Below are 55,656 nucleotides of genomic sequence, written 5' to 3' on the forward strand. Positions count from 1 at the left end.
TTTCTTCATTAAGGCTATTCCACCTACAGCTAGTGATGCGCGCTTATTGCCTTCGAACTTGAACGGACGTGTTATTACACCAATAGTTAGTGCCTTAAGCTCATGGGCAATTTGAGCAATAACAGGGGCTGCCCCGGTTCCTGTACCTCCGCCCATTCCGGCCGTAACGAATACCATGTCTGCACCTTCTAATGCTTCTTGGATCTGCTTTTTGCTTTCTTCCGCTGCTTTTCTGCCTACCTCTGGATTTGCACCTGCTCCTAAACCTCTTGTCAGTGTTGTACCGATTTGGATCTTAATCTCTGCTCTTGATAAGTTAAGAGCTTGTGCATCTGTATTAACAGCAATGAATTCTACTCCCTGAACTCCTTGCTCGATCATACGGTTAACGGCATTGTTTCCCCCGCCGCCAACACCGATTACTTTAATCGTAGCTGATTGGTCTGTACTGTCAAACTCCCTCATCACAATTCCTCCTAAATCATCCAATTTTCCACTAATCAAAGAAATACCTGAAGAACTTCTCTCTATTATTTGTAAAATACTCACTTTCTTTTGTTTTGATTTAGCAGCTTGTTTAGGAACTGAAGCTTTTTCGACAACTGGTTGTTCTACTGACTGACCACCTATTATAGCAATATTTGTATTGTAAAGAATAGTAGTAACCCTTTTGCGGAAAAAGTCCAACACATTATCGAGATAACCTAGTAGCTTATATATACGACATGTGAAGTTGAAACTCCTTGTGCATTACCTACTAACATATGGCTTTATAAATGTTTAAGCTTTTTGTTTATAAAGAGGTGGCGTCAGGAAAGTGCGGATTTGCAACGATAAGCATTTTGATACGAGTTTTATGAGAGGTTATGAAGCCTTATTTAGAAGTGATTTGATTATGTTTGTTGAGGATCTCCGACATAAAGAACCCGAATAACAAGCACTCTTTTGTGAGTGTCCGTTATTCGAGTTATTGTTCAAAAAGGATAGTTGTTTTGAAGACATTAGATTTTAATGTCAACCTTAGCGCTTTTCTTCAGCTCTTCTACTTGTTGAACGAGCTTTTCTTGCTGCTTTTGTTGCTCAAGTTGTTGCTTGATTTGAGGTTTTATCTCTTCAAGCTTTGGAGGTTCTTGACCACTGGCACTTCCTTGCTGGACCGATTGATCATAATACGCTTGAATTTCTTCATCCGTTACTTGCTCTGCAGGTATTTCTTTCTCAACGTACTTCGTGTATTTAATATTTTCAGCAGTTTGAGTTTTTAGTGCCGTCATATCTAAACCAGCTTGTTTCAGAGCGGCTTCAAATTTCTTATCATCTTTATATTGTTCTTTCGTTTTGGCTAGTTGTTTTTCAATTTCGGCATCCGATGCTTGATAGCCTTTTTTATCAGCCTCTTGAAGAATCAGGGTTTGTCCCACTAAGCTATCAATGGTTTGTTCCTTCACTTGCTTAGCTGCTTCTGCAGAAGTGGGATCTTGTCCCATTTGTTGCATCTGCATTTGTAAAGAAGACAAAGCCATATTATAGTCACGGCCCAAAAGCTCCTTATCGTTAACGATAGCAACCGTTTCCTTCTCCTCTACTTTTTGCTTATCTAGCTTCTTTTGCATTTCTTCCATCTGTTTCTCTTGCTGTTTCTTTTGATCTTGCTGCTCGGTTTGGGCTGTTTTTGTTTGATCCTCATCATTGGATTGTTTACCTTCATCATTCGATCCACAGGCTGTTAAAGTGACAGCTATTATTCCTGTAATAAAAGGGTATATGAGTTTCTTCATGATCGTTCTCCTTTCGTGACCTAGAATTACAATTGATCATTCAAAAAAGATCATCTAGTAAGTATTGTATAAGATATAGACGTAAAAAGAAATCATAAGGGTTCATTACCCGATTAAAAGAGACAGACTTAACTCATTTCACGGTTCAAATGTTTCCTCGGTATCTTTTTAGCCATTCCCATCCATCCTTATTCGTGATATTCCGTCCTTATATTAAATGATGGAATGAAAAATGATGGGTATTTATTCATTTATTTTAGTGAGCAAGTGATTGATTATAACGTTCTTTTTGATCTTCCATATTTTTTATATTTTTGAACTACACCTTCCCTTTTGTTATTGTTTATCTTGGAGGTGATACAAATAAATGATTTTTACATCCATCAATCAAGACAACCTTTACCAGCTTTGTGATGCATTTGAAGGTTTTCTTATAGATCATGATATTACTTTTACATATGTAGATATGACTGAAGAAAACGGAATTATTTCATTTCTTTTCGCTAATGATCCCGAAAAAGGTCGTGTTGTAGAATTTGAAGGGAAGAATTCCATCGGGTTAGAGACCGAATATATTGCCAAAGAAGTATTAGCCCCTATCCTTCCAAGGTTAAAAGCATACTCAAAAATAAAATCATCCTAATGGGTGATTTTATTTTTGAGTAAAAATTTCTGACTTTTATTCAGGATTTTACTCAATTCCACTTATTCTTTTGCTTTTTCTTTTCGCCTAATTCCTTTCATTATATTCTGTTAACCCAGAGGCTGGAATGCATTTGTCATCTTAAGTAAGCCGAATTCATTCATACGAAAAAATAGTGCCAGGCATCTTTCAGAAAACTGGAGGACGCCTGGCATTTGGCTTCTGTTATCGATAGAGACCCTTTACATATTCGAATCATCATTTTTTCTCGTTACCATCACAAGAACCTTGCCTTTCTTCACATCGTCTTCATAACGGCGGGCCTCTTCTTCACCCAACCCCATCTCCTGTAACGCACTTGATAGACCGCCGGAATTTGTTGCAAGTCCTGCTACAGCTCCGCCCAATGTGGCAAATATAGGGCCTGCAGCTATAATCGGGCCTATTCCCGGAATTGCCAAAGTACTCATTCCGACCAACAGACCTGTTAATCCGATTGCTCCACCTGCTGTTGCTCCGGCAATCAATCCGTCCGTATTTGTAGGATGTACCTGCTCAGCAGTAGATCCTAAGTTTTCGGTATTTTTTGCAACAATTGAAATCTCATCGATACTATAGCCTGTCCTTTTTAAATCCTCAACTACAGCCATTGCCTTCTCTTCTTTTTCATAAACACCTATAACTCGTTTTTCCATGGTTGTTAGCTCCTTCTAAGTGGCGTATATATTTAATACCCCATAAGAAAGCTTTTAATCAGGAAAGTTCATGTAATAACAAGTGGACAAGTAACATCCAAAAATTAGTATGACCCTAGCTCGAGTTTAATCAATGTTGTTAAATTGCTCTGTTCCCCAGATATGTAATTCCATCAGTCTCCATTTACCCGAGCATACTATGTCCGCCATTGACCGAAAAAACTTGCCCTGTTACCCAATCTGAATATGAAGATAATAAGAAGAGTATAATGCCCGTTACATCGTCCACTTTTCCTAGCCGTTTTAGCGGGTATTGCTTCATTAATTTCTCCATCATTACGCTATCATAACCTTGGCCTTGATCAATGAGTCCAAGTGAAACGGTGTTGCATTGTATATTATTCCTGCCAACTTCTTGGGCTAACGATTTAAGGAAGCTGATGGTCCCGCTTCTGGCAGCTCCCGATATAATTAAATTTCGGTCACCGGTTCGGGCGGAATCACCGATAATGTTGATAAATTTGCCCCGTTTATTCTCCATCATGTCTGGCATAAATGTGTGCGCTAAATGAAGGACACCGTAGAAACAAACTTCAACCTCACGCTTCCATTCCCCCGGCTCATATTTAAAGAATGATTTATACTGCGTCCAGCCGGCATTATTGACGATATCGTCCACAGTTCCTAAATCTCGCTCAATCGATTTTTTCATATTTTGAACGTCTTCAATAGAGGCGAGGTCCCCTGTCACCAAAACTGTTTTTACACCAGACTCTTCAATCAATTTTGCCGTTTCTAAAGCTTCTTTTTCTGAACTTTGATAATGAAGTGCGATATTAGCGCCTCGACTTACTGCCTCCAACGCAATTCCCCGTCCGATTCCTTTAGCCGCCCCTGTCACCAGGATGTTTCTTCCTTCTAGATCCAGCTCCATTTTGTATCCTCCATCTCTTACACTATTAAATGAACAGCCAGTACAGAGTATTTTCTGTCCGTACTGGCCATTCTTTACACCATCGTTAAGCCTCCGCTTACAGAAAGGGTTTGCCCTGTTACGTATTCCGTTTGGCAAAATCTCTTTATAGGTTTGAATATGTCCAAGTAAGTTAATATCAACGATTTTCTTCCATGTGCTCGGCTTGCTTTTTAGAAAAGTCTCTACCTTATCCCAGCCTGAATTATTAATCAATACATCTATTCTTTTAAAAAATGTATAGCATCCCCCAACGCTTTTATGACACTATCTAAGTCAGCAACATCGAAAAATACAACTGCGGCTTCATTGCCAGTCTCTTTTTGAAAGAAACTATTTTCCGAGCATTTTCTATACTGCTACAATAATTTTCATGTCATCATAGCGTCGACCACATAGCAACTGTCTCTTGCACCGCTTTCATTTTGAGTTACGGACGGACGTCATTTCATGAAAATCATTACTCCTGCAATGGCCGAATACAGTACCTTCCAGAAAAAATTCGGTAAAACTTTTTTGATCCTTCTACAACTATCCGATCATTAGCGAATGAGAACCGATTCTTTCTGGAATCCCACTTTATAAATCCTGTTGGGCCTGCCCAATTCCTAAAGATGGTCTTTATGATTGATATTCAGTATTTTCTTCAAAATAGTCAAATAATTTCTGACCAACACTGTTTTTCCGTCCGCTTTCAATCTCTTCCACAATGTGTGCCACAAGACCAACAGCTCGTGCGGCTACTGCAAAAGACTTCATTACTTTAGGATCAATATCCATATCTGCTAAAATCGCTCCAATGGCGCCAATCGCATTTAACGTTATGGATTTACCTTTTCTCTCATTAAACTGACGGCTGATTTCGTTTATAATTTCTGAGTTTTGTTTATAAAAGCCGAGTTCCTGTGCAATTTGAAATAATTTCACTGTACGTGGATCAACAGGTTTATGAATTGGATGTCCGAATCCTGGCATCTGGAGTCCTTTATCTTCCCTCTCATTAAGAATCAAACTAGCAATTTCGGAAGAACTATTGTCAGCTCCGTGTTTATTAGTTCCATCTTGCAGCATTTCTGCTACATACTCCATTGCACCGAGATATACTGTACCTGCCCCTAACAAACCAGCGGCTACCGCAGCCTGCACAGCTTCTGGTGCTCCCAGGTAAGTCAGGCGTGTTGATATTGAACTAGGTGTAAAACCATGCTCGCAAATCGCGACCATAATTGCATTCAACATCTTCGATTCTCTTTCAGTAGGCTTCCTATGTTTAGCACCCAAAAATGCCATATCAGCAAGTGTTATGTTCCCAATCAAATCTTCAACAAGATCATATCCATGATTAAAAATTTTATCCGGGTGTGATTTACCAACTTTGGTTTCAAACTTCATGCATTTTCTCCTCCCAATCTTTGAATTTAACATTTCTAAGTAAATAATTGGACTATTAATGTAAGGTTTATGACTTAGGTATAATCAAGAAAAAAAGCTGATATTTTTTAATTATTTAACGTCTACCATACCAAATATAAGTGATGCATGATTGCCTACTAATACGACTTTGGTAAGCCAAGATCATGCTGGGCAATGAAGTTCAAAATCATTTCCTCAGAAACCGGTGCGATTTTGAACAATCTTACGTCTCGCCATAATCTCTCTATGTGATAATCTTTTGCATACCCATACCCACCCAACGTTTGCATTGCTCTGTCAGTGGCTTGGAAGGCTGCTTCTGCCGCAATTAATTTCGCCATATTTGCCTCTTTTCCACTCGGCATATTGTGATCAAAAAGCCATGCCGCTTTATAATTCATCAATTGGGCTAAATCAAGCTCTGCCTTAATTCGCGCAAGAGGAAATTGAATGCCTTGATAAGCACCAATTGGAGTATCATGGAATATATTACGGTTATTAGCATAATCAACCGCCAACTGTAGAGCCAAATATCCTGTTCCAATTAAACCAGCTGTTGTAACGATTCTCTCAGCATTTAAACTATCAAGCAAGTAAGCCCATCCTTTTCCCTCTTCTCCGATAAGGTTTTCATTATTAACCCGTAAATTCTCAATAAAAACAGTATCAGAGCGTATACATCGGGTTCCAACCTTTTCGATCATTTGGGATGTAATTGCATCAGGATGTTTAGCATCTGTTATAAACAAACTAATGCCATCTGTCTTTTTCTTTACATCTTCTAAGCGTGTAGTTCGTGCAGCAATAAGCATTTTGTCAGCTACATCGATACCAGATATCCACGTCTTGGAGCCATTTACGATGTATTGATTGCCGTTTTTCTTCGCATGTGTGGTGATTTCAAGCGAATTGCTTCCCACATTGGGTTCAGTCAAAGCAAAACAAAAGTTTATCTTACCCTCTGCGATCTTAGGAAGATATTCGGATTTTTGTTGAAAACTGCCATGTCGTTCGATTGTGATTCCTCCAAATACTGGCGTAAGCATAAACAACTGGCCTACGGAGGAACCAGCACCTGTTTTGGCTAATTCCTCGATGATCATTGCCATTTCCAGCAATCCAAGTCCTGACCCGCTATACTCTTCAGCAATACCAATTCCCAAATATCCATTTTTCCCTAACTCATTCCACAATTCATGAACAAACTCTTTTTTCGCATCTTTTTCCTTCCAATATTCAAGTCCAAATGACTGGCCAATTTTCCTCACTCCGTCTACAAGCATTTCTTGTTCAGGAACTATCAAAAAATCCATAACGTCCCCCTTCGTATTCAAAAAAACTGAATATAGACATATTAGTTATTCGTATTTATAAAACCCGATTCCATTTTTCCGTCCCAACCGACCAGCTTTTACATACTTGACTATAAGAGGTGAAGGCCGGTATTTTTCTCCCAATGTTTTATATAGATGTTCCATGTTTCGTAATCTTGTGTCTAACCCTACCAAATCAACCATCTCAAGAGGTCCCATCGGATGATTTAATCCAAGTTTGACAGCCTTATCGATATCTTCGGCCGAAGCCACACCTTCCATCAACATGTTAATTGCTTCATTGCCAATCAAGCTGTTCATTCGGCTTGTTACAAATCCAGGAAAGTCATTCACCTCTACAGTTTCCTTGCCCATGCGTCTGCCCACTTCTTGCACCGTTTGCACCGTTTCCTCTGATGTATCTAGACCACGTATAATTTCTATCAGCTTCATTTTGTGCACCGGATTAAAAAAATGCATCGCAATGAATTTAGCAGGCCGTGAGGTTTGAGCCCCGATTTCAGTAGGGCTCATTGTGGAAGTATTGGTGGCAAATATCGTGTGGGGAGGACAGATTTCATCCAACTGTTTAAACAAATCAATTTTCAAATCTATGATTTCTAATATAGCCTCTATAACAAGGTCTGCATTCTCCCCCGCTTTTACCAAGTCTGTTGTATATTCTATATTGATCATTGCCTCTTCCATTTCTCGGGTTTTTATAAATCCCTTTTCCACGCTTTTTTTCATTTCTTTTTCAATGTATTGTCTCGCACGGCCAGCTGCAGCTTCTGATATATCATGCAATGTAACCTGAAAACCGCTTAAACTAGCAACATAAGCAATCCCTCTGCCCATTATGCCAGCCCCAATTACAGAAATTTTGTTCATATTCATTTCTCCTTTTAAATCGCTAATTCTATTCTAAACTCTAAGTATTTACGAGAAGTGGTAGGGTTGCTTTTACTTTGAATAAAATTACCTGACATAAAAGTTATAGCTTCATGTCAGGCACCACACAGTCATTTCTTAACTAGAGTAAACCGTTACTTCCCTATAATCACTTGACTGTCTAGGTCCTTAATTGTTACCCCGGTTGTTTCCCTGCCAAGCCACCAAATCACGATAATAGCTGGTACGTAAAGGAAGCCAATAACTCCAATGATAAAGCCCAACCCGTAAATGGCTCCTAGCGAACCGACCAAGAATGGTGCAATAGTTGCGACAATGCGCCCAAAAGCAGTATAAGAGTAAGTAATCCCAGTTCCGCGTATATGAGTCGGAAAAATTTCCGTACCAAACGCAGCCAAACCACTGAAATACCCTTGTGAGAAACCCATGACCAATCCGATAAAGATAGCAAAACCAGAAACAGAATCGTTCATTGCAAACAACGGCATTGAGATTACAGAGAGTATGAAATAAATTGTAAATGTGATGCGCCGGCCAAGCCGATCCGCAATTTCACCGAACAAATAATAACCCAGAAACATAGAAAAGTTGATTGCAGTATACCAATAGGTTAGCGATGTTAGATTTAACCCTTTTTCAGTTGCCAGATACGTTGGCAGCCAGGTCATAATTGTGTAATAACCAGTTAACCCAATTGAAGATATGATAAAGAGAAGAAGAAACTGTCTGATATATTTAGTAAACAATAGCTTCACAGGTGAGTGATTTAACTCTTCTGCCAGAAGTTGTTTTACTTGATCGCCATTTTCTACGTTAGACTCATTTCGAATATTTGCAACTTCTGTGAAATGTTCTGGTTCTTTAAGCAAAAATCTTGAAATCAATAAAAGGGCAGCTGGAATGAAACCTGCTACAAACACACCTCTCCAGCCGAAAGATGGGTCAATCCATTGGAACAACCAGCTGGCAAGGATGGAACCGATCGGCCAGCCTGCAGCCATAAATGCCAGCGCTCTGCCCCTTGACTTGGAGGGCCAAACTTCGCTAAGCAGAGCGGCACCTATCGCCCACTCCCCACCAATCGCAAAACCGGCAAAGAAACGAATGACCATTAATGAAGTAAGGTTCCAGGTAAATGCAGTAAGCAAAGTAAATACCGCGTACATGCTTATGGTAAAATATAAAGCGAATTTTCTCCCTTTGCGATCTGCAATTGGACCCCAAAAGAATCCGCCAGTTGCATACCCAATCAAGGTAACGGTTGCTACCAGCGCAGCAGTGCTAATACTAATTCCAAATTCCTCGGACACTGATTTCATTGAAAAAGAGTATAAACTCATTTCAAATCCGTCTATTACAACACCGGCAAATACGGTAAACAGCACAATAACCAAATAATTCTTACTGTTGATAGAAGCAGCTTGATTTTCCATTCATAACCCCCCATTCAATTTTAAAGTTTATAATATTCAGTTAACTATGCCCGCTATGATGTTCTTAATAAACGTTTTAGAATTTTACCTGTAGGCCCTTTTGGAAGTTTCTCACAAATTTCAACAATTTCAGGAATTTTATAATCGGCCACTTTTCCTTTACAAAATTCTACAATCGAATGTTCACTAATGGTTTTTCCCCTTTTTGGGACTATATAGGCTTTAACTCTTTCACCGAATAATTCATCCGATATTCCGACTACCGCGCATTCGCCTACATTGTCTAGCTGGTACAGTAAATCTTCTATTTCTGTTGGCGAGATGTTTATGCCGCCTCGTATAATTAAATCTTTGCTTCTTTCTATGAAATAATAGAATCCCTCTTCATCACGGTAAGCAATATCCCCTGTCTTGAGCCAGCCATCCTGTATTGTTTCTTCAGTAAGCAGCAAGTTTTTATAATACCCAATCATCATACTTGGTGCTTTTAACCAGATTTCCCCGGTTTCATCGACACCTGCCTCTCTGCCTTCCTTATTAATCAAACGGATTTCCACTCCTGGAAAGGATTTTCCAAATGAGAGCGGTCTCATTGCGTTTTTTTCCACATCAAAGGAAGTGATATAAGTAGCTTCTGTCAAACCATAATAATCAATCATGAGTGTCTTGAATGTTCGGTTAAAACGATCCAAAATTGAGGAGTTTAATGGTGCACCAGCACATACAACAAGTCTTAATGAGGATACATTAAACTTGTCGTACTCCTTAAAGAAATTCATCATCATAATGTACATGGTGGGAACTCCCCACATCACATTGACACGGTACGTTTCTATCTTTTCGAGGATTGCCTTAGGATGGAATTTTCGCGCGAGAATCAGCGTTCCACCTACAAAAAGAGTACCCAGTGCAACAATGACAATTCCATAAGCAAACGCTAAAGGCATTGGGTTCAATGTTGTTTCTTCAGGTGTTACTTTCCAATATCCCGATGTTTGAGAAATGCCCCATTGTAATGCTCTATGTGGTAAAACTACCCCCTTTGGCTGACCCACCGTACCGGAAGTATAAAAAATGACTGCGACATCCTCCTCCTTTCGATTCATAGAATAAATTGCTTTTTCCGATTTTTCGACCGACGCCCGATAGGATAATGCTGTTTGCGAAAAGTTTTCTAATTCAGAAATAAAACTTTCCTCCATTAGGAATACTTTTTCAGCTCCGAACGAATTTCCGTGCAGGTTACCCAACAAATCGGTTTCAGCAAATATAAACTTTGGTTCTGAATGATTAAGGATATAATTGATTTCACTTTGTCCCAGCTGTGGATTCACTGACACAACAACTCCGCCAGCATGGAGAGTGGCTAAGAACACTTCGATCCACTCTATCCGATTGTTGGAGAAAATAGCAACACGGTCATCGGGTTGCAGTCCCATTAGTCGCATCATATAGCTAGCCCGATACACTCTTTCATACAGTTCCTTGTAGGTCAACGATTCATTTTGGAAGTGGATTGCGGGTTTATCTGGATATTTTTCGGCCTGTTCCATCATGGCTTTTATTACATTCATGGGTTACACCTCCCATAGTAAGGGCAATATCTGTAGCCTTCTTCACCACATTTGCCAAATCGTCAAACGGATAGGCATCTCCTAGAACATGGACTTCCCCGGAGAAATCTTTGAATTGATTAATAGCTGGCTGTATGGAAGGGTAGGAATCTCCTAGAATCACTTGATTATTTCCAGTTAATGCTTCCCATGAGTCTTCACTTTTTAAAATTTCGATTTCCACACTGAGTGCAGAAAGCTTTTCTAACAGATATTGTCTGAAAGATGTGCCAACATCATTAGGGAAACGAGATTGCTTCGAAATAATTTTCACCTTTTTCCCCAAAGAACCTAATAACAGTGCTGTCTCAGCAGTGAGAACGTTTGATCCGACAAGTAAAACTTGGTCTGCTGTTTGCTCCGGCCGTTCAAGGACTTGAATTGCACTTTGGACATCGATGGCATTACTCTCCTCAGAATGATTGTCTGAATAGGCTACAATAATGTCGTTGAACTCTAAATCTTCTAGTTCTCTTTTGGATGGTTCGTGCTGGTTAACATGTATCTCTAAACGTTTTAGTTCACCACTGTAAAACGTAATCGCCTCTTCCAATTCGTGGTGTATCGGAACTCTTGCGCGCAAAGCGGCAAGTCCCCCAAGCGGCTGCGATGTAAAGACCTCAACAGTGTGGCCTCTTTGCTTAAGAATACACGCTGCTGCTAATCCAGGAATTCCTCCTCCCAAAATTGCGATTTTTCTTTGTTGGATGGCCAGTTCTAATTTTAATTCATACTCTCTTCCTGTAAAGCCGTTAACCGTACAAACGATCTCAGGCGCGCTGGACCGCCCGTTACAAATATTGCACCCAATACAAGGAATGATGAACTCTTCCTGGCCGGCTTGAGCTTTTTGTACCCAATCTGGATCTGCAATTAAAGCTCTGCCTAGTGCCACCAAGTCGGCTTTACTTTCTCCAATGATTTGGTTGGCAGCTTCAGGATGTTTAATTCGACCGACAGCGATAACCGGTATGTTAACGTTTTGTTTAATTCGGGAAGCAGCCTCAACATACAACCCTTCCGGACTGCCGGACGGAGGTGTTGTACGATAAAAGGAGGCTACCACTCCGGCTGAAACATCTATTGCTGCTACTCCAACCTGCTCCAGTCTTTTAGCGATTTCAATAGCTTCCTCAATGGTGATTCCTTTCTCCACATAATCATCAGAACTAATCCTACAAAAAACCGGAAAGGTATGACCAAGTTGTTCGCGTATGGTTTCAACAATTTCCCGTACAATACGCAGCCTGTTTTCCAGACTTCCTCCATAATTGTCCTTTCGTTTGTTTGCAAAAGGACTTATAAATTCATGCAATAAGTAACCATGAGCCAGATGTAATTCTACACCTAGGAATCCCGTCTCTTTCGCACGTCTGGCAGCCTCAGCAAATTCTGCAACAACCCCTTTGATATCAGAGACACTTAGTTCTCTTGGCATCTCTTTAAAGGCAGGACACGGAACAGCTGAAGGAGCTACCACATCACCGCTTGCTGCCGCTGCTCGAGTCTGACGGCCGTGATGCATGATTTGCAGTATCGCCTTACTCCCAGACTGATGAATTTGATCTGCCAGGGTACCCAATCCTGGGATCAATTCATCCCGGTCCACCATTAATTGATATGGAAAACCTCGGCCATTTTGGCTGACGATCGCGCCTTCCACAATCATTAACCCAACTCCGCCTTCGGCTCTTGCTTTATAGTATTCTAGTAACCTTGGAGTAACAAAACCATCTTTATCGCAATAATTGGATGTTAAGGGTGACAATACAATACGATTTTTTAGGTGAATTTCTCCGATTTGAATTTCCTTAAAGAGATAATCATAACTCATTTACGAATGCCTCCTTTCCAGCCCTAATCCAACCGTTTTAACATATTCCTTGCTATGACCATCCTTTGAATTTGACTCGTTCCATCATAGATTTGTGTAATTTTTGCATCTCTCATCATTCGTTCCACTTGATAGTCACGAATATAACCGTAACCTCCCAAAATCTGAACGGCTGAGTCCGTAACCCTTCCGGCTACTTCCGAGCAATATGCTTTGGCCATGGACGCCTCCATTGTGAACTCTCTACTTCCTTCATCGATCAATTTAGCAGACTGATAGAGCAGTAAACGCGCATTTGTGATTTCAGTGAACATATCGACGAGCATAAATTGAATCGCCTGGAAATCGTAAATGGACTTCCCAAACTGTTTTCTTTCTTGTGCGTATTGGAATGCAATATCGAAAGCTCCCTGTGCGATGCCAAGTGCCTGTGCAGCTGTACTGATTCGGGTATAATCACAGGCCTCCATACAGATCCTGAACCCCTCTCCTTCTAGCCCAATAAGGTTTTCAGCCGGTATGCGGCAATTTTCAAAGATGAGTTCTGCGGTACTGGATCCTCGTACGCCCATCTTTTTTTCGGTTTTGCCGACTATTAAGCCAGGAGTGCCTTTTTCCACTAAAAAAGCGCTCATTCCTTTATGCCTTGCATCAGGGTCTGTTTTAGCGAAGACAGTAATAACGTCTGCTTTGTCACCAGTGGTAATGAATACTTTATTTCCATTCAAAATGTATTCATTTCCGTCCCTTACAGCGATAGTAGCCATCCCTGCAGCGTCAGAACCAGCATTTGGTTCTGTGATGGCAATTGCTCCCAAAATCTCCCCTGAAGCAATTTGCGGTAGATACTTTTGCTTTTGTTCTTCCGATCCGGCTAGAAGCAGCGAAAGTGCTCCATGTGTCTGTGTGAAAAAGACCAATGCTGTAGCCGCACATCCTTTGGCGACTTCTTCCACGGCCAAAACATAAGCCAATTTACTTCCAGCAGCGCCTCCGTACTCTTCTGGTGTCAGAATGCCGAGAATACCTAAATCCGCTAAGGATCTAATCTGTTCCCAGGGAAAACCTTCTTCTTCATCAAGCTTTTGCGCCAATGGAGCTATATGTTTCTTTACAACTGAACGAACACTTCTGCGGAGCATCTTTTCTTCTTCTGATAGAATCCTATCCCACAATTGCATTTTTACTCCTACTTTCCTTCAAATATAGGGTTTCTTTTTTCCAGAAAAGCAGCAAAGCCTTCCCGTTTATCATTACTGTCAGCCGCAAGTGCATCAAGGTTTGTTTCCAGTGCCAAAGCATTGTCCATAGAAAGATGGGAGCCAACATCAACCGCTTCCATGATCATTCGAATAGAGACCGGGCTGTTTCTGCAAATGGTTTCTGACCATTGCTCAACTTCAGTTTGCAGAGTATCTCGTGCTGCAACTACGTTGACAATTCTCTCCTGGTATGCTTCTTCAGCCGAAATCCTTTTTCCAGTCAACAGTAACTCCAACGCTTTTCCTTTACCTGTAATTCTAGGCAACCGCTGTGTTCCGCCGTAACCCGGGATCATCCCCAGGCGTACTTCCGGCAGTCCGAAAGATGCCGTTTCGGAAGCAATACGGAGACTGCATGCAAGACTTAATTCAAAGCCGCCGCCGAGTGCGACACCATTAACGACTGCAATCGAGGGTTTCCCGATTGTTTCAAGCCGGCGGAATGTCCGCTGGCCTAAGGAAAGAAAAGCCTTCATTTCCAGGGCACTTAATTCAACCAATTCTTTAATGTCTGCCCCTGCGCAAAACGCTTTCTCTCCTTCTCCGGTAATCACCAGTAAACGAATTCCGGGGTCCCTCTCAAATTGGTCCAATACCAGATTGAACTCTGAAAGCAGTCCATTGTTTAAAGCATTCATTGCCTTTGGACGGTTTAGAACCACCGACAGCACTGACCCTTCCTCCTGTACAATCAGATAGCTGTAATTCATTGCCGTACTTCCTCCCCTTTTACAACTCCTGTATCAACTAATTCCGAAAATTCAATGTCCGACATCAGCAATTTTTCTTTCAAAATTTCAGCTGTGTGTTGTCCTAATAAGGGCGGCGGCAAATACACCTCATTACTGGAGCTTTCTAGTTGCCATGGAACTCCAACAATTTTGACATCGCCTGCCACAGGGTGCTGGATCGTTCTGATCATATTTCTGGCGAGTACGTGCGGATCCTTGACAACATCTCCAAGGCTATTAATGGGCGCACATGGCACAGAATACTCATTTAATTTTTTCAACCAATACGAAATAGGATACTTGATCAGCTGCTCCTCGACCAGTCGCAGCAATTCAAAACGATTTTCTTTTCTCAGCGCGTTCGATTGAAAGCGCTTCTCCTCTGCCAATTGGGGCAGACCCACTGCCTGACAAAATCGCTTAAATATCGAGTCTGTGCCTGTAGCTATGATCATATCTTCATCGGCAGTCCGAATAGCTTGATAAATGGCGACTACTGAATCGGTCCCACCCGAAGGCTTTGGTTCTATTCCGTCCGCCAAATAACTAGTTATTCTGGGAGCCATTAAAGCTAGATCCACATCCAGCAGCGAAGTATCAATGAACTCGCCTTTACCGGTTTTCTCTTTTTTTACTAATGAGGAGGCTATGCAAAAAGCAGCAATAAAGCCTGTGACGATATCGGATATGGCAGTGCCTACACGCTGCGGTCTCCCATTCATTTCTCCGGTGACGCTCATCATGCCAGATGTTGCCTGAGCAATTAAATCATATCCAGGGCGATCCCTGTATGGCCCTGTTAAGCCAAACCCTGAAAGTGCACAATAAATAATCTTTGAATTTATCTTTTGCATGTCTTTATACGACAGACCCGATTTATCCAAACTAGATGGTTTTATATTTTCAAGAAAAACATCTGCTTTTTCGACGAGTTGATAGAGAACTTCCCGTCCCTTTGGGTTAAAAATATCAAGAGCAACACTTTTTTTATTTCGGTTTACACTTAAAAACCAAGCTGACTCACCGTTTATAAAAGGAGGGCCCCAATGGCGACAATCATCTCCTGCCCTAGTTTTCTCTACCTTAATCACTTCGGCGCCCATATCGGCCAAAAGCATTGAACAATATGGTCCAGCATACGAAGTGGTTATATCAATAACTGTGATTCCCGATAAAGGTCTCTGATCCATATGAACCTCCCTTTCTCCTAATCTATTTGGGGAGAGGGATATAGCCCAGTCCCCCTTGGATTTTTCCGCCATTTCCTACTGACTATTTTCGAAACTGGTCAAAATTAGGAAGCCTCTTCTCTACAAACGCGGATGTTCCTTCCCTAAACTGTTCTGATTCCCAAACAAATTCGAGAAGCGCCCCGCCATGAAGCAGCGAAGAGTAGAGAGCATCGGATTCGTAATTAAGAGAAAGCTTTGCCAATTGAATAGACTGCGGTGCCATCTCCAGTACCCTGCGAGCATAATTTTCTGCTTCTTCTATCAGCTGTTCATGAGGCACCACTCTGTTCACCAATCCTATCGTCTTAGCTTCCTCAGCAGGGTATTGATTACAGAGCATTATCATTTCCCTTGCCATTTTCTCTCCTACAATTCGCGGCAGAAGCTGTGTTCCTCCCCAGAGCGGGCATCCGCCAATTTTTGGGCCTCCTTGGCCGAAAACCGCCTTATCAGATGCGATGCTCATGTCGCAGAAAATATTCAGTTCATTTCCGCCCCCGATGCAATATCCGTTGACTGCAGCTATTACAGGCTGCGGAATTCTGCGCATTAGCATGGCAAGTTCCACCAGCTTGTGATTCCACTGTCGGCCGCTGTCCCGATCAAGACCTTGCAATGCTTTGATATCGCCGCCGCAACAGAAGGCCTTGCCGGTTCCCGTGACAATGACAGCACCAATCGTTTTATCCTTTGCTACATCAGAAAAAGCGGTAATCAAATCTTCAATGGTTTCCCAACGGAATGTGTTCATTACTTTTGGACGGTTTAATGTGATTTGTGCAATCCCATCTTTTTTCTCAAATAAAATATCTGTAAAATTGTTCATTACTAATCACCTTTCCACGTGAATTTTATTTTTAATATCTTCTCTCAGTACATATTTTTGAACTTTTCCACTGATTGTTCTTGGGAGTTCTTCAATCAGTTCCAGTCTTTCAGGCAGTTTCTGTTTTGCGATTTTTTTCGATAACAGGTAGTCAATCATTTGCTCAAAAGTGACAGACTCGCCAGGTTCAGGAACTACATACGCACAGGCCCGTTCCCCCAATCTTTCGTCTGGAATGGCAACAATTGCAATATCCCCGATTTTATCCCATTCATATAGCAGGTTTTCTATTTCAGCGACCGGAATGTTTTCGCCTCCACGGATGATAATGTCTTTGGTGCGGCCGGTAATACTGATGAATCCGTTTTCATCTCTAACCGCCCGGTCCCCCGTATCAAACCATCCTTCTGCGTCAAAATGCTTCTCTGTAAGGTCTGGCCGTTTGTAATACCCTATAAATACACCGGCTCCTTTGATTTTCAGGTCGCCTTCTTCATTCGGTAGTGCTTCCCTGGCGTTCTCTGCGAAAATCTTAACCTCTGCTCCCGGGACTCTTCTGCCATCCGTTTGAAAACTGTGTTTTGGATCATCCGGAGCTACGGCAATCGCAATGCCGTATTCTGTCATTCCCCAGGCCGGTATGATTTTACAGTCTAATTTCTCTGCTGAGTACGCCACAAGCTTTCGAGGAATAGGAGCTCCAGGGATTGAGATGAACTTTAATGAAGGAAGAGGAGCTTCCTGTACATGGGTTACTAAGTCCTGTAAAAATGGTGCAGCGGCAAGCATCATGCTTACTTTTTCCTCATTGATGATTTCAGCTGCTTTTTCAGTTTTCCAAATGTCTAAATATACAGCAGTGCTCTTAAGATAGGTGGTCAGTAATGCCCCCCATAAAAACCCTGTTTGGTGCCCCACCGGTGAAACGATAAGATTGCATTCGTTATTCTGTAATTTTTCATAAGTAGCATAATTTCGAATCGTTGATGCAAGGGTATTATGAGTATGCATGACCCCCTTTGGCTCTCCTGTCGTTCCGGACGTAAATCCTAATTGGGCAATTGTATTTGGATTTACGTAAGAATAGATTTCAGGGTGATGTTCTTTAGAAACAATCTGGTCGAACATGATAAAGCGGTGATCGTCTTTTGGACAATCGCCTACTACTATCACTTTCTCGAGGTCAGGCAAATCGCCCCACACATCATTCACCATTTCAATATAGTCAAATTTGCGGAATTCATTTGGCACAACAAATACTTTGGACTGCGACTTTCGCAGAATAAACTGAACTTCTTTTGCCCTGTAGATGTGTGTCAGCCCATTAAAAATTGCTCCAATTTTGTTGATTGCATATAAAATAATCGGAAACTCAAAATAATTGGGGAGCTGCACGGAGACTACATCTCCCGGCTGCACTCCAAGTGCCCGCAATCCATTTTCACAACGAGTTACTTTATCATAAAGCTCTTGATATGTAAGCTTCTCCTTTCGGTTCCGCTCAACTGAATATGCCACAACAGCAACCTTATCCGGATGTTCTCTGTAAGCGCTTTCCAAATGGTCAAATAATCTTTCGTTTCGCCATAGTCCTTTCTCTACATGCTCTGTTATCATCTGATAGGTTAAACGTGATCCTTCCACATGCATTACATTCCCTCCATTAATGAACTGTTTCTCCTCCATCAATCACAATCGCCTGCCCAGTCATAAAGTCTGATGCTTTTGAAGATAAATAAACCACCAATGGTCCCAGCTCTTCAGGCTTGCCAACACGCCGTAAAGGAATCCTCTTTAAAATCTTGGTGCGGATCGATTCTTCTGCTAACACCCGTTCATTAATTGAGGTTGCAAAGTATCCAGGGCAAATAGCATTTACATGAATCCCATACCTGGCCCATTCAACTGCTAGACCACGGGTAAATTGAATCACTCCTCCTTTACTCGTTCCGTATGCGACCAATCGTGGCGTTCCAATTATTCCGTCCATTGATGCGATATTGACGATCTTTCCGTTTCCTTGTTTAATCATCATTTCTCCTAGCACCCTGGTGCACTTCATAACTCCAACCAGATTGGTCGAAATAATTTCGTTGATTTCCTCGTCCGTGCACTCCGCATAATGACGGTCGATCACAATTCCAGCATTGTTTACTAATATATCCAGCCTGCAGAACTTTTCAACAACATACTGTTTTAATGCTTTTAAGTCGGCTGATTGCTGCATATCACACCTAAACCCATATGCTGTAATGCCGTTTTCTTTTAAGTAGGAACAGGATTCTTCGATGGTTTTGTCAGAACGACCTGTGACGATAACAGCGGCCCCTGCTTGACCGAGTGCTTTTGCCATCGATTGCCCAAGCCCCCGTGTTCCGCCAGTAACCAAAGCAACTTTCCCTGTTAAATCAAAATTTTCAAGCACTGCCTCTCCTCCTTTTGTCTTCCTCTAAAAGAATGTGTTCCAGCTTTTGAATCCTCTGTATCCCAGTAAGCAGTTCCAGCTGTCTGATTCCCAGTGGATCTATTTTTTCTCTAAGGATTCTAAGCTGTTCTTCTGAAGGTGGCTCTATTTGTATAATTCCATTTTCACTTAAATCAAAAGGAAAACCGGTATTCTCTCGAATATTTTCAATGGTTTCTCCGTGGAAAATGGCTTCTAGAACCGCTCCTTCATTTTCAAAACGGAACACACAGCTATCGGTTATTAATTTTTGAGGCCCTCTTGCCCGTATGCCCATCCGGTTCAACTCTTCTGCGCGTTCTCCGTAGCCTACACTGCTGCAAAAGTCTACCTGATCGACCAATGTTTGACGGGAATGCCGGGTGACGTACAAATGGAAGTTTGGATTAAAGGCGGCCACGTCCGTAATTCCTCCAGCACCAGGTAATCTTATAACGGGTTTTGCGTAGTCACCTATCACGACATTGTTGCAATTCCCGAACCGATCAACCTGTGCCGGGCGAATAAATTCCTTTACTTTAAGAGAGGGTACGATATCACAATGCATCTCCGTCATTTTAACTTTTTTTAGGCACCCTTCAACAGTGAGCTGCTCCAAATATGTGATCGATAAACTCTCCGTATGTTCAGATATGGTGTTTCCGACGGTATACATAAATTGAACCTCCCGTGCGTGGGTTTCTTTAGCCAACAAGAATGCACTGAACACGAGGGGAGTCCCCATTCCTTGTACCACAAAGTCGCCAGTTTGAATGAGGCTCGACATATAACAGACCATCATTTCATCTTTCGAGATAGCTGCCATCATTTACCTCCTCATCCATTTTTAATAAAAATGACCTCTTCCGGCTTTCAAGTTCCAACAGGTATTCATCAAATGAATGGCTTTTCATCGTTTTTAAATAGCGAACCAATTCCAGTCCATCCAAAGGGTAATCTGGATAACAAGAAGTTGGCCAGGATCCGCCCTGTACTTCTACTACCGCATCCACGCTCGCACCAATGATATCTACCTGACCTGAAGGAAGACTGCCTCTAGGAACTATTTTTTCAGCTGAAACAATGGTATAAGTCGAGAGCTGTGCTAGCTCCACATCAATGCATAGATTCGCTCCAAGGATGGCATTGCCGTTTTCATCAGCAGCTAACGCATGGATGAAAGTAACTTCTGGTCTTATTGCGGGGATCGCTGGATAAATCTCCCCTGTATAAGGGCATTCAATTCGTTTAATATCTTTTCGAACGGTAAGAATATCGCTTCCTAGCAGCGTTCTGCCTGGCATGAATCCAACTCCTTGGGCCGCGGCCCTGATTCCAATACCTAACGTGGTCTCTGTTTCTTCAGTGATTTTGATTGCGTCTTTCTCAACTGCTTTTCGGTAAGCAGGAGGCAGTCCGAATATTTCTAAGCTAAAAAACGAAGTTCTTACATGTGAAACGGCTTTCGCTCCAATCAAAAGGTCAGTTTCGTATCCTAAAGTCCAGCCTAAAGCTGTCAAATTCCACTTGCCCTGCTTGATTAATTCGAGTATGAGAGCGGTAGGACGACGATATATCAGCATACCTCCAACTCCCAGGGTTTGACCATCCTTTATTGGCTTCACAGCTTGCTCTATAGACATTCGTTTTGAAGTCATGTCAATTCATTCCTTGACTTCTTCAAGAGATGAATATTCATAAAATCCTTTTTGCGTTTTCTTCCCTTGATATCCCGCATCTACCATCCTGTTTACTAGTGAAGGAGGAGCATATTTAGTATCATACAGTTCCTGAAAAAGGGTGTTTGCCGTGAAAAGATAATCGTCCAATCCGATCACATCTGCCAATTTCAACGGCCCCATTGGATAACCCAATCCCAATTCAATTGCTGTATCAAGATCTTCTTTCGTTGTCAATTCATCTTCGTAAGATTGAATAGCGTGATTCATATAGGGTACAAAAAGTCTGTTTATCAAAAAACCTGGTACATCCTTGGTGCGCACAGGCACTTGACCAATCTTTTTCATTAATTCGTATACTTGTAAATACGGGGTATCAGAACATTGCAGAGAACGGATGACTTCTACTAATTTGTCGCGATTTGCTTGTGTGAAGAAGTGCAGTCCAACTACACGTTCTGGATTTCGAATAGAAGAGGCTATTTCGGCTAGGGATAAAGAGGAAATTGTTATAGCTATAGGCATTTCAGATGGCACTATTTCCTCGATGTGCTTTAGTACCTTAATTTTTTCTGACAATTGTTCTGGTACGACTTCTATAATAAACTGACAATCTTGTAAAACTGACATTTTCGCTGGACTCGGTTCGTTAGCCTCCACATATATAGCTGGGATTCCTGACCCCTGAAACTTTTGGGATAATATTGTCCCGAGATGCCCGGATCCTACTATTCCTATTTGTTGAATTTGCATGATACTTCCTCCTTCTCCCAGTTTAAACTGCACCAAACATCCCGGTTTTGTTATATTCGTAAAACCCTTTGCCGGTTTTCTTTCCAAGATGGCCCGCATCTATCATTTTTTTCACCAACGGCGGAGGAGCAAACCGCTTATCTTTTAATTCGTTATAGAGACTCATTGAGACAGCGTAATGGATGTCTAAGCCGACGTTATCAAGCAGTTCAAATGTGCCCATTGGATAGCCTAAGCCGTGTTTCAGGACCAAATCAATGTCTTCGACAGTAGCAATACCCTGTTCCAGGGCGCGGATACAATCATTTTCGAATGGTACAAGTAAAAGATTCAAAATAAAACCCGGGGTATCTTTCGTGGTAACGACTTTTTTCTTTAAATATTCACTAAATTCCACAGCCTTGTTATAAGTGTCGTCACTTGTCTCCAGGCCATGGGAAATCTCCACTAGTTTCATTAAAGGTGCAGGATTACAAAAGTGAATCCCGATAACCCGGTCTTGTCTGCCGCAGCCGGAAGCAATAGAGGTAATTGACAGTGTTGAAGTATTGGATACGAAAATTGTGTTGTGATTACAAATGGTGTTTAATTCGCGGAATAAGTTATTTTTGATTCTGACATCTTCGAAAATAGCTTCGACAATTACGTCACAATCTACGAGGTCTTGTAAATCAGTAGTTTCTTGGATGAGATTTAGACGTTCCTGTTTTTGTTGCGGTGTCATCTTGCCCCTTTTGACACTGCCTTCGAAAAATGCAGAAATTCGGTTCAGTCCATTTTCAAGATTTTCTGCAGACGTTTCACAAACGACCGTGTCCATACCCGACTGCAGCATACAAATCGCGATTCCTGCTCCCATAGTTCCACATCCGACAACACCAACTTTTTTAGGTTCCATCTTTTCTCTCCCTTATGTATGATTTATAAATTATTAATCTTCAGCCTTTTAGTGCTATTATTATAAGTTTTTTACAATGTTGAATATTGTGCTACACCGTATAAGCGCGAAGATAATTCCTTTGTTAAATTCCCTAGTATTGAACCGTATTCATGAACTTGTTCCATTGTTACCATTGAACTCATGCCAATGCATGACATTGTCATAACCGCTTTATTTGAACTATCAAGTACCGGGGAGGCCACCCCAAACAACGTTGGGTAATGTTCCTCCATGCTGATTGCATATCCATGTTCACGTACTTTATCGAGCTCCTTATAAAATTGTTCTTTCTGAGAAATCGTTTTGTCTGTAAACTGTGTTAATCCTATTTGTTTAATGATTGACTCCCTTTCCATAAAATCCATGAATGCTAGAAAACACTTCCCATGAGAACCAGCGGTCAAAGGGAAACTCTGGCCTTCCTTAAGGGTAACTGTAACAGGTGCCGGACTTTCCTCTTTTGCTATATAAATCAATCGATTTTCACCAAACCGCTCTACCAGAACACATGCATGGTTCGTAAGTTTTGAAGCCTGTTTCAGGTATTCTTTTGCAATAGGCAGGTAATCGACCAATTCAGCAGCACGGTTTCCTAACACAGCCATATATGCCCCTAAACTATAAACTTTTTTGTCCTCATGGAAGGTTACTAGATTATTTTTTTCTAAAGTAAAGAGAATTCGATAGCAAGTACTGCGATTAATAGAAAGAGCTTGACTGATTTCGGTAACAGACCCGTGACTGTGTCGATAACTGCTTAAATACTGCAGTATTCGGGCAGCAGAATCGACTGATGGTATCATATATTTATTGTCTTCTGTTTTGGGCATCTTAACATTCCTCCATACAGCTGTATAAAATAACGTTTGTTTGATATGTAATTAAAAATGTTCATATATGAACTTTATCCTCTAATATGATTATATCAGAAAATTCCCTAAATATGAATATATATTTAAAAAATATTACAAATTTTCTTACTATTTAATAAAGAAAGTTTTCCCTAGTTTTTAACCTAGAGAAAACCTTTTTAAAATACACTTATGGAAGGGCATTATCCTATCATGCTATGTCCACCATTTACGGGGATTGTTTGATCAGTAATCCAGTCTGACATAGGATCGTAAAGATTAAACAATCCCGCTCACTTCATCAGTGTTTCCTCGTCTTCTTAATGGGAACGTTTTTTTATTTTCTCTGAAAACGTCTGATCGATATCTCCTTTATCAATCATCCCAAGTGCAACCGTATTGCATTGAACATTTTACGGACCAACCTCATGCGCTAGCAATTCTATAATCCACTCGTTCCTGCACGTGCAACTGCGGAGAGAATAAGAGATTTATCACTTGTTCACGCGAATCACCGACAATATTTATTATCTTTTCATTCCTGTTATCCACCAAACTCTTCAATGAGTTTTGCTGTTCTGATGCTTCTTTTTCTGAACTTTGATAATGAAGTGCGATATTAGCGCCTCGACTTGCAGCCGCTACTGCGATTCCCCGGCCGATTCCTTTAGCCACCCCTGTCACCAGGATGTTTCTTCCTTCTAGATTCAGATCCATTTTGCCTCCCCTATCATTACCTTAATAAGAACGGCCACAGGGGCTTCAATCTGTACTGGCCATTCGTTACATCATCGTTAAGCCTCCGCTCACAGAAAGGGTTTGCCCTGTTACGTATTCCGCTTCATCCGAAACAAAATATGCGACCGCTCCGGCTATATCTTTTGGCTGCGCTAACCGCCTGAATGGAATTGCTTTTTCTAAGGCACCCGCAAGCCCCTCATTATACGAGTCAATTTCTTTAAATAACGGGGTATCGCTCGGTCCCGGTGCAACACAATTGATGTTCAGTTTGTATCGGGCCATTTCTCTCGCTAGCGTTTTCGTAAGTGCGATGACTCCACCTTTAGCCGCCGAGTAGACCGCTTCACCGCTGGAACCAACTCTTCCAGCATCTGAGGCGATGTTTACGACTTTTCCGTAGCTGTTTTCTATCATGATCGGCAAAATCTCTTTACAGGTGTGGATATGGCCAAGTAAGTTAATATCCACGATTTTCTTCCATGTGTCCGGCTCGCTTTTTAGGAAAGGCTCGACCTTATCCCATCCTGCATTATTAATCAATACATCTATTCTTTGAAAAAGATGTATCGCATCTGCCACAGCTTGTTTCACACTATCTAAGTCAGAAACATCGCAAAATATCGCGGCGGCTTCATTGCCAGCTTCTTTAATGAAAGAAACCGTTTCCTGGGCATTTTCTATATTAATATCTGCAACAATAATTTTCATGGATCGGGAAGCCAGTGTTTTAGCAATCTCTCTGCCGATGCCGCTGCCTGCTCCCGTAACAAATGCTATACGTTGATCCATCAGTATTCCCTCCATTTGATTTTTCTATACTAGCTTCACCGCTTATACCTTTCTGAACATCTTCTCATTTATTATTTCACGAAGGCGGAACTTCTTGATCTTTCCGCTCGGTGTTCTTGGGAAATCATCTATAATTTCTAAATGCTCCGGCCAATATTGCTTCGCCATCCCTTTTTCTGATAAAAGTTCTGCCATTGTCTGCATCGTAAGCGGTGTCTTGCCGGGCTTCATGCTAATGAAGGCACAGGCTTTTTCCTGAAGGCGGGCATCAGGCATGGCAATGATTTGGACAGTGGAAATATCCGGATGTTCGTATAAGACATTTTCAACATAAGCGACCGGGATATTCTCACCGCCGCGAATGATGATATCTTTATTGCGCCCGGTGATTCGAATGTATCCGTCCTCGTCCATTGTAGCCCGGTCCCCGGTGATAAACCAGCCATTGTCAAACTCAGACCTTGTCAGCTCCATTTGCTTTAAATACCCGACAAATAAAGCAGGGCCTCTGCAGAGCAAACTACCTTCCTCATGTGGAGGGAGCGTGTTTCCAAGGGCATCCACCACCTTTAACTCCATCCCCGGAAATGGCTTCCCATCGGTGTTTGTCAGTTTTTCTTCGGTATCATCCATCTGGGTAAAGGTCACCATGCCATTTTCCGTTTGTCCCCAGCCTGAAAGAATTCGGCTTGGAAGTTTTTGTGCGGCTTGCTTAACGAGAGGTCTAGGAATAGTTGCCCCTACTGCGATAAAAATACACAGCGAGCTTAAATCGAATTTTTCCAATTCCTCCAGCTGGATCGTATCCTGTAGGAATGGCGTGGCACCTGCTGTTAACGTGATTTTCTCCCTCTCAACCCATTCAATAAATTCCTGCGGATTCCAGATGTCTTGGTACACACCTGTTCCGCCATAAATGGCCGGCAAACGGGCCCCATACAGAAATCCGGTTTGATGGGCAAAGGTGGAGGCCATGAAAATGGTATCACTTGGTGTTAACTTCAGATGATCAACCCAAGTCAAGGAAGAGAACGTAACGGTATTATGGGTATGCATGACTCCTTTTGGCTCCCCTGTCGTACCGGAAGTGAAAATGATTTCGGTCAGTTCGTTTGGATCATGGGTAATCCGGTCAAGAATCGATGGATCTCTTCGTTCCTCCCAGGGCACTTCCAGCAGCGAAGAGAATGATTTCATGCCAGTTGGGACGTTGCTGCCAACAACATAAACGTGTTCGATCGAAGGCCATTCAGGCAAAAGCCGATTGACCATTTCCGGATAATTAAATCCGCGGAACTCATCGGGAACAACAATCATTTTCGATTCTGCCATCCTTACCATGAAGCCGATCTCCCTGTCACGGTAAATCGGAATTAATGGATTGCTGATGGCCCCGATTCTCGTCACGGCAAAATGCAGGATCACGAATTCATTCCAGTTTGGCAGTTGAAACGAGATCACATCGCCCTTTTTCAAGCCTAATTCAAGCAGTCCTAGGGCTACCCTGTCTACCAGCTTGCCAAGCTCCCTATACGTATACCGGCTCTTGTTATCAATAATGGCTAATTTATTCGGGCCTTTTTCAATTGACTCACGCAAATAGTCGAGGATCGTTTTATTCGGCCATTCTTTCTCGTACTCTTTCCTATAGTCCTCATTCAAAATCGTTTCGAAATTCATCAGCTTCAAACCTCCTCGTATAATGGGTCCAGCTTCTTTATTTTCTGAATTTCTTGAAGTCAACCGGTCTTTTTTCGACAAAAGCATTTTTCCCTTCCGCAGATTCTTCGGTCCTGTAAAACATGGCCAAACTTCCCATGGATAGCTGCGAAATTCCTTCAATGTTAGCGGAATCGGCATTAAACGAATATTTCAGCATTTTTAATGCTGTCGGGCTCTTTTCAAGGATTTTTCCAGCCCACTCCTCAGCTACCGCCATCAGGTCACCTTGAGGGACGATTTTATTGACTAGTCCCATTTCCTTCGCTTCCTGGGCAGAGTATTGTTCGCATAGATACCAGATTTCCCTTGCCTTCTTTTCACCGACAATCCGTGAAAGATAAGCAGAACCAAAGCCCGCATCATAGCTTCCGACCTTAGGGCCGCTTTGGCCGAAAATGGCGTTTTCAGCTGCAATCGTTAAATCACAAACCACGTGAAGAACATGGCCGCCTCCAATCGCATACCCGTTCACCGCGGCAATTACGGGCTTCGGTATGGCGCGGATCACATGGTGAAGCGCTTCCACTTCTAACCCGATTCCGTTCCCTAACCCTCCCGAGCTGCCGTATCCGTTATCTCCTTTTTCTTTCTGGTCACCACCGGTACAAAATGCCTTCTCACCGGCACCTGTCAGAATCACAGCGCCAATTCTGTTATCGTCCCAGGCATCACGGAAGCACGAAATTAATTCTTTGACCGTTTGCGCCCGAAAAGCATTATAAATATTAGGGCGGTTAATCGTGATCTTCGCAATTCCGTTATCCTTTTCATAAAGAACATCTGTCAATTCCATCTTGAATCCCTCCATTTTTTGGTGAAAAAATTATATTACTTTCAGAATGAATTGCCCTCTTATGACTTCAATGCCGGATTCATTGATGCATTGCACTCTTTGGATAATCCAATTCATTTGCCGGTTCAGATCGATAATTTCTACTTCTACCGTAATCGTGTCCCCGATATGAACAGGATATGTGAATACTAATTCCTTTTTGATTACGATCGTAGCAACACCCGCCAGCTCTTTGCTAATCACTTCGCTAATGACACTTTCGCTTAAAATCCACGGAACGAACGCCCGTTGATTGGGTTTCTTTGAAAAGTCCTGGCTGTACACCTCATTAAAATCCTTTGTTAGCACATTCCATCGCTTTACATCAATTTTTGTAAAGGTTCTTTGCAATCTGGCAATATGACCGATAAAAAAGTGTTCAACATTTCCCATCGATAAAAAGTCTCCTATATTAATAGGAACGAAAATCTTTTCCGATTAGCTCTCTAGCAATAACCATTTGATTAACCTGGGCGGTTCCATCGCCGATCTCCAAGCCGATTACATCACGGAGCCTTTGTTCAATAGGCATTTCCTTTGTATACGCGTAATGACCATTTAACAGCATACATTCATGTATCGCTTCCTGGCTCAATTTCGGGCCCAGCCACTTTACGGACGCTGCCTCTTTCGTATGTTTTTTTTCCTGGTCACGCAGCCAAAGGCCCCGATAGGCCTGCCATTTGATTAATTCCAATTGTGTAAAATGAGTCACGATTGGGAATGATACTCCCTGGAATTTAGCCAATGGCCGCCCGAAAGCATGCCTGGTTTTGACATGTTCAATTGTTTCATCAATGCTTTGGAAGGCCGCCCCGATACATTGTAAACCGATTAATAACCGGCTTAAATCAAAACCGTTCATCACCTGGGTGAATCCCTTATTTTCAAGTCCGATTATATTTTCTTCCGGGACTTCCACATCGTTTAAATAAATGGACCCCCTTCCAATCGGAACATTTCCCATGTCTTCATAGCCTTTACATTCCACCCCTGGAAGGTCAGCAGGAACAATAAATGCGCTGATCCCCCTGCTGCCTGAATCCGGATCGGTTTTGGCAAAAACGATGAAGGCATCTGCGATTGTCGCAGCGCTGATGCCTGACTTCTCTCCGTTTAAAAGATAATGATTGCCTTTATGTATGGCAGTAGAGCGGATACCTGCTACATCACTTCCAGCCGCCGGCTCCGTTATGGCAATCCCGACAATTTTATCGCCGCTGGCAATCTGGGGAAGCCATGTTTTTTTCAAGCGACCTGTCGCATGGTTTGCAATGATTTCAGAAACCAAAGCGTTTAGCATCACAGCATATGTTAAGTTAAAATCGCCGCGTCCAATTTCTTCAGCTGCAATTCCCGCTATTACACAATCGGCACCGCTTCCCCCATACTCTTCAGGAACGCGGAGACCGTTCACACCCAGTTCCCCAAGCCTTTTCCACAAATGCCGCGGATGCTTATGTTCCCTATCCCATTTTGTATACTGTGGAAGCAGCTCATGTAAGGAAAAATCTCTAAGCATAGCCTGAAAAGATTCTTGTTCTTGATTAAACGAAAAATTTAACACTGGCAGCTATCCCTCCCTTTATTTAATATAAAATGCAAATGGCGTGCCAACTCCCATTTGGCGATCTATTAAGGTTCAAAAATCAATTTTTTCGCAAATCTGCTATTTCTTCGCAGAATTGCAAAGCATGATTGCGATAAAAAGAAATGGATAACTATAAACGCAAAATAACCTGCCGGAAGAAAAATCTGTTTTTTCCCGGCAAGTTATTCGTTTTCTAATGTGGTGTATATTATTCAATGCATACTGTCCTTTATGATGTACTATTTTTTACTTCAAATTATATTTTGCTATTTTCCGGTATAAACTCGCTAAATGGATGTCCAGTTTCTGTGCTGCCAGTGTACGATTGCCGTCACATTCCCTTAATGCACGGGCAATCGCTGAAACTTCAGCCTTCCGCACTTCTTCCACCAAACTTAATAGAGTGCTTTCATTGCTTTCAGATTGCTCATCTGCCCTATTTAAAATCAGAGGCATATATAAACTGTGAACTGCAAGAGTAGGTCCATCCACCATATTCATTTCCCGTTCAATATACGCTTTTAATTCACGGATATTGCCCGGCCACTCATGATTCAGGATCCATTCTTGGAGCTCAGGTTCAATGTACTTTACATTCTGGTTTAACTTTTCATTGAACTCATCAATAAAATGATAGGTTAGCGGAAGGATGTCTTCTTTTCTTTGTCGGAGAGAAGGGATTTTCAATTCAAACACATATAAACGGTAATATAGATCTTGGCGGAACTTTCCTTCCTGAACCAGTGTTTTTAGATCACGGTTCGTCGCCGCAACAATGCGGATATCAACAAGCTTGCTTCCTGTTCCCCCCAGCCGTTCCACCTCGCGTTCCTGCAAAACACGCAGCAGCTTGCCCTGGGCTTGATAGGTAAGTTCAGATATTTCATCTAAAAAAAGCGTGCCATTTTGTGCCTGTTCAATTTTACCGGGCTTTCCTTCTTTTTTTGCACCGCTGAATGCCCCTGCTTCATAGCCAAAAACTTCAGACTCAAATAATTCATCTGGTATGGCTGCACAATTGACGGCAACAAAGGGATGGCTTTTTCTGCTGCTTAGTTCGTGAATGGCCTGCGCAAATAATTCCTTGCCCGTCCCGCTCTCACCTGTAATCAGTACAGTTGAGTTGCTTGTGGCGATTCTCGCTGCCAATTCCTTGATTTGGGCAATCGCCTGGCTTTCCCCAGTAATTTCTTCAAAACTGTAGCGAGAGCTGTTTCGGGCTTCTTTCTTTACCTTTGGTTTATCCAGCGCATTAGCAAAAGAAATGATTTCGGATCGGTCGACTTCATCAACCCTTAGAATGACATGGTACAAATTATGATTTAATTCCTGAGTCACTCTAATTAAACAAGCATATCCGAAAACCAACCCGAAAATAACCGGTTTTCGGCCGAAGCTTTGTTTGTAGTTTTTTAAAGGAATGCCCTGAATCACATGGTCAATGGGGACATCAGCCAATTCTGACTGTTTAACTGAGAACTGTTGGCAAAAACCAGGACTGACACCCATTACGATTCCATTTTCATCGGATACCAAATACCCCCAATCCTCTATCTGCTTTTGCACAGGTTTTACATTCTCCATTTATATCACCCATCAACTGTGATTGGATAAAACTAAGATCACAACTTGTCCTTTAACAACTTCATTTCCTGTCTGATTATAGCAAGTCACCTTTTGGGTAACCCAATTCCTAGCCAAATTAATATCTATAATCTCAAGTTCTGCGGTAATCTCATCCCCTACATGAACCGGGTGGTAGAAAACTAATTCCTTCTGCAGTAAAATACAGGCACCGCCAGGAAGCTTTTCGCTAATCACTTGTGTAATCAAACCTTCTGTTAATAAACCAGGAACAATTGGCTTCTCATAATATTTTTTCCATCCATCTTCATTTGGCTGGTAAACAGGACTAAAATCCTTTGTCAATTCATTGCATAACCGAACATCCGATTCCGTAAATATGCGCTGCAACCGGGCAATTTGTCCCGTAAACATTTCTGCAATAACTAGGTTCATTTTATGCTCTCCCTCTTATGGTAATTTCTGAATTCCATCCTCGTTAAAAACTTTACACCTTATTGGAATGTAGAATAAGGAATGGGAATGATCATGACCTCGTATATATGTAAACGCCATTGATTTTCTGCTTAGCACATTCCCCTCTACTTACTAAATACTCTAAATGAGCTATGGTTTCTCCTATCGCGAATCTCATCTCGTGTGCATTAAAATTCCGCGCAAATAAATGTCGGCAACTATCATAAACAGAAGAAGGGGAACGGATGATTTCGAGCAGCCTGGTAAGCCGTTCATCATGATGATGAATTATCTCATCAATTCTATTATTTGCATTCATAAAATGCTTGCCATGTGAAGGAATGACATATTCCGCTTCAAGTCTCTTAAATTTTTTAAGAGATTCCAAGAATTTTTCAAGTGGATTTTTCTCACCATGAAAATGATAGGAAATATTAGGTGTAATTCTCGGCAAAATATGATCGGTTGAAAATAGTACACTTTTTTCTTTGTTAAATAGACAAATAAGCCCGTCTGAATGCCCTGGAGCCTCTAAAACCTCATATTCATATTTCCCAAAAACAATTTTATCACCTTCTTGTAAATCCCCTTCAACTCTGGGATGTGGAGTAACAAGCGGGTTAAATCCGCCTTCATTACCGGCCATTGCATTTGCAACATCTTGAGGAATCCCGCATTTGTAATAATGTTCACGTAAGGAGTCGATATTCCTTTCGCCCCAATTCCGCAGGGCAGTATGTTTATCGGTTTCCGTCATAAATACGTCAGCCCCTGTTAATTCCTGGAGCTTCCCGGCAAAGCCGTAATGATCAGGATGATAATGGGTAATAATGATCTGGGTAACATCTTTGTTTTCTATCAAGGGAATCCACTTGTTTTCAGCTGCTGAATTGTGCAGTCCAGCATCCACTATCGTCCACCCATTTTCTCCTTCGGCCATAAAACAATTAACATGATTTAATCTGAAAGGCAGATCAATCGTGACATATGATACTTCTAAGCTTTCAAAAATGGATCTCACCTCCGTCAGCAAGTTCAGCTTCATCAATTTGATGAAAGCTAAACTTGCTTTCTTTTATAATCATTGGGAGACTCTTTATACAAATTAATAAATCGATCAATCCTTTTCACCCCTAAATAGAAATGTTTTAGTAATTTACAGCAAATATTTATGGTTATGAGAATTTCTATAACTAACTCATTTCTCTTTTTTGTGTCCATTCTCCTGTTTGGCCGGTAAAAAACTTTCGGTAAGTATGATTAAGCGCCCCAAAATAGGAAAGACCCGATCCTATCAATCCCAATTTCTTAATGAAAAAAAGAGGGATAGGTGTGCGTTATAATTCAAATCATTCGATAGACCAAGGCTTTAAATACCCGATTACTTCATATTTCCTCTTTTTTATGGTGACAAAGTTCACTTATATTCTATCGAGGTTTTTTATGAAATATATCAATTCATACTGCAGTCGGTTTTCTATGCCCAAAAATAAAGCGGCAGGAGCCTTCCAGTTTTCTGGAAAGTTTCTGCCGCTCTACCGTTGTTTCTTTAATGCACCGCTCCATGCAATACCTGATCAAGCATCGAGTTTACTGAGTCTAGTGATAGGCAACCGGCTTGAATTCGCTAAAGTTCTCGAAATAGGGACAGCGAAACCTGGGCACGCACATCGGCAACCTGCAGCTCAGCCATTATAAGCCTTAGATTCTCAGCAGCGCGTGTACCACCCGTGCTTCCAAAGCCAACAAAACCCGGCGACCTTATTGTTCCATTCATTATACAAGAAATCAATGGCGTTCTTCAATGCCCTGCTTGTTGCATGATTGTACTCGGGAGTCACCGAATACATAGCCATCAAGGGAAGCAATCTTTTCGGATCTGACCTTGGTATGACTGGTCCTCTAAAAACAATTTCCATACTAGATAACTTTTCCATGAGCAAGCGAGCTAACCCCAAATGGTATTGTGCCATCAGCTATCTTATCTAAATGCCACCACCATTCCTCAGTTGACTCACTAGACAATGAAAAGTCATACACCTTCTCAATATGTTTTACCATGTTTTTTGCATTTTTTATCAACTTTAAATCGTATTCTGAAAGTAAAATTTGTTCTTCTAGTGTTAATTCATGGTACATACTTTGAAGATAACTCCTATCATGTAGCATCTGAATACTTTCAAAAGGACTCACTAGAATATCATCAACATCTTTACCGTAATTATTAATATCATGAAAATACTTACTCATTCGAATACCTCCTTTACTTTTCCTAAATAAGAGTATCCCTTTGTCCTCTACTTATTCTTCTTTCTAAGTGATAACTATCCAATCCCGGTTTCCACATTGGATCTCCAGTTTTATTCGTGACCTCTATAACCTTCCTAATTCTTATCTTAAATGAAGGATCCAAAAGCCCTCCCCCTCCGACCTTTTCATTACCACAATTATACTATGTCTGACAGGTTTCATGTGAAAGCTAATGCTTGGAAGTATAATAAATATTGATTAAGATCATAAGGTGAGTATTAGGGAGACTAGAAAGAAATGTTGTTGTTAAGTTGTTAATAAACCAGAATAATACGCATCTCTTAATATTTTCCCATCTTCATGTGGCTTGTTAACAGATAGAAGTTAATTTATATTCTGTCGAGGTTTTTAATAAAATATATCATTAGATTTGATCTTCAATACTTTTTGTTTGTCCGGTTTTACGGAATCTTTAGTTATTGGGCTATTCGAAAAATCGGAATCCTCCGGAATTTCGGAATGTTTACAGCACCACAAAGCAGCAGAACTACACCTCTCCTAAAATGCACTAGCTACGCTTTATATATAAAGGACAGAAACACGGAGTAAAAGGTAAGACCAAATCACTATTTTAGCTAGAGTTTTAGGTTTTTTTTGTAATTTGTATGGTTATTTATCATAAAAAATGCATTAGTTAAACCATACACCCAAAAGAAAACTAGTTGGGGCAGAATAACAATTTCAAAAGGAGGATCTTATGTTCAGAAGAAAAATGACAGCGCTTACCCTGGCATCTTCTTTATTTTTATTCGTCAGTCCCGGCTTTCTGGGAAATCATGACACCCAAGCTTCAGAAGTCAAACAAAAGATTCCGGGAGCCCATCATGTTACCAGCATCTATTTTGATGGGGTGAACGGTAATTGGCTGACAACAAAGAATCCCTCTCAATATCAACAGGACACTTTATACGGCAACCTAGGGCTCGCTCCATAGAACTGCCCATTTTCCTTCTGGAGAGAATTCGCTGGGCTTTTACCAGTTTTTCTTCCAATGAACGAAACCATTTAGGATTAGAAATAGTGGCTCCATCCGAAAAGGTTGCAAATTCTTTCAGACCAAGGTCTATTCCTATTTCAAACATGGAGTCTTGTACCGTTTCTATTTCTTGTTCGGTTAGGATAGATACAAAGTATTTGCCTGTAGCCGACTTTCGGACCGTGGCAGAAAGGATTTTTCCTCTCACTTCACGGGACTTCGCGACCTTCACCCATCCAATATTCGGCAAAAGGAGAAAATCCTTCTTTTCAATGCGTTTCATACGAACGGTTCCTATTCCTTTGTTATAGTTGCATTTCGCTTTATAGGATTGAGTTTTGTTCTTTTTGCTTTTAAAACGGGGTTTTCCTTTGGATTTATGATAAAATTCTTTGAATGCTTTCCCTAAGTCTTGAAGCGTGCTTTTAAGAGCAGTTGAATCCACTTCGTTCAACATGGAGGTTAGTTCCTTTTGAGCGTTGGAAGCATGAAAAAAATCGGATTTCCATCTATTTTCGGTCAGCTGTCCGTTTTGAACCATCTCTTGTACAACAAACCAGAAACCAATCTTTTCATTTTGTTTTGCCAAGGCTTGATTACACACAAAACGGCAGCAGCCGATTGTTTTATTAATCAAAGTGGCTTGTATATCCGTTGGATTTAATCGAAATTTATAAGCGAATCGTAGCATTCACATATCAAAAGATATGCACGGTTCGACCGGACTTCTCGTATAGAAAATCTGTAAATGAGCATAATTTTTGAGAGAAACGCCCATATCGTACTGTTAACAAGCGAATCAGAAACTGATGCCATACTTTACGAATACATGTTACTATTTTATTGGAAAGTTCGATTCAACTGTGATGCGTGAAAGGAGTTGAAAATGTGATTAAGTATGAACAGCTTCAGCATGTTGGTCTTAATGTGACGGACTTACAAAAGGCAAAGCATTTCTATAGTCAAATCCTATGTTTAAAAGAATTAAAGCGGCCTGATTTTGACTTTGAAGGCGCCTGGTATCAACTAGGCGACTACCAGCAACTCCACTTGCTGGTGATGCCGGATTCCCAGACAATTCGGCAAGATAAAAGCTTAAGCAGCAAAGAAGGCCATTTGGCCCTCAGAGTGGAAAATTATCAGAAAACCCTAAATTGGTTGAAGAAAAATCATATAGAAGTTCTAGAACAGCCAAACAGCGTCAGTGGCTTTGCCCAGATTTTCTGTGCGGATCCGGATGGGAATTTGATTGAATTAAATGTAGAGCGAGGGAAATTGAGCAAACCAGGGGTATTCAAAATATAAATCATGAAGGCTCCAATAAGTATTATTGATAGGAATCAGAAAAAAGAATGTTAAAAAGGACACTCGCTATAATAACGAGTGCCCTTTAGACTACTGCTTCCTTTGATATTTACTTCCGGCGTTTGCTACTCTTTTGACGTAACACAAATTGGCCGATTTGATAAGTTTGTTTTCCTAACTGTCTCAAACTATTAACTTTCAAGTACTTGTCTGCCCTTGTTTAACATTCAGGCAGCAATCAAACTACTAAAGTTTACGCCCCATCATCTCGCCTTCCCAGATAGCCTGTTCAATCATCCGAGGCGATACGCAATCCCCAACTCGATGCACTTCTTTATGTTTACCTTTTAGCGATACATATAAATCTTGTTTGGAGAAGTTATGGGTAACGTAAATAAAGGTATCATACCCATCTGCATTTATCTCTTGATCTGAATAAACATTTTTAAGTAATGCCTCATTTCTATTTATCGTCTCTACCGTATGATGAGGGGTCATTGTAACGTTTATTTTTGAGAGGCGCTGTAAAAGCATCTCTCTATTGCTCGGTTCTAAGTTCTGTCCTACATGCAGCAAAGGGGTTACAATGTTGACTTGTTTTCCTTGAGCAGCCAAATACTCTGCTAGTCCGCCTCCTTTAAAATGGCCACCACCGTCGATGATCATGACCTTTTCGCCAATTTTGGCATTTCCTTGCAGTACGTCATATACAGTAAATACGTTTTCTTGATTATATCCAGGTTTATTAATTGTCGCTGAGCTGGATCCTGTAGCAACTACGATTGCATCCGGGTCTCTGGCAAGAATATTTTCCACTGTTGCTTCTGCGCTTACCAAAACTTCTACTCCAAGGCGATGAATTCGTTTTATTAAATGTTCAGGAACTTTTAGCAGCTGATCCCGGTATGGCAGCTTACTTGCTAGCAGGAGCTGGCCTCCCAATCGATCATTTTTCTCTACCAGTGTAACGGTATGTCCACGTAAAGCCGCTATTTCACTGACTTTCAAACCTGCTGGCCCACCACCAATAACAACTAACTTTTTCTTTATTTCTGCTTGTTTTAACGTTCCGAGCCCAAGCGTTTTCTCCCTTCCAGCTGCCGGGTTATGAATGCACCGGATCGGTTTTTCTTGCATTACCTGAAAGATACAGCCATCATTACAACTGATGCACTCTCTAATGTCGGCGGCATTGCCCTGTCTTGCCTTGTTAGGCAGTTCAGGATCGGCAATTAACGGCCGAGCCATCCCAACCATGTCCGCATTGCCATCAGCAAGGATTTTCTCGGCTTGTTCCGGGGTAGAAATTCGACCAAAAGCGACAACAGGTAATGTAATATTTTGTTTTAACGCAGCTGCCATATGTACGGCAAAGCCTTTAGGCACCGCAGCAGGCGGTATCTCCATTTGGAAGCTTGAAAAGGTTCCGGCGTCTGTATTGATATAAGTGACTTGACCTGTTTCTTCAAATGTTCTGGCCAGTTTTACTCCATAATCAAGGTTATAACCCCAGGTCGTATATTCATCAAGGCAAAGACGGATTCCTACCGGGAATTCATTTCCGACTTCTTCTCTTATCGCCTTAATTACTTCCAATGGCAATCGGAGTCTGTTTTCATATGATCCTCCATATTCATCTGTACGCCGATTGAAAAATTCGGATACAAATGACCTTAGCAGACCATCATGTGCTACTTTAATCTCAACTCCATCAAAACCTGCCTGTTTAAAATGCAAGGCTGATTTGGCAAACCCTTCGATAACTTCATTGATATCTTCCATTTCCATTTCCTTTGTATTAAACTGACTGGAAGGCTCTGGCATTTGTGTGGGGGCATATAAAATTTGCGGTGGATTTTTCAAAGTGGTATGGCCGCCATGGTTTATTTGCCCAAAAATCTTTGCTCCATTTTCATGAACTAATTTGGAATAGTTTTTCAATTCAGGTACGATTGCAGGATCCCAACCGTGCAAAAAACGGTCCGACATTTTTCCAGACGGAGAACATGCAACCGCATACATGATTACTAATCCAGCGCCTCCTTTAGCCCGTTCAGCAAAATAAAGTGCGTCCCGTTCTGTCGGCTTTCCGTCCTCGCTTGCAAGGGCATTAAAGTGCGGTAAAAAAACAATTCTGTTTTTAATCGTTACATTACCAAGAGTAAGCGGCTGAAACAGATGTTCAAAATGGTTTTTTTGTTCTCCAGTCGATTGTGTAATATTCATTTTAATGGTATTCAATTTAATCCCCCCATTAATATAATTCCTACGGATTTTGTGATGTATTAAGCTTCTTCCCTGCGTACCCAGATATCCAAGATTACAGCCAAACCAATAATCGCTCCTTTAATCATCAACTGATAGGCATATGTCATTCCCATTAAAGTCAACCCATTACTAAGTACACCGATAATAAGTGCTCCACCAAGGGCTCCAACAACTGTGCCATATCCGCCGCTAAACTTAGTACCGCCTAATACAGCCGCTGCGATAGCATCGAGTTCCCAACCAGTTCCAGAGTCGGGCAATCCTGCAGATAGGCGCCCAGCCAGAATCAATCCGCTAAATGCAGACAGGAATCCACTGATAATAAATACCATCACTCTCACTCGTTTTACGTTTACCCCTGCTAGTGAAGCAGCATGAGCGCCTCCTCCGGTAGCGTATATGTGTCTTCCAAAAACCGTTTTATTTAATGTGTAGTGACCGATAAGTAAAATAGCCGCAAGATAAATAAGAACAATAGGGATGGGGCCAATATTCATCGTGGCCAAATCCACAAATAAAGTAGAATTAATCGTAATTGGTGCCGAACCAGGACTGGATGCCAATGACATTCCCCTTAGAATAGACATGGTAACCAGAGTTGCAAGGAACGCTGTGACTTGAACTTTGACAACCATAACTCCGTTGATGAAACCGATTACAGAACCCAGAACGAGACATAATGCGATTACCAATAGCGGATGTAATCCGGTTTGGATGCCGATTGCCGACATCATCCCCGTAATCCCGATAATGGCACCGACTGACAAATCAATTTCCCCAGCAATAATCACGTAGGTCATTCCGAAGGCAACAATGGCAATCATTGCAGTTTGCCGTACAATGTTCATAAAATTAGTAAAGCTTAAAAAGTGGGGTGTCAAATAACTGAATATAAGGATTAATAGCACGAGGCCAATAAAAATGATGGCTTGCGATTGACCTAATCCTTTTCCTATTTTCTTCAGCACATTTTCTTGATTGATACCTGTACCGTTTGTTTGTTGTTTTTCAATTTTTGAAGTCATGATAATGACCCCCCGGTAGAATAATAAAGGATATTTTTGTCCGTAATTTCGTCGTCATCCAATACTTTGGTGATCTGCCCGTTATAAAGAATGATGGTACGGTCGGCCAATGCCACAAGCTCTGGTAACTCCGAGGAAACTACAATAATAGCCATTCCTTGCCGGGCTAACGAGCGAAATAATAATTGCAACTCAGTCTTGGCTACGATATCAATGCCTTGGGTAGGTTCATCCAGTAATAAAACTTTTGGCTTAAGATTTAAGCATCTGGAAATGACGACCTTTTGCTGATTGCCTCCACTCAGTTTGCCAACATGTTTATTCGGATTCTTCGGCTGTATATTTAATTCCAAAATATTTTTATTTGCTATTTCCCGCTCACGATTTTCCTTGGTAAGCCCGTTTGGAAAGTAGTTTGGAAGATTCGTCAAGGTCAAGTTTTTTTGAATCGACATGCCCGGTATAATTCCTTCGTTTTTTCGATCTTCCGGCACCATTATGATCCCTTGACTGATTGCATCTTGAATACTTTTAATATTGCATTCTTTCCCATTCAATTTCACAATTCCTGAAGTAAAGGGGTCTAGGCCAGCAATCGCCCGCAATATCTCAGTTCTTCCACTTCCCAGCAACCCAGTAATTCCTAAAATCTCTCCTTCAAAAACTTCAAAACTAATATTTTTAAACTTTTTAAAGGAAATGTCTTTCACTTCCAAAACCGTTTTTTTGGACCTATTCTTGCTCTTTTCCTTAGCAACTTCATCATTTGCAAATTTTTCATCGCCAAGCATAAAGTCTATGACCCTAGCCATATTCATATCTTTTGTTTCAGCAGTCTCAATTCTCTTTCCATCTCTTAGGACAGTTAACCGGTCAGAAATCTCAAAAATTTCATCCATTCTATGTGAAACATATATGATCCCAGTGCCTCTTGTCTTTAGCCTTTTTATGAGTTCAAAAAGTTTTTCCTGCTCATCTTTCGTTAAAGCTGTCGTTGGTTCATCCATAACGATAATTTTAGCATCGGTTGAAATCGCTCGCGCTATCTCAATCATTTGGCGTTCCCCTATACTTAAACTTTTAACTATTTTCATTGGAGAGATATGTAGTCCAATGCTATCAAGTATGTGTTTCGCTTCTTCATGCATTCTCTTCTGATCTAAGGTAATACCTTTTTTCTTTTCTCTTGATAAAAACAAATTTTCAGCTACCGTCAAATTTGGAATTATGCTTAATTCTTGAAAAATCATGGCGATGCCAAGTTCCTGGGACTTTCTTCTAGAATTGACTTGAACGGGTTGACCGTCTATTAAAATAGTCCCTTCCTCCGCTTGATATACACCGGCCAGTATTTTCATCAAGGTAGTTTTTCCAGCCCCGTTACCGCCTAGCAACGCATGTACTTCACCTTTTTTAAGGGTAAAGTCTACATTATCAACAGCCTTCATACCTGGAAAGATTTTCGTGACTCCTTTCATTTCCAAAACGTTTTCCGTCATCTTGTAATCTCCTTCCTGAGAGAATAAGGGTTAGAATCTAACCCTTATTAGCTTATGGATGACTATTGCTTATTAAAAAAAACTTTGTCGTAGACCTCATCAACATTCTCAGGAGAAGTTGGCAGGGTTGGTACCGTAACATACTTAGGGACTTCACCACCAGCCAATTCTTTTAACAAAGCCAATGTTTTATATTTTCCTTCAGCATATAGATCCTGGGAGGATGTAAAGACTACTAATTTTCCACCGTTTTTCATTCCTTGAGCTAAATGTTCACTTAAATCATGCGTCACTATTAGAACATCATCACGTCCTGAAGATCGTACTGCTGCCTCCATTCCAAGAGCAGGAGTTTCATAAACACCAAATGCCCCAACAATATCAGGATTTGCTGTCATGATATTTTCAAATTCTTGCTGAGCCTGGTCTGCCGTATCTGCTTGACCTCTGGCGACGATTTTATAGCCTTCTTCACGAACCGAATCTTCAAAGCCTCTGACTCTCTGTTCACAGGTTAAAATATAGGATCTTAACCCGACCGTAGCCAAAGATTTACTTTTAATCCCTCGTTTTTTTAGCTCCTTAATTAAAGCTTTCCCTGCTTCAAAACCGCCGCCATACCCATCAGGATCTACCAAGCTTACAAACTCGCCTTGATTAGGAGGCCCCCCGCCAAGTACAACAGGGATATTCGCATTATTTAAACTTTTTACGGCTGGTCCAAAAGCAGCTGTATCAACCCCTATGGCAACAACACCCTTTACTTTTTTAAGGATAAGCGACTCCACATCGCTTATTTGTTTGTTTAAATTTCTCTGGGCATCAACTAGTACATACTTGCCTCCAAAAGATTCAACGGTTTCTTTGATGGCCTGGCCTATAACTTTTTCTGACGCTATATCACCAAAATGAACTGAATATCCGATAAATGGCTTCATTTTTTTAATTTTTTCAATTTCCGCCGGAGTCAGTTCCAGACTTTCTACTGAGGCCGCTTTACCTAAAACTTCTTCCTCTTTCAAAGGCTTTAATTTCTCCATTCCCTCTTTCGATGATTTCTCAGCTTCAACGGTTTTTGACGACTTTTCAGTAACATCTGCACAACCCGCAAGTAAACCTGTCGCTAATACTGAACTAGCCATAAGCGAATAAATCAATTGTTTTTTCATCTTCAATCCTCCTAAATATTAACTAATTTCAAAGTGTCATTTGGATATGTAGAAAGAGGTCTTTGCCTCTTAATCCTGAAGTGTATGTGTTTACAAATTGGGTGCATGTATATCTTTACAGTTAAAGACTTTTTAGTTTACTGAAAAAGCATTATGTAAATAACTTGTTAAAAGGTAATGATCCGGAATGCAATGAAAGTGTGTAAGTTATTTTTCGAGATCTTGTTTTTTGGTGTTCTACTAATATGCTAAAAGACAATAGTGTCACGAATCATTTTAGCTCCACATGATTCGCGTATAATGAGTTTATCAGCAAGCATCAATTGCTTTTTTGGGAGTTCTCTATCCTCAATAAGGTTTAACAACAATTCCATCGCTTTATACCCTATCTGGTACATCGGCTGTACTATCGTTGTAATTGCTGGTTCAACAATCTCGCCCAATGTAATGCCGTCAAATCCAACAATCGATATATCTCCAGGAACATGGAATCCGTTTATTTTCACTGCCTTTAATGCTCCTATAGCCATTTCATCACTTGAAGCAAATACTGCAGTAGGAGGATTTTCAAGTGCCAAAAATTTCAGCATCATGTTAAAACCTGATTTTGATGAATAATCACCTTCCTGAATTAACAACGGCTCCACTTCAATTTCGTTTTGTGCCAGCGCCTGATGGTAACCTTTTAGGCGGTCCTTACTTAGGATGATATTCATAGGTCCAGAGATAAAGCCGATACACCGGTGCCCTAGTTTTATTAAATGCTCGGTCGCTTTTCGTGAGGCGCTTACATTATCAATTGAAACAGTGGGTATTAATGATCCTTCTAAATATTCACATGCCAGGACAACCGGGTATTGGTCCGCCCATTCTGTGATATACTTTCCTTCCATCCTTGCAGTTAGTAAGATTGTACCGTCTATTTGTTTATGGTGCAGAAGTTCCAGATACTCTTTTTCTCGGCCTATGTCATTATCAGTGTTTCCCAATAGTACTTTATAGCCCTTTTTTCTTGCGACAGATTCAATACCTTTTAATACTTTAGAAAAAAAAGGATTAGTTATATCAGGAACAATTACCATAATTGTTTTAGTTTCCATCCTTCTTAATTGTCTTGCTAACACATTAGGACGGTAATTTAATTTTTCGATCGCGTCTAAGACTTTTTTTTTCGTTTCACTTGATACTTTTACCTCATTACTAAGCACACGTGAAACCGTAGCAGGGGAGACTTTCGCCAAGTCAGCAACATCTGTAATCCGAACCATCAAATTTTCCTTTCGACTCACCTAAAATCTACAGGTAAGAGTTCATTTTTATATCTTCATTACCCTTTGAAATTTTACTTGCACTTTATTTACCTGTAAAAGTCCTGTCTGTTCCGCAAATTAGTTTAGTGTGAAATCCATTTCATTTAAAAATAATAATTCTTCGCGACATTGGGTTGGAAATACCCTCCTTTACGATTATAAGAGATTTCGTTTCCAATTTTTATGAAATGGTTTTCATGAATTCTTAAAACGATATTGCTTTATTTCTTAAAATCATCCTATTACAGAGTATTCTCGATATCATAGATTATTCACAATAACATCACTACTTCTTTCTAAGAACTCTGACAATATTCTCTAGAAGCCATTTGGCGCCCAGAGTGAATAAATATCAAAAACCTTCAATGGGTTGAAGAAATATCATATAGAAGTTCTCGAACAGCCAAAGCGTCAGCGGCTTCGCCAAGATTTTCTGTGCAGATCCAGATGGGAATTTGATTGAATTGCATGTCGCGCGATGAAATTGAGCATGAAAAACCCGAATACAGGACTCTTTTTCCATGTCCAGTATTCGGATAGCTATTAAAAAGAGGATATTCATTAAACTTTTACTTCTGAAATCTATCTGATCGGCAGTCAGCTTCCGACGTTTGATACTCCTTCATCGTAACGGAATTCACCGATTTTCTATTACCTGATAAGGTTAGGCACAAGAATAAGGAGATTGCGAGCCCCACCATCAGAATCCGCCAAATACCCACGGGGATGGACCAAATTTTTCTACCATTGGTGTCCACATCATAGGCCCAAAGCCGGCTAATGCAGCCGCAACCTGGTATCCTTGCATTATCTCAGTTGTAAAGCCATCCACCTCTAATTGTTTCTGCAGTTGCAAGTACTGGGCATTGCCGTGAAACAGCCATGGCACACCATGAGGTCATAAACTCTAAACAATTAGGAAGATGTAATGTTACATGATCGCCTTTTAATACGCCAAGATCCAGGAGTACCAGGCTCTAGCGATACACTTGCTTAGCAAATTCTCCATATGTTAATTCAAACTTCCTTTGATTTTGATCTTCAAAAAACAGATGTAATATTTTGTTCCACCGAATTATCATTTTCCATTAATGCTAGTGTTTAATTCTTTTGCAGTTATTTTTTCTTGTACTTGGTTTTTACCCGTTTCAGTTGCTATATAGACAGATATAAATGTCACTAAGCACATTCCAATCAAATAAACAGCTACACCCCATGGATCTCCTCCTGTCCAGGCAATCAAAAAGGTAGCGATAAGCGGCGCTAGTCCTCCAGCAAATACAGATGCCAATTGATAACCGAGTGAAATACCACTATAACGAACTCTTGCTTCAAATAGTTCAGAGAAAAAGGCAACCTGAGGGCCATTCATGGCTGCGTGTCCGATAGCAAAAACAATTACTAAGGCCAGCCAAGTGATTGAAGTTGACTCTGTACCAATCATCCAGAAGAAAGGGAAAGCAAACAAAGCTGTGAAAGCCGCTCCTCCCATATATAATGGACGACGACCGATTCTGTCGGATAACGCACCAAATAGAGGAATAGTGATGAGCTCAATAGCAGAGGCAAGGGTTATTCCATTCAGTATCATGCTCCTAGATACGTTAAGTTGTGTTGTTGCATAGGTGATTGCAAACGTACTGAAGATATAGAATGCCGAATTTTCAGCAAAACGTGCACCCGCCGCTAGAAGCACTTGTCTTTTGTGATTTTTCAATACCTCCCAAACAGGTAGACGAGCTTGTTCTCCCAATTCTTTGACCTTCTCGAAATCCGGAGTTTCTGTGACATGTAACCTAATAAATATCCCAACACCTACCAAAAGAATACTAAGTAGGAAGGGAATTCGCCAACCCCATGATAAAAATTCATCTTCAGGTAGAATTGAAACAAGACCGAAAATAAGTGTTGAGAGCACAAGTCCGCCTATTACTCCCGTTTGCATCCAGCTTCCATAAAAGCCCTTTTTTCCTTTCGGGGCGTGCTCTACAGAAATTAATGCAGCACCTCCCCATTCTCCTCCTACACCAATACCTTGCAATAAACGCAGAACAATTAAAAGTAGTGGTGCCCAAAAGCCAACAGTTTCGTAAACAGGCAATACTCCAATAAGGGCCGTACAGATCCCCATTATTAAGAGGGTAATCACTAGCATTGACTTACGACCGATTTTATCCCCATAATGACCAAAAATAATTCCCCCGATTGGCCGGGCTAAAAACCCTAGTGTAAATGTTGCAAATGCTTGAAGCGTTCCAATCAAGGGATCAGATCCCGGGAAAAAAAGCTGTGGAAAAACTAATGCGGCTGCTGTCCCATATAAAAAGAAATCATACCATTCAATGGTGGTCCCTACAAAAGCCGATAGTGCCGCTTTTACACTCTGACTTTTTTGCTGATTTATTGTTGTTTCTTGTTGAGACATTTTAACACCTCATTTCATAAGATAAAAAATCCTGCCCTCGATATTAATTATTTTACATTTCCCAATGTCAATTTCCCCAACTTCGGCTGCAACATGTTTCTTCATTACAATCACTTCCTTTTTCACCGTTACTTTGGATTCAATTGATACACTTCAGCAGCGTTTTCATATGCAATACGTTGACGCAAATCCCCTGGTAGTTTATTAAGTACAAATAAAGGGGTATCATTGTCCCAATGCGGGTAATCAGTAGCAAACATAACTGTTCTTTCCGCCCTCATCATTCTAAGCATCTGGATAAGTTCCTCATTTTCCGGTTCTTCTATAGGCTGTGTAGTAAAGCGGCAATGTTCAACAATATATTCACTTGGCTTGCATCGCAACCATGGGACTTCACTTCTCATGCCACGAAAATTTTTATCCATCCTCCACATCAAATGCGGAACCCACGCTAAGCCACCTTCTATGAAAACTACTTTCAAAGTTGGAAAGGTTTCAAACACACCCTCACAAACAAGACTGTTTAAATGAGACATTTGATGGATCGCTAAGATATTGTGGCGTTCAAAATTTGTCGTTGGGTAGCCCACTGCCGAAGTTGGAGGATTAATGCCTTCTCCTTGACCACCGCCGTGAATACCAATTATCAAATTGTTACGAACAGCTGCTTCATAGATAGGATAGAATCGGCGCTGTCCATAGGGTTCACGAGACCCATCAGTTAAAAGTACTTGAACCATCTTCGGATGAGAACCGAGACGATCAATTTCACGTGCTGCCAAAATAGGATCCTGTGTAGCTACAACGATTGATGCTAACCATCTTTCATCTGTTGGAATCCATGTGTCAAGTGTAAAGTCGTTGAAAGCAGAAGCAATCGCTGCTGCGTAATCCGGGTTATTATGTGCGGACACTGTAAGCAAGCTACCTGTAAGAATCGCTTTATTTATTTTATAGCGATCTAGTAAATCAACTTTTGCATATTCTGGGTCAGACCCTGGAGGAAGTCCATTACCTGGAGATGCATCACGACGATTCAACGGAATGGGTTTAAAGATAGGTAACGGTAATGTAGCCTCATAGGCACTTAATCGATCCCACCATACTCTAGGAATATAATGTTTTAAATCTTCATAGTTCTTTACTATTTGGTGGAAATCACAATCAATAATCCCTGTTTCTATCTTAGCTGTCTTGGTTTCATTCATTTTTCAACCTCCAATTAATCAATTTTCCGAAATACAACCGCATGCTTCATCCAAATCATACTTTGGGTTGATCAATTATAGAGATAACATGCACATGCAAGGACTAACGTATAGAAAATGAACCGATTAATGTAAGCAATATCATTTTAAATTATAGACATCCAGAAATAATCCGTTCCTTCTTTATTCCATTCCTTTATAAATGATCGGTTCCTTATCATACAATTCATCACTTTCCCTTTGGTGGATGTTTAAATATTTTGCCAAGCAAAGGGATCGGTTGCCCCTAACCGCAGACTTAAACTTTCTGCACATTCCAACAATCCCCTAGTGAGAATTGCTTCCTTTTCATCAGAGGCTTGTTCTTCAAGCACGGAAAAGCTTATTGCTGCTACAGGTACGTTTCCAAAGCTAAGTATCGGCACAGCAACACAACGAATTTCAGGTGAATATTCACCTAAATCTCGTGCGTAACCACGTTTCTTGGTAGCCTGAAGTACCCTTATCAGCTCTTCCCTCGTGGTAATTGTATTATCTGTGAATGAAGGAAGATTTGTATTAGGATACATTTTTTCAATCTGTGGAGATGAAACACACGCCAATAATGCTTTTCCGATCCCTGTCACATATGCCGGCAAGCGACTTCCAACTTGTGATGCCAATTGAACAGGACGCTTAGATTTCATTTTTGCCACGTATACTACATCTGTGCCATCTAAGATTGCCATCTGAACGGTTTCATCGTAAGTGTCTCGTAAATGTTCAATAAAAGGTTGAGCAACCTGAGATATCGAGAGACGATTCGTGTATTCCATAGCAATTTCCCAAATTCGAACTCCTAAAATATATTTCTTTGATTCTGATTCGAATTGAATCATTCTTGTTTCAACAAGAGTATTTAGCAATTGATGTAAGCTGCTCTTTGGAATTTCCAATTCACCTAGCAAATCTGTAAAGTTTAACCCTATAGGATTTTGTGCCAATATTTCCAAGGTTGAAAGCACCCTTTGGGCTGATTTCACTGTAGTGCTATTGCCTATACCATTCAAATACTTCCCTCCAATAACAAGGTTTCAGGCGTTTCGACATTAAAGATTCCTGAATTCCCAATTTCAAATTTCCTCATTTATGGTACTAACATTATTTTTGAATATCCTGACTTTCCGGAAATCAGTTCTTGAAAAGCATCATTTCCATCCTGTAAAGAGCGGCGATCGAGCCAAGAATTCCCTAGGTCTTCCAACAAACCTTCATTCACGAATGCTACAGCTTTTGAAAAATCATCGTTGCAATATGAAAATGATCCATAAATTTCGATTTCGTTTCGAACAATAATATCGCCGGTCAAGGTAGAGGGATTTTCATGAAGTCCAATAAAAGCCACCTTGCCTCCAGCCCTTAATGATTCTATTGCTTGTTGTCTTGTTTTGGAATATCCAACTGCATCTACAACACAGTCTACTCCTTGTGGAAATGCTTTACGAATCTCCTCCAAGGCATTCTCTTTCAATGGGTTTATTAAATGTGTAGCTCCCCAATCTTTTGACAACATAAGACGAGCATTGTTGGTGTCGATTGCAATAATCTTCTGTGCACCCATCATCCTCATGAACTTCATACACATAAGTCCGATAATCCCAGCACCAAATACGATGCCAATATCACCAGCTTTAACACTCACACGTTCTACGGCACGCAATGAACAAGCTAAAGGCTCTACCAAAGCACCATAATATGGATCTTTGACAGAAAAGCATTGATTGGCAGGTACATCCACGAACTGAGCGAAGGCCCCAGAAAGATGGACTCCTATTATTTTCCTTTCTCTGCATAATTGTTGTTGGCCTTTTTGACAGGTCCGACAATTACCACAACTTATTAGCGGGTTAACAGTAACTAATTTCCCAAGTAGCTCGAATCCAATATTATCAGCTTTTTCGATAACAACTCCCGAAAACTCATGACCCATAATTAAGGGGGGAACGCGAAGGGAATTTTCTCCTAGATATCCAGACAGCTCAGACCCACATATACCGACTGCAACAACCTTTAACCTTACCCAACCTGGCTTCAGATCTTTCCGTGGTACATCTTTAAATTCCATTCTTTCTCGTTCTGTCCACACTAATGCATCCATTGTTTACCCCTTTCCTTACACCCGATTTACCGAATTCCAATTACAACTTATTAGAACCTCACAAAATATAACTATTCACTTTTGTTCTCATATATGAACTTTGGTTCATAAAATACTTTCTTTTGTAGGTTATCCCATGTAAATACAGTTTAGCTTTCTGAATACAAACTAAAGAAGCAAATCAAAAGAACGTTTTCTGCCTTTAATGGTACAGCCATAACTTCTAATTCATACTAAAAAGCAGCCTTATAAAAAGACTGCCTTGCTGAACCCATTATCAACATTCTTTCAATGTAGGACAGTTCTTTTAAGATAGATTTGTTAACTAAATACCCTTTACAAATAAGATATTTTAAGTGAAAAATTTCTTCCATATCTATTTTAAAGTTTGAAATTCAAAGCAGCCAGTGAGGTCTATTTTTATGATGTAGATTCACCCGCCAAAGAGAGTTCGCGCTTGGTCAAAAACAAGAAGGAATGCAAAGACGCTGAAGAAGAGTACTGTGAAGATCATCATCCCGAACCTGAAACCATTTACACGGATCGCTTTTGGAAGCGCCTTGCGATTCAACTGGATGAGTAACACAGATGCAATTAATGTGGCTATACCATTGATACTTGTGTTGACAAACACTAAAAGGAGAGGCTGGTTAAAGCCTAGGAGTAGAATAATAGAGCCCATAACAATAATGCCCCATACGAAAGCGAGATAGATACGCCCTTCGGTAAAGCGGGTATCATTTGTTAGGAAAACGGTTTTAAGAACATCGGCCCCAATTCTAGAAGTCAGGTCAATGACTGCGAGGGAGACAAAGAACATTGTTACAACCCCCATCAGCCAAAATAAGTTTCCAAACCAGGTCCCCACTACCTCTTGCAGAACTTCTCCCTCATACTTTATGAAGTCAAAGTTTGCTTTAGTAACGACATTTTGGTCATATACAGTTGAGTAAGCGAGAAGTGAAAATACAACGATTGTAAAAAGCGCTATCATCCAAAAGGAGATGAACTGTTCAATGTTCGCATTTTTCCACCATTTTTTCCAGCGGGCTAAATTCTTTGCGTCTTGACGCATCATGAAGCCTGTCGCGGGCTTTGCCTCATCCTCACCTGTGATCGGGGATGGAAGTCTAGGAATATATGCTCCTATACCATATCCCTTATCTCTTATCCAGTTGCTTTGAACTAGGTTAATAACGCCACCGGCACCTGCAGCAGCTATGGCGCCAATAAGTAATGATGGGGATAGTATATCAGAACCGGGCAAACGACCTACACTGCCAATGGCTTCTCCAGGAAGATCAAGCCAAGATGTGGCACTTATGGCCGAAATGATGGCTATTACTAAGAAGGTTAACACTAAACCCACCTTTACGAACTGGGCTTTCTCAACTGTTTTGTAAATGATAGGAGACAAGCTCAATGCTAGACCGCAAGTAACCAAAATGATAATGGATATCAAGGTTACATTTCCCCCTCCAATAAGAAAGGTAAGTGCAGTTGCTCCACTGGTAGCCCATGCGGGCCACATGTTCTGAAGCAGAGCAAGAACAACGAAAATCATTCCCCATGGTTTCCAAAAACGAGAGAATCCGACAATGGCAGTCTCGCCGGTTGCCAAAGTATAACGCTCGATCTCCATGTTCATAAAAAATTGGACTGTTATTCCAAGGAAGGCAAGCCACAGGAGAGAGAACCCGACTTGAGAGGTTACATATGGCCAGACTACGTACTCACCTGTGCCTAAGGCCGCACCTACTATAATTATGCTCGGCCCTACCATTTTCCTCAACGGCACCGCTTCTGGCATATTCCTTAGAGTCAAGGGCGGAAGATTATGACTTGGGGCACCATCATAAATCTCACTCTCTATATCTTCATCTTCCCTTTGTTCTTCCTTACGTTCGGGATTTATCATGCAACTTTCCTCCTTATTAAGTAGATTAAGAGAATGTAAACATGTCTACCTTGAAGTTTCCCAAACCTTCCAAATCTAAGTAGTTTGATTTTTACTATGGTTTTAGCAGGATTTTTACTTGATCCTGATCTTCGTTAAATTTTTGCATTGCTTCATCCACTTGAGAGAGCGAATATCTTGCTGTTATTAATGATTTAATATCTACATCTCCCTGAACCACCGGCCGCATCAATCTAGGGACCCATTGCTTCAAAAATTCAGGACCATGGTGCATTAAAGCGTTAAAACGAATTTCCATTGCATGATGATGCAATCGGTGCAAGTTAGCCTTAATTGGGGACATAATATCAGGCAATGAAGTCACAATCCCCTCGTCCTTTGTTACATCAATACACAAATTAAAGTAGTCTTCTGTACGTGGATTCCAGTACCCGCATGAATGTAAAGTTACATCCACTCCCCGGCCCTGTGTTAATTCCTGGATCTTTTCTTTTATGTCTTGGTAACTGGTATTTAAAATTACGTCTGCCCCACATTTTTTCGCCAATTCTAAATGGGCATCTGAGTAATCAACAGCTATGACTTTGTTAGCTCCACGCTTTTTTAGTCCCTGGACTGCAATAAGCCCTTGAAAATTTAATCCCGCTACCAATGCAATGTCGCCTAGTTGAACCCCGCTATGGAAAACGCCGTACATACCAACGCAAGTGGGTTCTCCCAGAGAAGCAATTTCCATGTCCAAGCCTTCTGGAACTTTAATAAATCTGTCTACAGCCCCTTTAAAGTAATAGGAAAATGTATTCAAGGGTCCAAAAGCCATTACTTTATCCCCAACCTTAAATTCCCTTACTTTTTTTCCTATTTCAATCACCTCACCGCCTCCTTCATGTCCAATAAAGGAAAAACTCGGAAGATCGCTAGGCATATGCATCCCGGACCAAGCCCTTAAATCCGCATCGCATATGGAAGCCTGGGTTGTTTTAACTAGTATTTCATCCTCTTCAAGCTCTAATGTTCTATTTATTGTTTCCAGTTTTCTCGTTCCTGACAAAGTAACACATGTGCTTTCCATTTCTTATCGCTCCCTTATAATAGTTTTGGTTAAAACTCTATATTAGCAATTTAAGAATATTGAAGAGTCCGAGCATACCTCCGTCTACATTCTAAATATTCTTAGGAACTGTCTGAATAAAGCCTGTTTCATCATCGTATTCTCTACTTAGCAATAAATTTTCACCTTCTACGATAATCAGTTCTAGAGTATTTAGCACTGTACAGAAGCCCCTTTCAATGTGTCCGCCAAACACTTTCTGGTTTTTATCTACCATAACCGCATGCAGGTGGATAAACATCCCTTCTTCACGTTGACAAATGAGCCCTTGGCCGGACAATAGCTCGACTGGTCCTTCAGCGACCATTCTTTCTGTAAAACTAGCACCCGTTTTTGAATTCGGGTCCGGTTGAATTGTTTGATATTCTGCGGTTTCTAAGCTACCTATCATACTAGAAATCCCTCCTGCCTTCACATTGTACTTTTGACAAACATCGATCAAACCCAAAATGAGATCGGATCCTGGTAATATTCTAGCAGCTATTATCCTATTGGATTTTCCCTCAGCAGACCAAAAACGTTTAGACATTTTACACTCCTCCTTTTGATTAGCTGACTACCTTGCCGATTGTGGTCAAGCCTCCATCAACAGCCAATGTTTGGCCTGTAATGTAGTTTGACCTTTCCGATGCGAAAAAAAGCACCGCATTTGCAATATCTGTTGGTTCACAGACTTTTGGAATAGGTATGGTTTTGGCCATTTCATCTTCATGATCAGCCAGCCAAGAGGAACTTAGACGCGTTCTGCAGGGCCCTGGAGCAACCGCATTGACAGTAATCCCAAAAGCAGCAGTTTCTTTTGCGGAGGCAATAGTAAGGCCGATGATTCCTGCTTTACTGGAGGCATAATGTGATGTTCCAACAAATCCCCCTCCCATCATTGCGGCAATGGAAGATATATTTATGATTCTTCCATAACGCTGTTTCTTCATTATTGGCATTAGATGTTTCGTGCAGAGATAAGGTCCTTTTAAATTTACATTCAATACGAAATCCCAATCCTCAGCACTAATATCTTCCATAGCTTTACCTTGTGTGACACCAGCACTATTTACCAGGATATCCACTTGACCATACTGATCTACAGAACGTTTAACCATTTGCTCCACACTATCTTCATTTGAAACATCTACTTTTAAAAACAATGCTTCCTTACCCAACTTTTGCAATTCCTCGACAAAATTTAATCCTTTCTCCTCTTCCATGTCTGCAACTACAATCTTCGAACCCATGTTGGCCAGTTCAGTGGCTATTTCACTTCCCAACCCCATAGCCGCACCTGTTACAATAGACACTTTTCCTTCTACCATTGATAACCTCACCCCTTTTTGTAAGCCCTTTCATTTTATAGGCATATAATTCAATCGGAAATTCGGTCATTATATACATTCACCATATGATAGGCCCACTCCTTAGCATCCGGCCAAGACTTTTCGAATTTAGCGACCCAGTCTTGTTCAGAGTTTGCGTAAACGACATAATATTCCCTTTCATTCTCAACTACCTTTAACTGCTCCATCTTCTTCCTCCATTGGCGGTTACCAAACCTTTACTTTCCCCTCCTCAATTTTCACATTATAAGATCTGATTTTAACTTCAGGGTAAGCCAGGCACTCTCCTGTTTTTATGTTAAATTCTAATCTGTGCCATGGACAGGCCAGAATTTCACCTTCTCGGTCCCAGGTTCTTTTCCAGTTTGTATCTTTGTTGGCCACAAGCGTACCGGACACTTTCCCTTGACATAGGGGTCCGACCTGATGTGGACAGATGTTGGGGAGGGCATAAAACGCTCCATCCACATTAAAAACACCTATTTCTCTCTTTCCTATCTTAATCACCTTATGAGAACCAACAGGAAAGTCCTCCACATTTCCCGCAACATTTTCATCGGGCATCATTTTCATTCCTTTCTATACTAGAATGTAAGTATCAGCTTTCTTTTCAAGTTACAACTATTTTGTTGTGTTGGTCTCTATTTTAAATTTGTTTCTGCGTCCAACAGAATCGATATCGAAAAAACGCAGGGCATTTTCACCCATAATGTTACGGCGAACTTCTTCTGAAAATGGAAGATTAAATACCTCTCTTGGATGGTCAAAATCATGATGGGGCCAGTCAGAAGCAAACATGGTTTGAGTTTCACCTTCAAACATCTCAATTAACTGGACCAGATGCTTTGGATTATCGGGCTCCTCAATCGGTTGAGTAGCATAGAAAAATTTCTTCACATAATAACTTGGAGGATGTTCCAAAAAAGGGATATCCCTGCGATTTTCTACATATTCCTTATCTAATCTCATCATGATGAACGGCACCCAGGAAACCCCAGATTCCGTGAAACAAATTTTTATATTAGGAAAACGAACAGGAACTCCAGTTTCAATCATTTTCAACATATTTGCCATCATCGAAAAGGAATGAACAAAGGAGTGCTGAGCGAAAAATGTTTCATATTGGTGAAGATTGAAAGGGAAATGCGGGACTAAGGTCGTAGCTGCGTGAAGAAGAACCGGAAGTCCAGCTGATTCAGCTGCTGCGAAAATGGGATCATATTTCACGTGGCCCCATAAAGTATCCAAACCAGTACAAGGAAGGTATACGCCTACAATGCCTTCTTCGTTCTTATATTTTTCTATCTCCCTTGCTCCATCTTCCGGATCTTGAGGGGCTACCATAATAAGACCTTTCAACCCTTCTTCTTTATCACACCATTTGTCTAATATCCAGGCATTATAAGCCCGGGCTAACGCTGCGGCATATTCTTTCTGTGGCAGCACAGGGATCCCTAAGAGATGATCAGGAAACAGAATGGCGATGTCAACATGTATCGCAGATAGCTCTTTTTTCATTTGTGCCGGGGAATCAACATTCATTCTGTCATTTCCACCCGGCCACAAAGGAATGTTTTCAGCAAAGTTAGGAGAATAACCTGGAATAGATAAATATCTCCAAGGGACATTCTTTAAATGCTCCAATGACTTCCGCCAAGGCATGTCCATATAAGGAGCCAGTTCTGTAGGTGTATCGTTCACATGAACATCTAAATCCACTACAACCATATCCTGCAAGCTTTCTCTTTTACCCATTATCCATTCCTCCAATCGATTTATTTAGCCTATCTGCAGTTTTCCTTTTTGCAGGTGTTCTTCTAATTCTTTCACAGCTAACTCTGTATTCCCCCGCTTTAAAGCTTCCAAAATACGTACGTGTTCTTGGATAAAATCCATCATACTTTGTCTTTTTCTCAGAAAGTTAGTTGAGTTAAAGAACAGTTTTTCTTTTATATTGGACATGGTTTGAATAAAGAGGCTGTTATCCTCCACCTGTAAAAGGTATTGATGAAAGTCCCCATCAAGGTGGGCAAAGTTGAAATAATCGTTACTCTCACAGCATTTCTGTTGATCTTCGATAATTTCATCCAAATTTTTAAAGTCATCTTCTGTTAATTGGCCAATTATTTTATTCAACGAAAATAATTCAATCGCCAAGCGCATATCGAATATATTGTTAATTTCTTTAATCGATAGTTCCTGGATAATAATACCTTGATTGGAGATGACCTTTAAAAAGCCGTCTTGCTGCAGTCTTTGAAGGGCAGCAACAATTGGTGTACGACTCATCTCAAGTTCTTCAACCAGCTGATTCTGAGAAGTGTAATTTTCCTCAATAAAATCCCCCCTCATGATTTTCTCCTTAATTTTTACATACGCAATCTCATTCAATGGAATCTTCTTTTTCATGTTTTTCTCCTATCTTGAATTCATCCTGGGTGCATCCTGAATTCAACTTGAATTCAAGTTAATCACATGATAACATCACAAAATTAAAAAGTAAACAATGTTTTAAATTTTCTTTCTTTTATACACTTTGAATAAGTAGGTCGAGCAACAACTGCTAACTATTCCCAAGTAGAGTAGGACGGGGGCTTTCGCCCTCGGACCCCTCGTCAAACCGTA

Annotated in this window: 52 protein-coding genes and 2 pseudogenes (1 of these 54 cut by a window edge); 2 read left to right on the forward strand and 52 right to left on the reverse strand. The window is 40.9% G+C overall.

All coding sequences use genetic code 11. The features are described from left to right. Positions 1 to 465, reverse strand: partial view of a cell division protein FtsZ gene (gene ftsZ, locus ELQ35_RS17325; RefSeq protein WP_126866405.1) — the 5' portion only. Its footprint begins 675 nt before the window's first position; 465 of the gene's 1,140 nt are visible here — the first part of the coding sequence; it begins with the start codon at positions 463 to 465; its stop codon lies off the left edge, out of view. A gap of 536 nt (positions 466 to 1,001) precedes the next feature. Then, positions 1,002 to 1,778, reverse strand: a complete 777-nt coding sequence (locus ELQ35_RS17330) for a SurA N-terminal domain-containing protein (protein ID WP_126866407.1) — start codon at positions 1,776 to 1,778, stop codon at positions 1,002 to 1,004. Between the two features lie 367 nt (positions 1,779 to 2,145). On the opposite strand from ELQ35_RS17330, the gene ELQ35_RS17335 reads away from it, so the two are divergent. Beyond that, positions 2,146 to 2,421: a hypothetical protein gene (locus tag ELQ35_RS17335; protein ID WP_126866408.1), complete on the forward strand. Its 276-nt coding sequence runs from the start codon at positions 2,146 to 2,148 to the stop codon at positions 2,419 to 2,421. Positions 2,422 to 2,663: 242 nt separating this feature from the next. On the opposite strand, the gene ELQ35_RS17340 is transcribed toward ELQ35_RS17335, so the two are convergent. The 32 genes and pseudogenes from ELQ35_RS17340 to ELQ35_RS17490 form a co-directional block, all read right to left on the reverse strand. Beyond that, positions 2,664 to 3,116, reverse strand: coding sequence for a general stress protein (locus tag ELQ35_RS17340; protein ID WP_126866410.1), 453 nt, complete (start codon positions 3,114 to 3,116; stop codon positions 2,664 to 2,666). A 184-nt stretch (positions 3,117 to 3,300) separates the two neighbouring features. Next, entirely contained in the window at positions 3,301 to 4,050 is a 750-nt protein-coding gene (locus ELQ35_RS17345) for an SDR family NAD(P)-dependent oxidoreductase (protein ID WP_307365517.1), read from the reverse strand. A gap of 141 nt (positions 4,051 to 4,191) precedes the next feature. Next, a pseudogene (locus ELQ35_RS23580) lies at positions 4,192 to 4,320 on the reverse strand (SDR family NAD(P)-dependent oxidoreductase); the annotation flags it as partial. A 390-nt stretch (positions 4,321 to 4,710) separates the two neighbouring features. Continuing rightward, a complete protein-coding gene (locus tag ELQ35_RS17350) occupies positions 4,711 to 5,481 on the reverse strand; it encodes a citryl-CoA lyase (RefSeq protein ID WP_126866414.1) in 771 nt (256 codons plus the stop codon). A gap of 158 nt (positions 5,482 to 5,639) precedes the next feature. Continuing rightward, positions 5,640 to 6,815: an acyl-CoA dehydrogenase family protein gene (locus tag ELQ35_RS17355; protein ID WP_126866416.1), complete on the reverse strand. Its 1,176-nt coding sequence runs from the start codon at positions 6,813 to 6,815 to the stop codon at positions 5,640 to 5,642. Positions 6,816 to 6,860: 45 nt separating this feature from the next. Next, entirely contained in the window at positions 6,861 to 7,706 is an 846-nt protein-coding gene (locus ELQ35_RS17360) for a 3-hydroxyacyl-CoA dehydrogenase family protein (RefSeq protein ID WP_185861811.1), read from the reverse strand. 155 nt (positions 7,707 to 7,861) lie between these two features. Further along, positions 7,862 to 9,160 carry an MFS transporter gene (locus ELQ35_RS17365; RefSeq protein ID WP_126866419.1) on the reverse strand — a complete coding sequence of 433 codons (1,299 nt, stop codon included), beginning with the start codon at positions 9,158 to 9,160 and terminating at the stop codon, positions 7,862 to 7,864. 53 nt (positions 9,161 to 9,213) lie between these two features. Further along, positions 9,214 to 10,734, reverse strand: a complete 1,521-nt coding sequence (locus ELQ35_RS17370; RefSeq protein ID WP_126866421.1) for a class I adenylate-forming enzyme family protein — start codon at positions 10,732 to 10,734, stop codon at positions 9,214 to 9,216. Continuing rightward, on the reverse strand, positions 10,685 to 12,607 hold the full coding sequence (locus tag ELQ35_RS17375; protein WP_126866423.1) for an oxidoreductase: 1,923 nt from the start codon (positions 12,605 to 12,607) through the stop codon (positions 10,685 to 10,687). The genes ELQ35_RS17370 and ELQ35_RS17375 overlap by 50 nt, the downstream gene beginning before the upstream one ends. Positions 12,608 to 12,630: 23 nt before the next feature. After that, complete coding sequence (locus tag ELQ35_RS17380) at positions 12,631 to 13,782, reverse strand: acyl-CoA dehydrogenase family protein (protein ID WP_281278136.1); 1,152 nt, start codon at positions 13,780 to 13,782, stop codon at positions 12,631 to 12,633. A gap of 14 nt (positions 13,783 to 13,796) precedes the next feature. Beyond that, positions 13,797 to 14,579, reverse strand: coding sequence for an enoyl-CoA hydratase/isomerase family protein (locus tag ELQ35_RS17385; RefSeq protein WP_126866427.1), 783 nt, complete (start codon positions 14,577 to 14,579; stop codon positions 13,797 to 13,799). Next, positions 14,576 to 15,790: a CaiB/BaiF CoA transferase family protein gene (locus tag ELQ35_RS17390; protein WP_126866441.1), complete on the reverse strand. Its 1,215-nt coding sequence runs from the start codon at positions 15,788 to 15,790 to the stop codon at positions 14,576 to 14,578. Before ELQ35_RS17390 ends, ELQ35_RS17385 begins: the two co-directional genes overlap by 4 nt. Before the next feature lie 82 nt (positions 15,791 to 15,872). Continuing rightward, complete coding sequence (locus tag ELQ35_RS17395) at positions 15,873 to 16,658, reverse strand: enoyl-CoA hydratase/isomerase family protein (protein WP_126866443.1); 786 nt, start codon at positions 16,656 to 16,658, stop codon at positions 15,873 to 15,875. A 6-nt stretch (positions 16,659 to 16,664) separates the two neighbouring features. Continuing rightward, positions 16,665 to 18,308: an AMP-binding protein gene (locus ELQ35_RS17400; protein ID WP_185861812.1), complete on the reverse strand. Its 1,644-nt coding sequence runs from the start codon at positions 18,306 to 18,308 to the stop codon at positions 16,665 to 16,667. A 13-nt stretch (positions 18,309 to 18,321) separates the two neighbouring features. Further along, on the reverse strand, positions 18,322 to 19,083 hold the full coding sequence (locus ELQ35_RS17405; RefSeq protein WP_126866447.1) for an SDR family NAD(P)-dependent oxidoreductase: 762 nt from the start codon (positions 19,081 to 19,083) through the stop codon (positions 18,322 to 18,324). After that, on the reverse strand, positions 19,076 to 19,927 hold the full coding sequence (locus ELQ35_RS17410; protein WP_185861813.1) for a CoA-transferase: 852 nt from the start codon (positions 19,925 to 19,927) through the stop codon (positions 19,076 to 19,078). The genes ELQ35_RS17405 and ELQ35_RS17410 overlap by 8 nt, the downstream gene beginning before the upstream one ends. Then, positions 19,905 to 20,759 (reverse strand): CoA transferase subunit A, encoded by an 855-nt coding sequence (locus tag ELQ35_RS17415; protein WP_126866451.1) that lies wholly within the window; start codon positions 20,757 to 20,759, stop codon positions 19,905 to 19,907. Before ELQ35_RS17415 ends, ELQ35_RS17410 begins: the two co-directional genes overlap by 23 nt. A gap of 6 nt (positions 20,760 to 20,765) precedes the next feature. Further along, positions 20,766 to 21,533 (reverse strand): 3-hydroxyacyl-CoA dehydrogenase family protein, encoded by a 768-nt coding sequence (locus ELQ35_RS17420; RefSeq protein WP_185861814.1) that lies wholly within the window; start codon positions 21,531 to 21,533, stop codon positions 20,766 to 20,768. A 22-nt stretch (positions 21,534 to 21,555) separates the two neighbouring features. After that, entirely contained in the window at positions 21,556 to 22,431 is an 876-nt protein-coding gene (locus ELQ35_RS17425) for a 3-hydroxyacyl-CoA dehydrogenase family protein (RefSeq protein WP_126866455.1), read from the reverse strand. Between the two features lie 71 nt (positions 22,432 to 22,502). Further along, positions 22,503 to 23,303 carry an IclR family transcriptional regulator gene (locus ELQ35_RS17430; protein ID WP_126866457.1) on the reverse strand — a complete coding sequence of 267 codons (801 nt, stop codon included), beginning with the start codon at positions 23,301 to 23,303 and terminating at the stop codon, positions 22,503 to 22,505. Between the two features lie 447 nt (positions 23,304 to 23,750). After that, positions 23,751 to 24,041 carry an SDR family NAD(P)-dependent oxidoreductase gene (locus ELQ35_RS17435; protein WP_126866458.1) on the reverse strand — a complete coding sequence of 97 codons (291 nt, stop codon included), beginning with the start codon at positions 24,039 to 24,041 and terminating at the stop codon, positions 23,751 to 23,753. A 66-nt stretch (positions 24,042 to 24,107) separates the two neighbouring features. Continuing rightward, the gene (locus ELQ35_RS17440) at positions 24,108 to 24,854 is read right to left on the reverse strand and encodes an SDR family NAD(P)-dependent oxidoreductase (protein ID WP_185861815.1); all 747 of its coding nucleotides are present in this window, start codon (positions 24,852 to 24,854) and stop codon (positions 24,108 to 24,110) included. Positions 24,855 to 24,896: 42 nt separating this feature from the next. Beyond that, positions 24,897 to 26,534, reverse strand: a complete 1,638-nt coding sequence (locus ELQ35_RS17445; protein WP_126866460.1) for an AMP-binding protein — start codon at positions 26,532 to 26,534, stop codon at positions 24,897 to 24,899. A gap of 37 nt (positions 26,535 to 26,571) precedes the next feature. Beyond that, positions 26,572 to 27,369 carry a 1,4-dihydroxy-2-naphthoyl-CoA synthase gene (menB, locus tag ELQ35_RS17450; RefSeq protein ID WP_126866462.1) on the reverse strand — a complete coding sequence of 266 codons (798 nt, stop codon included), beginning with the start codon at positions 27,367 to 27,369 and terminating at the stop codon, positions 26,572 to 26,574. A 30-nt stretch (positions 27,370 to 27,399) separates the two neighbouring features. Beyond that, on the reverse strand, positions 27,400 to 27,801 hold the full coding sequence (locus ELQ35_RS17455; RefSeq protein ID WP_126866464.1) for a hotdog family protein: 402 nt from the start codon (positions 27,799 to 27,801) through the stop codon (positions 27,400 to 27,402). Positions 27,802 to 27,820: 19 nt separating this feature from the next. Continuing rightward, entirely contained in the window at positions 27,821 to 28,975 is a 1,155-nt protein-coding gene (locus ELQ35_RS17460; RefSeq protein WP_126866466.1) for an acyl-CoA dehydrogenase family protein, read from the reverse strand. 270 nt (positions 28,976 to 29,245) lie between these two features. Continuing rightward, positions 29,246 to 30,583 (reverse strand): sigma-54 interaction domain-containing protein, encoded by a 1,338-nt coding sequence (locus tag ELQ35_RS17465; RefSeq protein ID WP_126866468.1) that lies wholly within the window; start codon positions 30,581 to 30,583, stop codon positions 29,246 to 29,248. 12 nt (positions 30,584 to 30,595) lie between these two features. Beyond that, entirely contained in the window at positions 30,596 to 31,018 is a 423-nt protein-coding gene (locus tag ELQ35_RS17470; RefSeq protein WP_126866470.1) for a hotdog family protein, read from the reverse strand. 91 nt (positions 31,019 to 31,109) lie between these two features. Beyond that, positions 31,110 to 32,084, reverse strand: a complete 975-nt coding sequence (locus ELQ35_RS17475; RefSeq protein ID WP_126866522.1) for an MBL fold metallo-hydrolase — start codon at positions 32,082 to 32,084, stop codon at positions 31,110 to 31,112. 490 nt (positions 32,085 to 32,574) lie between these two features. After that, positions 32,575 to 32,932, reverse strand: a pseudogene (locus tag ELQ35_RS23825) (NADPH-dependent FMN reductase); the annotation flags it as partial. Positions 32,933 to 32,959: 27 nt separating this feature from the next. After that, a complete protein-coding gene (locus tag ELQ35_RS17485; protein WP_126866471.1) occupies positions 32,960 to 33,289 on the reverse strand; it encodes a hypothetical protein in 330 nt (109 codons plus the stop codon). 887 nt (positions 33,290 to 34,176) lie between these two features. Then, complete coding sequence (locus ELQ35_RS17490) at positions 34,177 to 35,016, reverse strand: RNA-guided endonuclease TnpB family protein (protein WP_126866473.1); 840 nt, start codon at positions 35,014 to 35,016, stop codon at positions 34,177 to 34,179. Between the two features lie 197 nt (positions 35,017 to 35,213). Here ELQ35_RS17490 and ELQ35_RS17495 point away from each other — a divergent pair, with 197 nt between their 5' ends. After that, entirely contained in the window at positions 35,214 to 35,630 is a 417-nt protein-coding gene (locus tag ELQ35_RS17495; RefSeq protein WP_126866475.1) for a VOC family protein, read from the forward strand. A gap of 246 nt (positions 35,631 to 35,876) precedes the next feature. On the opposite strand, the gene ELQ35_RS17500 is transcribed toward ELQ35_RS17495, so the two are convergent. The 18 genes from ELQ35_RS17500 to ELQ35_RS17585 all read right to left on the reverse strand — a co-directional run bounded on the left by ELQ35_RS17500 (position 35,877) and on the right by ELQ35_RS17585 (position 55,440). Then, positions 35,877 to 37,871: an oxidoreductase gene (locus tag ELQ35_RS17500; RefSeq protein WP_126866477.1), complete on the reverse strand. Its 1,995-nt coding sequence runs from the start codon at positions 37,869 to 37,871 to the stop codon at positions 35,877 to 35,879. Between the two features lie 44 nt (positions 37,872 to 37,915). Then, on the reverse strand, positions 37,916 to 38,923 hold the full coding sequence (locus ELQ35_RS17505; RefSeq protein WP_126866479.1) for an ABC transporter permease: 1,008 nt from the start codon (positions 38,921 to 38,923) through the stop codon (positions 37,916 to 37,918). Next, entirely contained in the window at positions 38,920 to 40,422 is a 1,503-nt protein-coding gene (locus ELQ35_RS17510; protein ID WP_126866481.1) for a sugar ABC transporter ATP-binding protein, read from the reverse strand. The genes ELQ35_RS17505 and ELQ35_RS17510 overlap by 4 nt, the downstream gene beginning before the upstream one ends. Positions 40,423 to 40,484: 62 nt before the next feature. Then, positions 40,485 to 41,591: a sugar ABC transporter substrate-binding protein gene (locus tag ELQ35_RS17515; RefSeq protein ID WP_126866483.1), complete on the reverse strand. Its 1,107-nt coding sequence runs from the start codon at positions 41,589 to 41,591 to the stop codon at positions 40,485 to 40,487. Between the two features lie 248 nt (positions 41,592 to 41,839). Then, positions 41,840 to 42,859, reverse strand: coding sequence for a LacI family DNA-binding transcriptional regulator (locus ELQ35_RS17520; protein ID WP_126866485.1), 1,020 nt, complete (start codon positions 42,857 to 42,859; stop codon positions 41,840 to 41,842). 742 nt (positions 42,860 to 43,601) lie between these two features. Further along, entirely contained in the window at positions 43,602 to 43,790 is a 189-nt protein-coding gene (locus tag ELQ35_RS22700; protein WP_185861816.1) for a hypothetical protein, read from the reverse strand. Between the two features lie 189 nt (positions 43,791 to 43,979). Further along, positions 43,980 to 45,326 (reverse strand): MFS transporter, encoded by a 1,347-nt coding sequence (locus tag ELQ35_RS17535; protein WP_126866487.1) that lies wholly within the window; start codon positions 45,324 to 45,326, stop codon positions 43,980 to 43,982. 128 nt (positions 45,327 to 45,454) lie between these two features. Further along, positions 45,455 to 46,534 (reverse strand): amidohydrolase family protein, encoded by a 1,080-nt coding sequence (locus ELQ35_RS17540; RefSeq protein WP_126866489.1) that lies wholly within the window; start codon positions 46,532 to 46,534, stop codon positions 45,455 to 45,457. Between the two features lie 251 nt (positions 46,535 to 46,785). After that, positions 46,786 to 47,583 carry an IclR family transcriptional regulator gene (locus ELQ35_RS17545; protein WP_126866491.1) on the reverse strand — a complete coding sequence of 266 codons (798 nt, stop codon included), beginning with the start codon at positions 47,581 to 47,583 and terminating at the stop codon, positions 46,786 to 46,788. A 77-nt stretch (positions 47,584 to 47,660) separates the two neighbouring features. Continuing rightward, the gene (locus ELQ35_RS17550) at positions 47,661 to 48,671 is read right to left on the reverse strand and encodes a zinc-binding dehydrogenase (protein ID WP_126866493.1); all 1,011 of its coding nucleotides are present in this window, start codon (positions 48,669 to 48,671) and stop codon (positions 47,661 to 47,663) included. A 433-nt stretch (positions 48,672 to 49,104) separates the two neighbouring features. Next, positions 49,105 to 50,589: an Nramp family divalent metal transporter gene (locus ELQ35_RS17555; protein WP_185861817.1), complete on the reverse strand. Its 1,485-nt coding sequence runs from the start codon at positions 50,587 to 50,589 to the stop codon at positions 49,105 to 49,107. A gap of 94 nt (positions 50,590 to 50,683) precedes the next feature. Then, the gene (locus tag ELQ35_RS17560; protein WP_126866495.1) at positions 50,684 to 51,661 is read right to left on the reverse strand and encodes a zinc-dependent alcohol dehydrogenase; all 978 of its coding nucleotides are present in this window, start codon (positions 51,659 to 51,661) and stop codon (positions 50,684 to 50,686) included. A 91-nt stretch (positions 51,662 to 51,752) separates the two neighbouring features. Next, the gene (locus ELQ35_RS17565; RefSeq protein WP_126866496.1) at positions 51,753 to 52,229 is read right to left on the reverse strand and encodes a PPC domain-containing DNA-binding protein; all 477 of its coding nucleotides are present in this window, start codon (positions 52,227 to 52,229) and stop codon (positions 51,753 to 51,755) included. A 19-nt stretch (positions 52,230 to 52,248) separates the two neighbouring features. Further along, the gene (locus ELQ35_RS17570; RefSeq protein WP_126866498.1) at positions 52,249 to 53,010 is read right to left on the reverse strand and encodes an SDR family NAD(P)-dependent oxidoreductase; all 762 of its coding nucleotides are present in this window, start codon (positions 53,008 to 53,010) and stop codon (positions 52,249 to 52,251) included. Between the two features lie 50 nt (positions 53,011 to 53,060). Then, complete coding sequence (locus ELQ35_RS22705) at positions 53,061 to 53,219, reverse strand: hypothetical protein (RefSeq protein ID WP_185861818.1); 159 nt, start codon at positions 53,217 to 53,219, stop codon at positions 53,061 to 53,063. Positions 53,220 to 53,238: 19 nt separating this feature from the next. Continuing rightward, positions 53,239 to 53,598, reverse strand: a complete 360-nt coding sequence (locus ELQ35_RS17575) for a Rieske (2Fe-2S) protein (protein WP_221884982.1) — start codon at positions 53,596 to 53,598, stop codon at positions 53,239 to 53,241. A gap of 54 nt (positions 53,599 to 53,652) precedes the next feature. After that, positions 53,653 to 54,786, reverse strand: a complete 1,134-nt coding sequence (locus ELQ35_RS17580) for an amidohydrolase family protein (RefSeq protein WP_126866502.1) — start codon at positions 54,784 to 54,786, stop codon at positions 53,653 to 53,655. A 24-nt stretch (positions 54,787 to 54,810) separates the two neighbouring features. Further along, positions 54,811 to 55,440, reverse strand: a complete 630-nt coding sequence (locus ELQ35_RS17585; RefSeq protein ID WP_126866503.1) for a GntR family transcriptional regulator — start codon at positions 55,438 to 55,440, stop codon at positions 54,811 to 54,813. Between the last annotated feature and the right edge of the window lie 216 nt (positions 55,441 to 55,656).

The organism is Peribacillus cavernae, from assembly GCF_003989135.1.
Classification (GTDB): domain Bacteria; phylum Bacillota; class Bacilli; order Bacillales; family DSM-1321; genus Peribacillus; species Peribacillus cavernae.

What these genes read in the sequence shown, in the direction of transcription:
- ELQ35_RS17330 (WP_126866407.1), bottom strand. Translation starts at nt 1,778, where the DNA reads ATGAAGAAACTCATATACCCTTTTATTACAGGAATAATAGCTGTCACT.
- ELQ35_RS17335 (WP_126866408.1), top strand. Translation starts at nt 2,146, where the DNA reads ATGATTTTTACATCCATCAATCAAGACAACCTTTACCAGCTTTGTGAT.
- ELQ35_RS17340 (WP_126866410.1), bottom strand. Translation starts at nt 3,116, where the DNA reads ATGGAAAAACGAGTTATAGGTGTTTATGAAAAAGAAGAGAAGGCAATG.
- ELQ35_RS17345 (WP_307365517.1), bottom strand. Translation starts at nt 4,050, where the DNA reads ATGGAGCTGGATCTAGAAGGAAGAAACATCCTGGTGACAGGGGCGGCT.
- ELQ35_RS17350 (WP_126866414.1), bottom strand. Translation starts at nt 5,481, where the DNA reads ATGAAGTTTGAAACCAAAGTTGGTAAATCACACCCGGATAAAATTTTT.
- ELQ35_RS17355 (WP_126866416.1), bottom strand. Translation starts at nt 6,815, where the DNA reads ATGGATTTTTTGATAGTTCCTGAACAAGAAATGCTTGTAGACGGAGTG.
- ELQ35_RS17360 (WP_185861811.1), bottom strand. Translation starts at nt 7,706, where the DNA reads ATGAACAAAATTTCTGTAATTGGGGCTGGCATAATGGGCAGAGGGATT.
- ELQ35_RS17365 (WP_126866419.1), bottom strand. Translation starts at nt 9,160, where the DNA reads ATGGAAAATCAAGCTGCTTCTATCAACAGTAAGAATTATTTGGTTATT.
- ELQ35_RS17370 (WP_126866421.1), bottom strand. Translation starts at nt 10,734, where the DNA reads ATGAATGTAATAAAAGCCATGATGGAACAGGCCGAAAAATATCCAGAT.
- ELQ35_RS17375 (WP_126866423.1), bottom strand. Translation starts at nt 12,607, where the DNA reads ATGAGTTATGATTATCTCTTTAAGGAAATTCAAATCGGAGAAATTCAC.
- ELQ35_RS17385 (WP_126866427.1), bottom strand. Translation starts at nt 14,579, where the DNA reads ATGAATTACAGCTATCTGATTGTACAGGAGGAAGGGTCAGTGCTGTCG.
- ELQ35_RS17390 (WP_126866441.1), bottom strand. Translation starts at nt 15,790, where the DNA reads ATGGATCAGAGACCTTTATCGGGAATCACAGTTATTGATATAACCACT.
- ELQ35_RS17395 (WP_126866443.1), bottom strand. Translation starts at nt 16,658, where the DNA reads ATGAACAATTTTACAGATATTTTATTTGAGAAAAAAGATGGGATTGCA.
- ELQ35_RS17400 (WP_185861812.1), bottom strand. Translation starts at nt 18,308, where the DNA reads ATGCATGTGGAAGGATCACGTTTAACCTATCAGATGATAACAGAGCAT.
- ELQ35_RS17410 (WP_185861813.1), bottom strand. Translation starts at nt 19,927, where the DNA reads ATGGCAGCTATCTCGAAAGATGAAATGATGGTCTGTTATATGTCGAGC.
- ELQ35_RS17415 (WP_126866451.1), bottom strand. Translation starts at nt 20,759, where the DNA reads ATGACTTCAAAACGAATGTCTATAGAGCAAGCTGTGAAGCCAATAAAG.
- ELQ35_RS17420 (WP_185861814.1), bottom strand. Translation starts at nt 21,533, where the DNA reads ATGCAAATTCAACAAATAGGAATAGTAGGATCCGGGCATCTCGGGACA.
- ELQ35_RS17425 (WP_126866455.1), bottom strand. Translation starts at nt 22,431, where the DNA reads ATGGAACCTAAAAAAGTTGGTGTTGTCGGATGTGGAACTATGGGAGCA.
- ELQ35_RS17430 (WP_126866457.1), bottom strand. Translation starts at nt 23,303, where the DNA reads ATGCCCAAAACAGAAGACAATAAATATATGATACCATCAGTCGATTCT.
- ELQ35_RS17435 (WP_126866458.1), bottom strand. Translation starts at nt 24,041, where the DNA reads ATGGATCTGAATCTAGAAGGAAGAAACATCCTGGTGACAGGGGTGGCT.
- ELQ35_RS17440 (WP_185861815.1), bottom strand. Translation starts at nt 24,854, where the DNA reads ATGGATCAACGTATAGCATTTGTTACGGGAGCAGGCAGCGGCATCGGC.
- ELQ35_RS17445 (WP_126866460.1), bottom strand. Translation starts at nt 26,534, where the DNA reads ATGAATTTCGAAACGATTTTGAATGAGGACTATAGGAAAGAGTACGAG.
- menB (WP_126866462.1), bottom strand. Translation starts at nt 27,369, where the DNA reads ATGGAATTGACAGATGTTCTTTATGAAAAGGATAACGGAATTGCGAAG.
- ELQ35_RS17455 (WP_126866464.1), bottom strand. Translation starts at nt 27,801, where the DNA reads ATGGGAAATGTTGAACACTTTTTTATCGGTCATATTGCCAGATTGCAA.
- ELQ35_RS17465 (WP_126866468.1), bottom strand. Translation starts at nt 30,583, where the DNA reads ATGGAGAATGTAAAACCTGTGCAAAAGCAGATAGAGGATTGGGGGTAT.
- ELQ35_RS17470 (WP_126866470.1), bottom strand. Translation starts at nt 31,018, where the DNA reads ATGAACCTAGTTATTGCAGAAATGTTTACGGGACAAATTGCCCGGTTG.
- ELQ35_RS17475 (WP_126866522.1), bottom strand. Translation starts at nt 32,084, where the DNA reads ATGAAGCTGAACTTGCTGACGGAGGTGAGATCCATTTTTGAAAGCTTA.
- ELQ35_RS17485 (WP_126866471.1), bottom strand. Translation starts at nt 33,289, where the DNA reads ATGAGTAAGTATTTTCATGATATTAATAATTACGGTAAAGATGTTGAT.
- ELQ35_RS17490 (WP_126866473.1), bottom strand. Translation starts at nt 35,016, where the DNA reads ATGCTACGATTCGCTTATAAATTTCGATTAAATCCAACGGATATACAA.
- ELQ35_RS17505 (WP_126866479.1), bottom strand. Translation starts at nt 38,923, where the DNA reads ATGACTTCAAAAATTGAAAAACAACAAACAAACGGTACAGGTATCAAT.
- ELQ35_RS17510 (WP_126866481.1), bottom strand. Translation starts at nt 40,422, where the DNA reads ATGACGGAAAACGTTTTGGAAATGAAAGGAGTCACGAAAATCTTTCCA.
- ELQ35_RS17515 (WP_126866483.1), bottom strand. Translation starts at nt 41,591, where the DNA reads ATGAAAAAACAATTGATTTATTCGCTTATGGCTAGTTCAGTATTAGCG.
- ELQ35_RS17520 (WP_126866485.1), bottom strand. Translation starts at nt 42,859, where the DNA reads ATGGTTCGGATTACAGATGTTGCTGACTTGGCGAAAGTCTCCCCTGCT.
- ELQ35_RS17535 (WP_126866487.1), bottom strand. Translation starts at nt 45,326, where the DNA reads ATGTCTCAACAAGAAACAACAATAAATCAGCAAAAAAGTCAGAGTGTA.
- ELQ35_RS17540 (WP_126866489.1), bottom strand. Translation starts at nt 46,534, where the DNA reads ATGAATGAAACCAAGACAGCTAAGATAGAAACAGGGATTATTGATTGT.
- ELQ35_RS17550 (WP_126866493.1), bottom strand. Translation starts at nt 48,671, where the DNA reads ATGGATGCATTAGTGTGGACAGAACGAGAAAGAATGGAATTTAAAGAT.
- ELQ35_RS17555 (WP_185861817.1), bottom strand. Translation starts at nt 50,589, where the DNA reads ATGATAAATCCCGAACGTAAGGAAGAACAAAGGGAAGATGAAGATATA.
- ELQ35_RS17560 (WP_126866495.1), bottom strand. Translation starts at nt 51,661, where the DNA reads ATGGAAAGCACATGTGTTACTTTGTCAGGAACGAGAAAACTGGAAACA.
- ELQ35_RS17565 (WP_126866496.1), bottom strand. Translation starts at nt 52,229, where the DNA reads ATGTCTAAACGTTTTTGGTCTGCTGAGGGAAAATCCAATAGGATAATA.
- ELQ35_RS17570 (WP_126866498.1), bottom strand. Translation starts at nt 53,010, where the DNA reads ATGGTAGAAGGAAAAGTGTCTATTGTAACAGGTGCGGCTATGGGGTTG.
- ELQ35_RS22705 (WP_185861818.1), bottom strand. Translation starts at nt 53,219, where the DNA reads ATGGAGCAGTTAAAGGTAGTTGAGAATGAAAGGGAATATTATGTCGTT.
- ELQ35_RS17575 (WP_221884982.1), bottom strand. Translation starts at nt 53,598, where the DNA reads ATGATGCCCGATGAAAATGTTGCGGGAAATGTGGAGGACTTTCCTGTT.
- ELQ35_RS17580 (WP_126866502.1), bottom strand. Translation starts at nt 54,786, where the DNA reads ATGGGTAAAAGAGAAAGCTTGCAGGATATGGTTGTAGTGGATTTAGAT.
- ELQ35_RS17585 (WP_126866503.1), bottom strand. Translation starts at nt 55,440, where the DNA reads ATGAAAAAGAAGATTCCATTGAATGAGATTGCGTATGTAAAAATTAAG.